Raw genomic sequence first — 56,382 nt, forward strand, 5'->3', positions numbered from 1 at the left:
AGAGCTAGCACTCTCGATGTCAATCAACCAAAGGAATCCCCACACCACACCCAGAGGATGCAGTGCACGGGGTAATACTTGGCACTGACTTTCGGCACGCTGTTGAGTTCTCAAGGAACGGACGCGCGAAGAACCAGACCCCCTGCGGGGCCCTCGTCAACGGCGGCTTGTCCACTCTACGCCCTGCGGGCGGCCCTTCCGGACCCCCTCCTCGCGGCCCTTCCGGACCAGCGCGGCGCAGAGAGAAAGTTACGCGCCTGCCGGACGCCCTGTCAAACCCGCCCGGGGGTGACGGTGGACACCCGGCCGGAACCGGCGCGTCACCTGGCGTTCACACGCCAGGCCGGCCCTCAGGGCGCGGACGGGCCACGCTGCACACCGGCCACGGCCCGCTTGCCACGACGCAGGACCAGCCACCCACCGGGCAGCCAGGAGTCCGCCCCGGGGACCGCGTCGGCGTCCGTCACACGCTCGTTGTTCAGGTACGCGCCGCCCTCCTTCACCGTGCGCCGGGCCTCGGAGAGGCTCGCCGCCAGGCCGGACAGCTGCAGGAGCTGGGCGATCGAGGGCAGCTCGCCGTCCAGCGTCACGCTGCCGGCCTCCCGCAGCGCGGCTCCGAGGGTGTCGGCGCCGAGCGTCGACAGCTCCTCGCGGCCGAACAGCGCCCGACCGGCCGCCTCGGCCTGGCGCAGCTCCTCGGGACCGTGCACCAGGAGGGTCAGCTCCTCGGCGAGGGCTCGCTGCGCGGCGCGGGAGGCGGGCCGCTCCTCGCTCTCGGCCACCACGGCGGCGACCTCCTCGGCCGGACGCTCGGAGAACTGCGGCAGCCAGGTGCGGGCGTCGGCGTCGTCGGCGTTGAGCCAGAACTGGAAGAACGCGTACGGCGAGGTGAGCGCCGGGTCCAGCCAGACGGTGCCGCCCTCGCTCTTGCCGAACTTCTGCCCGTCGGACTTGGTCACCAGCGGGGTGGAGAGCGCGTGCACGCCGGTGCCCTCGGTGCGGCGCACGAGGTCGATGCCGGCGGTGAGGTTGCCCCACTGGTCCGAGCCGCCGCTCTGCAGCGTGCAGCCGTGCCGGCGGAACAGCTCGCGGAAGTCGTTGGCCTGCAGGATCTGGTAGCTGAACTCGGTGTAGCTGATGCCGGCCTCGGAGTTCAGCCGGGCCGACACCGCCTCCTTGGCGAGCATCCGCCCGACCCGGAAGTGCTTGCCCAGGTCGCGCAGCAGGTCGATGGCCGACAGCTGCGACGTCCACTCGAGGTTGTCCACGTACACCGGCGCACGCAGGCCGTCCCGCTCGGCGGGCGTCTCCAGGAACGGGGCGATCTGCCGGCGGATGCTGCCGACCCACTCCGCCACGGTGTCCCGCTCGTTGAGCTGGCGCTCGGCGGTGGGCCGCGGGTCACCGATCAGGCCGGTGGCCCCGCCGACCAGCACGATCGGCTGGTGCCCGGCCCGCTGCAGGGCCCGCAGCAGCATGAGCTGCACGAGGTGCCCGACGTGCAGGCTGGCCGCGGTGGGGTCGAAGCCGCAGTAGTAGGTGACCGGCCCGGCGGCCAGGTGGGCGCGCAGCGCGTCCTCGTCGGTGGTCTGGGCGATCAGCCCACGCCGGTGCAGCTCGTCGATCACGTCGGTCACGGCTACCGATCCTCCCCCGCGGCCCGCCGCGCCCTCCGCCCACCCGGCCGGAAGGCGCTCACCGTGTCCGACGCGGGGTCCCAGAACCGCCAGGGCAGCTCGGTCGCGACGCTGATCCCCACCCGCGGGCCGGTGGCCACCGCCGCGGGGGGACCACCGGCGTGCAGGCGCACCGGCGACGCCGGGTCCAGCAGGTCGGCGCCCCGGTCGTCCGGGCCGATGCCGAGCGCCTGGGTGAGCCGGGCCGGGCCGCGGGCGAGGTCGCGCGCGGCCCTCGCGGCGGGACGGCGAGCCTGCGCGAGGGGCTCCCCCGCCACCACCTCGCCCGCCCGCAGCAGCACCGCCGACCCGCGCCCCTCCGGGCCGACGACGACGTTGGCGCACCAGTGCACGCCGTAGCTGAAGTACACGTACAGCCGCCCCGGCGGGCCGAACATGATCGCCGCCCGCGGCGTCGGGCCGCGGTGGGCGTGCGAGGCGGGGTCCGCCCCCTCCCCCGAGTACGCCTCCACCTCGGTCAGGCGCAGCGCGACCGTGCCCTCGGGCCGGTCGGTGACGACCCAGCAGCCCAGCAGTGCGGGTGCGACGTCGTCGACCGGGCCGAGCAGCTGATCGGCGGTGAGCAGCGGCCCGGGCACGGCAGGGCTCAGAGCGCCGCCGCCACCGGGGACGACGTCGCCCAGTCCGCGTGCCGGCGGGCCAGCTCGGCCAGCTGGGTCAGCTGCCCGGCGACCCGCTCGGGCGCCGTCCCCCCGCGGGCCTTCCGCGCGGCCAGCGCGCCCCGCACCGACAGCACCGCGCGCACCTCGGGGGTGAGGCGCTCGTCGATGCCGGCGAGCTGGTCGTCGTCGAGCTCGTCGAGCTCGAGGCCGGCGGACTCGCAGAAGGCGACCATCTCGCCCGAGATCTCGTGCGCCGACCGGAACGGCACGCCTTCGCGGACGAGCCACTCGGCGACGTCGGTGGCCAGCGCGAACCCCTGGGGCGCGGCGGCCTCGATGACCTCCGGGCGCAGCGTGAGGGTCGCCATCATCCCGGTGACCGCGGGCAGGAGCAGCAGCAGCTGCTCCATGGAGTCGAAGACCGGTTCCTTGTCCTCCTGCAGGTCCCGGTCGTAGGCCAGCGGCAGGCCCTTGAGCATCGTGAGCAGGCCGGTGAGGTTGCCGACGAAGCGCCCGGACTTGCCTCGGGCGAGCTCGGCGATGTCGGGGTTCTTCTTCTGCGGCATGATCGACGACCCGGTGGCCCAGGCGTCGTCCAGGCGCGCCCAGCCGAACTCGGTGGAGGTCCACAGGACGACCTCCTCCCCCAGCCGGGACAGGTGGACGCCGACCAGCGCGGCGGCGAAGCAGAACTCGGCGGCGAAGTCGCGGTCGCTGACGCCGTCGATGGAGTTGTCCGAGGCGCGGTCGAAGCCGAGCTCGGCGGCGACGGCGTCGGGGTCCAGCGGCAGCGAGGACCCGGCGAGCGCGCCGGAGCCGTAGGGGCTGACGGCGGCCCGCCGGTCCCAGTCCTGCAGCCGGTCGACGTCGCGGGCGAAGGAGTGCGCGTGCGCCAGCAGCTGGTGGGCGACCAGGATCGGCTGGGCGTGCTGCAGGTGCGTCATGCCGGGGGCGGCGACGTCGGCGTACCGCTCGGCGAGACCGACCAGCGCGTACTCCAGCGAGGACAGCTCCCGCACCAGCGCCCGGACGTTGTGCCGCAGGTACAGCCGCAGGTCGGTGGCGATCTGGTCGTTGCGGCTGCGCCCGGCGCGCAGCTTGCCGCCCAGCGCGCCCAGCTTCTCGGTGAGGCCCCGCTCGAGCGCCTCGTGCACGTCCTCGTCGGACTCCTGCGGGCCGAAGGTGCCGGCGGCGACCTCCGCCGACAGCTCGGTGAGGGCGCCGACCATGGCGTCCAGCTCGTCGTCGGTCAGCAGGCCGCCGCGGTGCAGCACGCGCGCGTGCGCCCGGGAGCAGGCCAGGTCGTACGGGGCGAGCGTCCAGTCGAAGTGCGTGGACTTGCTCAGCGCGGCCATCGCCGGCGACGGGCCGCCGCCGAAGCGGCCGCCCCAGAGCCGGGTCTGAGAGGGCTGTGCGTCGGCGCTCACGGGGTGGGTCCCTCCGGGGTGTCGGCGGTGGTGTCGGTCGGGTGGGTGCCGTCCTCGGCGACGAGGTCGGCGTTCAGCTCGGGGTAGACCGGCGGGGTCCGGCGGGCCAGGGCGGTGAGCCGCCCGGCCAGCGCCGGACCGCCGTCGGGGGCGCGGGAGACGACGAGCAGCGTGTCGTCCCCCGCGATGGTGCCCAGGACGTCGGGCAGCCCCACCTTGTCCAGGGCGGAGGCGAGGAACTGCGCCGCACCGGGCGGGGTGCGCAGGACGGCGAGGTTCGCGCTGCCCTCCGCGCCGATGAGCAGGTCGGCCAGCAGGCGGGTGAGGCGGGCCGGGGCGCTCTGCGCGGGCCGCAGCGGCGCGTTCTCCGGCGGCAGGACGTAGCTGGCGGGGGCGCCGTCGGACCCGCGCAGCTTGACCGCGCCCAGGTCCTCCAGGTCCCGCGACAGCGTCGCCTGGGTGACCTCGACGCCCGACGCCGCCAGGAGCGCGGCCAGCTGGGTCTGCGAGGTCACCGCCTGGGCCTCGATCAGCTCGCGGATGCGCGCCTGGCGGGCGCTGCGCGACAGCGCACCGGTCATCGGCGTCGGCACCTCACCGGGCACGCTCCAGCAGCCACGTGAGCACCGCCTTCTGGGCGTGCAGCCGGTTCTCCGCCTCGTCCCAGACGACGCTGCGCGGGCCGTCGAGGACCTCCGCGGCGATCTCCTTGCCGCGGTAGGCGGGCAGGCAGTGCAGGACGACGGCGTCGCCGGCCGCCCGGGCCAGCGCCACCTCGTCGACGGCGTAGGGCAGGAACGGGGCGATGCGCTCCTCGTACTCCGACTCCTGCCCCATGGACACCCAGGTGTCGGTGACCAGGACGTCGGCGCCGTCGGCGGCGGCCGCGGGGTCGGCGGTCCAGCACACCGAGCCGCCGGTCCCCGCGGTGATCTCCGCGGCCCGCGCCAGCACCGCCGGGTCGGGCTGGAACCCCTCCGGCGAGCCGATCCGCACGTGCATGCCGGCGGTCGCCCCGCCCAGCAGGTAGGAGTGCGCCATGTTGTTGGCGCCGTCGCCGAGGTAGCTCATCGTGAGCCCCGCCAGGGCGCCCTTGTGCTCGGCGACGGTCTGCAGGTCGGCGAGGATCTGGCAGGGGTGGAACTCGTCGGTGAGCGCGTTGACCACCGGCACCCGGCTGGCCCCCGCCATGGCCTCGATGCGGTCCTGGCCGAAGGTGCGCCAGACGATCGCCGACACCTGCCGGTCCAGCACCCGCGCCGTGTCCTCGACCGGTTCGCCGCGGCCCAGCTGGCTGGCGGCGGCGTCGATGACCAGCGGGTAGCCGCCGAGCTCGGCGACGCCGACGGAGAACGACACCCGCGTGCGGGTGGACGGCTTGTCGAACAGCACGGCCACCGCGCGCGGCACCCCGTTGGCCGCCCGCAGCGGGGTCGGCGCGGCGTCGGTGTGCCGGGTGCGCTTGAGCTCGGCGGCGAGGGCGAGGACCTCGGCCTGCTCGGCGGGCGAGAGGTCGTCGTCGCGCAGGAAGTGGCGGGTCACGACCGGCCCGCCACGTCCAGGGCGCCCGGCAGGGCGGCGACGAAGGCGTCGACCTGGGCGTCGGTGACCACCAGGGACGGGGCCAGCCGGACGACGTCGGGGGCGACGGCGTTGACGAGGAACCCGGCGTCGCGCAGCGCGGTCTCGGTGGCGGCCGCGACCGGCGCGGTGAGGACGACGCCGAGCAGCGCGCCCCTCCCCCGGACGCCGGCGACCGCGTCGTGCCCGAGCCCCTCGATGCCGGTGCTGAACCGGTGCTCGAGCTCCTTGGCCCGCTCCAGCAGCCCCTCGTCGCGGAGGGTGTCGAGCACGGCCAGGGCGGCGGCCGCGGCGATCGGGTTGCCGCCGAAGGTGGACCCGTGCGAGCCGGCGGTCATCAGCTCCGCGGCGTCGCCGAAGGCGAGCATCGCGCCGATCGGCAGCCCCCCACCGAGGGCCTTGGCGAGGGTGATCACGTCGGGGCGCAGCCCGTCGGCCTGGGAGGCGAACCAGTGCCCGGTGCGGCCGATGCCGGTCTGCACCTCGTCGAGGGCGAACAGCGCGCCCGCGCCGGCCGCGGTCGAGGCGGCGGCGGCCAGGTAGCCGGCGGGCGCGGGCTGGACCCCGCCCTCGCCCTGGACGGGCTCGAGCAGCACCATCGCCGTCGTGTCGGAGACGGCCCCGGCGAGGGCGTCGGCGTCGCCGTAGGGCACGTGGGACACCCCGCCGGGCAGCGGGGCGAACGCGGCGGCCTTGGACGGCTGCCCGGTGAGCGCGAGGGCGCCCATGGTCCGGCCGTGGAAGCCGCCCTCGGCGGTGACCACGCCGGGCCGGCCGGTCAGCCGGCTGAGCTTGAACGCGGCCTCGTTGGCCTCCGCGCCGGAGTTGCAGAAGAAGACCCGGCCCGGCCGGCCGGCGAGCTCCAGCAGCCGCTCGGCGAGCAGCACGCCCGGCTCGTGCATCGCCAGGTTCGACACGTGCCCGAGGACCTGCGCCTGCCGGGTGATCGCCTCGACGACCCGCGGGTGGGCGTGGCCCAGGATCGTCGTCGCGATGCCGCCGAGCAGGTCGGTGTACTCGCGGCCGTCGACGTCCCAGACGCGCGCGCCCTCGCCCCGGGCCAGGGCGATCGGCGGCGTCCGGTAGTTGCCCATCATGACCGCCGACCAGCGGCGGCCCAGCTCCTCCGTGTGCGTCGTGCTCGTCATGCTGTCGCCTCCTCCTGGGTCGTCGGGTCGTGGGTCGTCGGGTCGTGGGTCGTCGCGTCGTGGGTCGTCGCGTCGTGGGTCGTCGGGTCGTGGGTCGGCGGGGCGGGGACGACCATCGTCCCGGTGCCCTCGCTCGTGAACATCTCCAGCAGCAGGGCGTGCGGGGTGCGCCCGTCGACGACGGTCGCCCGCTTCACCCCGCCCTCGACCGCCCGCAGGCAGGCGGCCATCTTCGGCACCATCCCGGAGTCCAGGTCCGGCAGGATCTCGGCCAGCTCCGCGGCGTCGATCTGCTGCACCAGCGAGCCCCGGTCGGGCCAGTCGGCGTAGAGCCCCTCGACGTCGGTGAGGACGACGAGCTTGACGGCGTCCAGCGCGACGGCGACCGCGGCCGCGGCGGTGTCGGCGTTGACGTTGTGCACCACGCCGTCGGCGTCGGGCGCGACGGTCGCGATGACCGGGATGTGCCCGCGCTCCAGCAGCGCCTGGACCGGGGTCGGGTCGACCTCGACGACGTCGCCGACCAGGCCGACGTCCACCGGCTCGCCGTCGACCAGCGCCCGGGTGCGCTCGGCGCGGAACAGGCCGCCGTCCTCCCCGGACAGGCCCACGGCCAGCGGGCCGTGCTGGTTGATCAGCCCGACCACCTCGGGGGTGACCTGGCCGGTGAGCACCATCCGGACGACGTCGATGGTCTCCTCGGTGGTCACCCGCAGCCCGCCGCGGAACTCGCTGGTGATGCCCAGGCGACCCAGCATGTCGGTGATCTGCGGGCCGCCGCCGTGCACGACGACGGGCAGGATCCCGCAGGTCCGCAGGAACACCATGTCGTCGGCGAAGGCGCGCCGGCACTCGTCGTCGACCATCGCGTGGCCGCCGTACTTGATCACCACGACGTTGCCGTGGAACTCCTTGAGCCACGGCAGCGCGCCGGTGAGGACGGCGACCTTGGCCGCGTCACCGGCCGGGTCGTAGGTGCGCATCTTGCGGGTCGTGCCGATGCGGCGGCGCACGGCCCCCACGTCGGGGGCGTGCGCGTCGATGCGCACGTCCGGCGGGGTGGGGTCCTGCGCGTCCGGGTCGTGCACCGTCGTGACGTGGGGTTCGGGCTCGCTGACGCTCATGTGGAGTACGCCGAGTTCTCGTGCACGTAGGCGATGGACAGGTCGTTGGTCCAGATCGTCGCCTGCTCGGTGCCGGCCCGGAGGTCGACGTCGATGGTGACGGCCCGGCCGGTGAGGTCCACGCCCTCCCGCGGGTCGCCGATCGACCCGTTCCGGCCGACGGTGACCCCGTTGATCGTGACGTCGACCGAGTCGGCCTCGAAGGCGGCGTCGGTGGTGCCGATCGCGGCGAGCACCCGGCCCCAGTTGGGGTCGTTGCCGAACAGCGCGGTCTTGAGCAGGTTGTTGCGGGCGCAGGCCCGGCCGGCGGTCAGCGCGTCCTCGACCGTGGCGGCGTTGCGGACGGTGATCGCGATGTCCTTGGTGGAGCCCTCGGCGTCGGCGAGCAGCTGCAGGGCCAGGTCGGTGCAGAGCGCGGTCAGTGCCTCGGTGAGCTCCGCGGCGCCGGGGGTCACCCCGCTGGCCCCGTTCGCCATGGCCACGACCGTGTCGTTGGTGGACAGGCAGCCGTCGGAGTCGACCCGCTCGAACGACGCCCTCGTGGCCGCCTCCAGCGCGGTCTGCAGGACCGCGCCCGGCACCACCGCGTCGGTGGTCACCACGACGAGCATCGTGGCGAGGCTGGGCGCGAGCATGCCCGCGCCCTTGGCCATCCCGCCGACGGTCCAGCCGTCGCGCTCGACGACCGCCGTCTTCGGCACCGAGTCGGTGGTCATGATCGCCCGGGCGGCGTCCGGCCCGCCGTCGGCGCTCAGCGCCTTCGCGGCGTCGGTGACCCCCGGGAGCAGCCGGTCCATGGGCAGCCGCACGCCGATGAGCCCGGTGCTGGCGACGGCGACGTCGACCGCGCCGAGGCCGAGCGCAGCCGCGGCGTGCTCGGCCGTGGCGTGGGTGTCGGCGAAGCCCTCGGGTCCGGTGCAGGCGTTGGCCCCGCCGGAGTTGAGGACGACGGCCCGCAGCCGGCCGGTGGAGAGCACCTGGCGGCTCCACTGCACCGGTGCGGCCGGGAAGCGGTTGGTGGTGAAGACGGCGGCCGCGGCGTCGTCGGGACCGTCGTTGACGACCAGCGCGACGTCGGGTGCGCCGGAGGACTTGAGCCCGGCGGCGACGCCGGCGGCCCGGAAGCCCTGGGCGGCGGTGGTGGTCACGGTGCGACTCCTACGAGGGGCAGGCCGGTGGTCTCGGGCAGGCCGAGGGCGAGGTTGGCGCACTGGACCGCCGCTCCCCCGGTGCCCTTGGTCAGGTTGTCGACGGCGGCGACGACGACCAGCCGGCCGGCGTCGGGGTCGACCGCGAGCTGGATGGCGACGGTGTTGGCGCCGAGCACCTGGGCGGTGGTCGGCCACTGGCCCTCGGGCAGGAGGTGCACGAACGGCTCGTCGGCGTAGGCCTCGGCGTAGGCGGCCCGGGCGGCGTCGGCGTCCACACCGGGGGCGAGCCGCGCCGAGCAGGTGGCGAGGATGCCCCGGCTCATCGGCACCAGCGTCGGGGTGAAGCTGACCGACACCGGCGCGCCGGCGGCCTGCGAGAGCGTCTGCGCCATCTCCGGCGTGTGCCGGTGCACCCCGCCCACGCCGTAGGCGCTGACCGAGCCCATGACCTCGCTGCCCAGCAGGTGCGGCTTGACCGACTTGCCCGCGCCCGACGTGCCGGAGGCCGCCACGACGACGACCTCGGGCTCGACCAGGCCGGCGGCCAGGGCCGGGGCCATGGCCAGGGTGACCGAGGTCGGGTAGCAGCCCGGGACGGCGATCCGCCGCGCCCCGGCGAGCTTCTCCCGCTGGCCGGGCAGCTCGGGCAGGCCGTAGGGCCAGGAGCCCGCGTGCTCGTTCCCGTACCACCGGGTCCACGCGGCCGGGTCGGTCAGCCGGTGGTCGGCGCCGCAGTCGATGACCAGGGTGTCGGCGGGCAGCTGCGCGGCGATCGCGGCGGACTCGCCGTGCGGCAGCGCCAGGACGACGACGTCGTAGCCGGCGAGGTCCTCGACGCCGCTGGGCCGGACCTCGAGGTCGGCGTAGGGCAGCAGGTGCGGCTGGAGCTCACCGAGGCGTCGGCCGGCGCTCGATGCCGCGTGCACCCCGGTCAGCCGGAGCTGCGGGTGGCCGGCCAGCAGCCGGCACACCTCACCCCCCGCGTACCCGGTGGCGCCGGTGACCCCGACCGTCCACGTCTGCGATGCGCTCACGATGCATGACCATACACGGCCGTGCATGACCGTGCATGGCGGTTTCCCGGGAGGGCCCCGCGGTCCGGGTCAGGCGAGCGGGTCGTCGTCGCCGTACGGGCGCAGCCGCAGCCGGCGGGCGTCGCCCTCGGGGGTGCGGCCGCGGAGGGCGTCGAGGTCGTCGCCGCCGACGCGCAGGAACCGCCCGCTCCAGGCGTCGAGCTCGCCCGCGGCGATCGCGGTCACGAACCGGACGACGTCGGCCGGGTCGGTCCACTCGGTCCGCCCGGCGTGCAGGGGCATGGCCTCGGTCATCGTCGTCCGGACGACGCCGGGGGCCAGGTCGAACGCGCGCACGTCCGACCCCTCCAGCGCTCCCGCCAGGGCCTCGGTGAGCCGCATCAGCCCGGTCTTGGCCACCGAGTAGGCCGAGTACTCCGGCCGGGCGCGCACGCTCATCCCGCTGGCGACGTTGACGATGCGGCCGCGGTTGCGCAGCACCATCCACGGGACGACGGCGCGGCAGAGCAGGAACCCGCCGCGCACGTGGCTGGCGACGACGTCCCACCACTGGTCGGGGTCGGCCTCCCACAGCGGCTCCTCGGCCGCGTCGATCAGCCCCGCGTTGTTGACCAGCAGGTCGACCCGGCCGAGCTCGTCGGTCACCTGCGCCACCGCCGCGTCGACGGCCGCCCGGTCGGTGACGTCGGCGGTCACGGCCAGGGTGGGGGCGCCGGTGGCGGCGGCGATCTCGTCCATCGCCGCCCGCAGCCGGCCGGCCGACCGGGCCAGCCCGGCGACGGCCATGCCGCGGGCGGCCAGGCCCTCGGCGAGGGCCCGGCCGATGCCCGACCCCGAGCCGGTGACCAGCGCGACCCCGGCCAGCTCAGCCACGCAGCTCGGCCCCGTGCGCCTGCTCCACGAACCGGATGACGCGCTCGCGGACCTCGGCGGCCTCCTCGCCGCTGAGGGTCCGGTCCGGCGCCCGCAACGTCAGCGCGAAGGCCAGCGACCGGCGGCCGGCACCGACCTGCGGCCCGGCGTAGACGTCGAACAGCCGGACGTCCTCGAGCAGGTCCCCGGCGCTCTCGCGGACCGCGGCCGCGACGTCGGCCGCCGGCACCGGGTCGGCGACGACGAAGGCCAGGTCCAGGTAGACCGGCGGGAAGGCCGAGACCGCCGGACCGACCGGGACCGCAGCGGCCGGCAGGGCGTCGACGTCGAGCTCCATCACCGAGGTGCGCGCCGGCAGCTCCAGCGCCGCGCACACCCGCGGGTGCAGCTCACCGGCGTGCCCCACCACGACGCCGTCCACGAGCAGCTCCGCGCAGCGGCCGGGGTGCCAGGGCGCGCGGTCGCCGGCGCGCACGGTCAGCTGCACGCCGGCGGCGGCGGCGACCCGGCGGGCGGCCTCGACGGCGTCGGCCCACTCGGCGGGCCGGCCGGGCCCCCACCAGCCGCGCGCCTCGCGCTGCCCGGTGAGCGCCACGGCGACGTGCCAGGGCTGGTCGGGGACGGCGCCGAGCAGCGCGGCCAGCGTCGCGTCGTCGGGCCGGCCGGCCACGCCCGGCAGCGGCGCCGGGGTGCGGTGCCCCCCGGGGAACACCGAGCCGTGCTCGAACAGCGCCAGGTCGCGCCGGCCGCGGGCGAGGTTGCGGGCCAGGGTCGCGAGCAGGCCGGGCAGCAGCGTGGTGCGCAGCGCCGGCTCCTCCTCCGACAGCGGGTTGCGGACGACGACCACCGCGCGGCGCTCGTCGTCGGCGGGCAGGCCGAGCGCGTCCAGCGCCCGCTCCCCGACGAACGGGTACGCCGGCGCCTCGACGTAGCCGGCCTCGGCCAGCGCCCGGCCGATCGCGCGGCGGCGGCGCTGGCCGTCGGTCAGCCCGCGGCCGGGCGGGGCGGTGGGCAGGACCGACGGGATGTCGTCGATGCCGGCCAGCCGGACGACCTCCTCGACCAGGTCGGCCGGGTCGGTCAGGTCCGGGCGCCACGACGGCGGGGTGACGGTGAGCGTGCCCGCCGTCCCCTCGACCGCGCAGCCGACCTGGGTCAGCCGCTCGACCACCTCCGCGGCGGGATAGGGCACGCCGGCGACGCGGGCGGGCCGCCCGGCGTCGAGGGTGATCGCCGTCCGCGGGCGGCGGGTGTCGACGTCGACCGGCGCCCCGACGACCCGCGCGCCGCCGTACTCGGCGAGCAGCTGGGCGGCCCGCGCGAGGGCGACGACGGTCATCTCCGGGTCGACCCCGCGCTCGAAGCGCTTGGCGGCCTCGCTGGGCAGCCGGTGCCGGCGGGCGGTGCGCGCCACCCCGGTGGGCTCCCAGTGCGCGGCCTCCAGCAGCACGTCGGTCGTGCCGTCCCCGATCTCGGTGGACGCGCCGCCCATGACGGCGGCCAGCCCGATCGGGCCGGTGTCATCGGTGATGAGCAGGTCGTCGGCGTCCAGCACGCGGTCGGCGCCGTCGAGGGTGGTCACCCGCTCCCCCGCCCGCGCCCGGCGGACGACGATCGGGCCGGTCACCGCGGCGCGGTCGAAGGCGTGCATCGGCTGCCCGAGCTCGAGCATCACGTAGTTGGTGACGTCGACGGCCAGCGAGATGCTGCGGACGCCGGACTGCGCGAGCCGGCGGCGCATCCACCACGGGCTGGGCGCGGTCGGGTCCAGCCCCTCGAGCGCGATCATCGAGAAGCGGTCGCAGCGCTCGGCGTCCTCGACGCGCACCTGCCAGGCGGGCTCGCCCGACCACGCGGGCAGCTCCAGCGCCCCCGGGTCGCGCCAGTCGACGCCCAGGCCGGTGCCCATCTCGCGGGCGATGCCGCGCATCGACAGGCAGTAGCCGCGGTCGGGGGTGACGGCCAGCTCGATGACGACGTCGTCGAGCCCGACCAGCGGCGCCGCCGGCGTCCCGGGGGCGGGGGCGTCGTCCCCGAGCACGAGGATCCCGGCGTGGTCCTCGCCCACGCCGAGCTCGCGGACCGAGCAGATCATCCCGTCCGACACCCGGTCGTAGGTCTTCCGCGAGGCGATCGCGAAGCCACCGGGCAGCACGGCGCCGGGCAGCGCGACCACCACGGCGTCGCCGACGGCGAAGTTCCGCGCGCCGCACACGATGCCCCGCGACTGCGCCTCCCCGACGTCGACCTGGCAGAACCGGATCGGCTTCTTGAAGCCGGTCAGCTCCTCGATCTCCAGCACCCGGCCGACCACGAGCGGGCCGGTGACCGGCTCGGGGCGGTGGATCTCCTCGACCTCCAGGCCGAGCCGGACGAAGGCGGTGTCGAGCTCCTCGACGCTCGTCCCGGCGGGGACGTCGACGTGCTCGGCCAGCCAGCCGATGGGGACCCGCATCAGAGCTCCACTCCGAACGCAGTCGTGAACCGGACGTCGCCCTCGACGATGTCGCGCATGTCGCCGACACCCGAGCGGAACTGCAGGGCCCGCTCGATGCCCATGCCGAAGGCGAACCCGCTGTACTCCTCCGGGTCCACGCCGCAGGCGACGAGCACCCGCGGGTTGACCATCCCGCACCCGCCCCACTCGACCCAGCGCGGGCCGTCGCGGTGCTCGGGGAACCAGACGTCGAACTCCGCCGACGGCTCGGTGAACGGGAAGTAGGACGGCCGCCAGCGGGTGATCGCGTCGGCGCCGAACAGCGAGCGGGCCAGGTGGTCCAGGGTGCCGCGCAGGTGGGCCATGGTCAGCCCGCGGTCGACCGCCAGGCCCTCCACCTGGTGGAAGACCGGGGTGTGCGTCGCGTCGAGCTCGTCGGTGCGGTAGACCCGCCCGGGCGCGACGACGTAGACCGGCGGCCGGCGCGACAGCAGGGTGCGCGCCTGGACCGGGCTGGTGTGCGTGCGCAGCACCAGACCCGCGTCCTCCGGCGCGACGAAGAAGGTGTCCATCATCGTGCGCGCCGGGTGGTCGCGGCCGATGTTGAGCGCGTCGAAGTTCAGCCACTCCGCCTCGAGCTCCGGGCCCTCGGCGACCTCGTAGCCCATGCCGACGAAGACGTCGGCGATGCGCTCGGTGAGCGTGGTCAGCGGGTGCCGCGCGCCGCGGGGCGAGCGGTCCCAGGGCAGGGTGACGTCCACCCGCTCCTCGGCCAGCACGCGCGCGTCGCGCTCGGCCTCCAGCTCGGCCAGCCGGCGCTCGTAGGCCTCGGTGACGGCGACGCGGGCGGCGTTGACCCGCTTCCCGGCGTCCGAGCGCGCGGCCGGCGGCAGCGCACCGAGCTCGCGGCGCGCCAGCAGCACCGGCGCCCGGTCGCCGAGGTGGGCCGGCCGCACCGCGGCCAGGCCGGCGAGGTCGGCGGCCGCGCCGAAGGCCTCGACCGCGGCGGCGACCGCGGCGTCGAGGGACTCGGCGGACAGCGCGGCGACCTGCTTGGGGTCGTAGGGGTCGTTGGCGCCAGACACGGGAGGCCATTCTGCCCGGCACCGCCCCCCGGGCGCGCGTGGGTTCTCGGGGGACCCGCCGACCCGACCGCCGCCCGCCGCGGGCGGTCGGCACACTCGTGCCCGGCGGGCGCCGGCGCAGGCCCCCGCGCCGGGTCGCGCCGGGTCGGCCCCGGCGCGGGAGAGGAGCAGCGTGGCCGTCCTGCTGGCGCTCGCGTCGGCCGTCGTCTACGGGACGTCGGACTTCCTCGGCGGGCTCGCCAGCCGCCGGGCCCCGGTGCTCGCGGTCGTCGCGGTGTCCCAGGCGGCCGGCCTGGCCGCCCTGCTGCTGCTCCTGCCCTGGGTCGGCGGCCCCGCCACCGCCGCGGACCTGGCGTGGGGCGCGGCCGCGGGACTGGCCGGTGCGACCGGGCTGACCATCTTCTTCCGCACCCTCGCCGGAGGGGTGATGAGCGTGGTCGCGCCGACGACCGCCGTCACCGCCGCCGCCGTCCCCGTCGTCGTCGGGCTGGCGTCCGGGGAGCGCGTGGGCCCCTGGGCGACGGCGGGCATCCTGCTCGCCCTGGTCGCGATCGCGCTCGTGTCCGCCGAGGAGGGGCTGGGCGCGCTGCGGGCGGCCCGCCCGGCGGCGCTGCTGCCGGCCCTGGCCGCCGGCGCGGCGTTCGGCCTGTTCTTCGCCCTGCTGGACCAGACCTCCGCCGACGCCCGGCTCACGCCGCTGGTGGCGGCCCGGGCGGCGTCGGTCCTGCTGGTGCTCGCGGTCGCGGGGGCGACGCGGGGGTCGGTGCGCCCACCGCGGGCGGCGCTGCCGCTGGTCGTGGCCTCCGGCGTCGGGGACATGACGGCCAACGCGCTGTTCCTGCTCGCCACCCAGGCCCCGGGCCAGCTGGCCGTCATCGGCGTGCTGTCGGCGCTGTACCCGGTGAGCACCGTCGTGCTGGCCCAGACCCTGCTGCGCGAGCGGCTGGTCGGCGCCCAGGCGGCGGGGCTGGCCGCGGCCGGGGTCGCCATCGCGCTGATCGCCGGCGGCTGACCGGCCTCCCCCGCTGGGGGTGGCCGGTCGCCGTCCCCGTGTGCCCGGGGCGCCCGGGTGCCGATCCCCTGCCCGTGGACCTCTCCCTGCTCGCGCCCGACGCTCCCGCCGACCTCGGTGGCGAGCTCGACGCCGTCCTCTCCTCCGGCGGCGTCCGCAGCGTGTTCCAGCCCATCGTCGAGATGGACACCGGCCGGCTGGTCGCCTACGAGGCCCTGGCCCGCGGACCGCAGGGCCCGCTCGAGCGCCCCGACCAGCTGTTCGGCGCCGCCCGCGCCGCGGCCCGGCTGGCCGAGCTGGACGAGGCGTGCCGGGCCGCGGCGCTGCGCGGCGCGCTGGAGCAGGGGCTGACCGCGCCGCTGACGCTGTTCGTCAACGTGGAGCCCGAGGTGCTCGACCACGCGCCGCTGGAGACGCTGCTGGGGCTGGCCGCCGCGGCGCCGGGCCGGCTGCGCGTCGTCCTGGAGATCACCGAGCGGGCGCTGGCCACCCGGCCCGCCGAGCTGCTGCGCACGGTCGAGCGGGTGCGCTCGGTCGGCTGGGGCGTGGCGGTGGACGACGTCGGCGCCGAGCCGATGTCGCTGGCGTTCATGCCGCTGCTGCGCCCGGACGTGGTGAAGCTGGACCTGCGGCTGGTGCAGGACCGCCCCGGTCCCGACGTCGCCGAGATCATGAACGCGGTCAACGCCTACGCCGAGCGGACCGGCGCGGTCGTGCTGGCCGAGGGCATCGAGCACGAGCGGCACCTGGCGATGGCGCGCGCCCTGGGCGCCACGCTCGGCCAGGGCTGGTACTTCGGCCGCCCGTCGGCGGTGCCCGTGACCGACCGCGAGGTCGGCGAGCTCGTGCTGCCCGGGTGCGCCGAGGCGGTCGTGGCGGACGAGAGCGTGTCCCCGTTCGCCTGCCTGCCCCCGGGCACCCCGCTGCGGCAGTCGCCCAAGGCGCTGCTCATCGAGCTGTCCAAGCAGCTGGAGCGGGAGGCCCTGCGCATGGGCGCGACGTGCGTCGTCGCCGCCACGTTCCAGGAGGCCCGCCACTTCACGCCCGCCACCACGCAGCGCTACCGCGACCTGGTCGAGCGGACGGCGTTCGTGTGCGCGCTGGGCGAGGGCCTGCCCGAGGAGCCGCTGCCGGGGCTGCGCGGCGCCACGCTGGCCGACGGCGACCCGGTGCGCGGCGAGTGGGACCTCGCGGTCCTCAGCCCGCACTTCTCCGCGGCCCTGCTGGCCCGCGACCTCGGCGACTCCGGCCCCGACGCCGAGCGCCGGTTCCAGTACGCGCTGACCTACGACCGGGAGACGGTGGTGCGCGCGACGTCGTCCCTGCTCGCCCGCGTCGCGCCGCGCGTCGGCCCGCCGCGGCCCGTCCGCCCCGCGGCCCCGTCCGCGCCGGTCGCGGTGCCCGTCCCCCGCGCGCCGGGTGGGGACCCGGCCGCGGAGGTCCTGCTGCTGGAGGGCCTGGCGGCCACGCCCAGCGGCGTCGCCGTCGCCGACCTGCGCCGCCCCGACCAGCCGCTGGTGTACGTCAACCCCGGCTTCGAGCGGCTGGCCGGCCTGCCCCGCGAGGAGCTGCTGGGCCGCAACTGCCGGTTCCTGCAGAGCCCCGACACCGATCCCGCGGCGCTGGCCCGCATCCGCGCGGCCGTCGCCGCCGGGCAGGAGTGCCGGGAGACGCTGCTCAACGTCCGCGGTCCGGAGCGCACGCCGTGGTGGAACGAGCTGCACCTGGCGCCGGTCCGCGACGCCTCGGGCACGGTCGTGCAGTACATCGGCGTGCAGGTCGACGTCACCGCGCGCGTCGAGGCCGAGCGGGCGCTGCTGCAGGAGCGCGACCGCACCCGCGCGGCCCTGGAGCGGATCGAGGAGCTCGCCGGCACCGACCCGCTCACCGGCCTGGCCAACCGCCGCCGGCTGCACGAGCAGGCCGAGACCGCGCTGTGGGACGCCCGCGCCCGCGGGGACGCGCTGGCGCTGCTGTTCCTGGACCTCGACGGCTTCAAGGCGGTCAACGACCGGCTGGGCCACGCGGCCGGCGACGAGCTGCTGCAGCAGGTCGCCGGCCGGCTGCGGCAGCGGCTGCGCCGCCGCGACCTGGTCGCCCGGCTGGGCGGCGACGAGTTCCTCGTCGCCCTGCCGGGCCTGCCCGCCGACGGCGCGCATGCCGAGGCCCGCCGGGTGGCCGACGAGCTGCTCGCCTCGGTGTGCCGCCCGGCGCAGGTGCGCGGCGCCACGGTCAGCGTGGGCGCCAGCGTGGGGATCGCCGTGGCCCCGGAGGACGGCGACGGCGTCGACGCGCTGCTGCACCTGGCCGACCTGCGGATGTACGAGGCGAAGGCGGCCGCCACGCGCTGAGGGCCCGCGCGGGGCTCAGCCCTGGGCGAGCTGGGTGGCGTAGAGGCAGATGGCGGCGGCCGCGGCGAGGTTGAGGCTCTCGGCCCGCCCGCGCATCGGGATGCGCACCCGCGCGTCCGCGAGCGCGGCCAGCCCGGCGGGGACGCCCCGGGCCTCGTTGCCGAACAGCCACAGCACCGGGCCGCGCAGGATGTCGCCCAGCCCGTCGAGGGAGGCCTCTCCCCCGCCGTCGGCGGCCAGCACGGTCACCCCGGCGGCGCGGGCGGCGGGCAGCAGCTCCGCCAGCGGCGCGCCGCGGACGACGTCGACGTGGAACAGGCTGCCGGCGCTGGAGCGCACCGCCTTGCCGCCGTAGGGATCGGCCGACCCGGCGCCGAAGACGACGGCACCGGCCCCGCAGGCGTCGGCGGTCCGCAGCACCGTCCCGGCGTTGCCCGGGTCGTTGAGCTCGGCCAGCGCGACCGACAGCCGCGGCGGGGCGTCCAGCAGGGCCGGCACGGGCACGTCCCGCAGCCCGCACACCGCCACCAGCCCCTGCGGCGTCACGGTCTCCGACAGCCCGGCCGCGGCCTTCTCGGTGACCAGCCGCACCGGGACCCCGGCCCCGGCCAGCAGGTCCGCGGCGGCGGCCGCGGCGGCCTCGGTGGCGAACACCTCGCGGACCGTCTCCGGCGCCGCGGCCAGCGCCGCCGACACCGCCTGCCGGCCCTCGGCGAGGAACAGGCCCGCGGCGTCCCGGCCGGCCCGGCGGGTGAGCTTGCGGGCGGCGACGACGCGCGCCGACCGCTCGGTGAGCTGCTCGGTCATGGCGTCGTCCCTCCGGTGCGGGCTGCCCCCACCCCCGCCGAGATCGGCGATCTCGGCGGCATGAGCGGCTGATGGCGCCGAGATCGGCGATCTCGGCGGGAATGGGTGGGGCGGGCGCGGCGGGAATGGGTGGGGCGGGCGCGGCGGGGGGCGGCCGGCCCCGCGCACGCCGACGCCGCCGGCCCCGGTCGTGGTGGACCGGGAACCGGCGGCGCCGGAGGGGTGGTGCTCAGACGGCTGCTCAGGCGGCCTGGGCGCCGGTCGCCTCGGGGTTCGCGGCGAGCGCGGCCCGGGCGGACTCGACGAGCGCGGCGAAGGCGGCCGGCTCGCTGACGGCCAGCTCGGCCAGCACGCGCCGGTCGAGCTCGATGCCGGCCAGCTTGAGGCCCTGCATGAACCGGTTGTAGGTCATGTCGTTCTGGCGGGCCGCGGCGTTGATGCGGGTGATCCACAGCTTGCGGAAGTCACCCTTGCGCACCTTGCGGTCGCGGTAGTTGTAGGTGGCCGAGTGGAGGATCTGCTCCTTGGCCTTGCGGTACAGACGGGACCGCTGGCCCCGGTAGCCGCTGGCGGCCTCCAGGGTCGTCCGGCGCTTCTTCTGGGCGTTGACCGCCCGCTTCACGCGTGCCACGTGAGAGCTCCTGTCTTGTCGTTACGAGCGGGCGGTCAGATGCCCAGCAGCTTCTTGAGGTTCTTCGCGTCGGACGGCGAGATGACCTGGTCCTGGTCGAGGCGGCGACGACGCTGACCCGACTTGTGCTCGAACTTGTGCTGGTTGTTGGCCTGCTCGCGCATGAGCTTGCCGGTGCCGGTGACGCGCACCCGCTTGGCCGTGCCCTTGTGGGTCTTCTGCTTCGGCATGTCCTCGCCTGTCCTGGTCGTCGTCGTGCGGGTGCGCGCGGCAGCCGGGGCTGCCGCGCGCACCCGAGGTCTCGGTGGTGCGGTCTGCGCGGGAGGCAGAGGTCAGGCGGTGGGCGCCTGCTCCTGGGCCTGCTCGGCCTGCTCCGTCTCCTGCTGCGGGGCCGGCGCCTGGCCTCGCTCGGCCTTGGCCTCGCGCCCCTTGGCGGCCTGGGCCGCCTGCTGGAGGGCCTGGGCGTTCCGGTGCGGCGCGATCACCATGACCATGTTGCGGCCGTCCTGCTTCGGGTTGGACTCGACGACGCCCAGTTCGGACACGTCGGCGGCCAGCCGCTGCAGCAGGCGGTACCCCATCTCCGGGCGCGACTGCTCGCGGCCACGGAACATCACGGTGATCTTGACCTTGTCGCCGCCCTTGAGGAAGCGCTCGACGTGGCCCTTCTTGGTCTCGTAGTCGTGCGGGTCGATCTTGAGGCGCAGCCGCATCTCCTTGATGACGGTGAGCGCCTGGTTCCGCCGGGCCTCGCGGGCCTTCTGCGCGGACTCGTACTTGAACTTCCCGTAGTCCATGAGCTTGGCGACGGGCGGCCGGGCCATGGGCGCGACCTCGACCAGGTCGAGCTCGGAGTCCTGGGCCAGACGCAGCGCTTCGCCGATCGACACGATGCCGACCTGCTCGCCCTCGGGACCGACCAGGCGGACCTCGGGGACGCGGATACGGTCGTTGATGCGGGGCTCGGTGATGGCCTCTCCTCTGCTTCAGCATGGGAGGGCTCGCTCGCCGCACCGGACGCCGGCAGACAGGAGGCCCCGCGAGCGGTCGCTCGGCGGGGCCCACTGGCCGGTGGCGCACACACCGGGGCCGGTGGTGCGCGTCGCGGGCGACGGCCGGGGCCGGCACCTGCGAACCGGGGACCTGGGCGCCGGGGTGGCGTCAGGTGGGAGCGGGCTCCTCTTGGTCAGCGGCCCGGGGCGGGGCCGCTGGGTGGTTCACGCGCCTCGTGTAGCGGGGAGGCACGCCCACACTACAGCGTCGCCCCCGTCTCGCGCATTCCCCTCCCCAGGCGCCACCGGCGGCGGCCCGGCCCAGCGGCTCGTCCCGAGCTCGCGAGGGGGCGGAGGACGGGTCCGCCCTCAGTCGTCGTACAGCAGCGGGAGGGGCGCCGGCTCCGCGGCCTTCGCCGCCGCGTGCAGGGCGCGCAGCCCCTCCACCGCCCGGACGGCGCGGTCGCGGTCCCCCGCCTGGACGGCCAGCACCGACACCTCGTCGCCGTTGCCGAGCAGGAGGCTGGCCCACGACGAGTGCCGGTCGAAGCGCACCGAGCGGACGGCCGACCAGGGGTACTCGTGGGTGACGAAGAGGTTGCGCACGCGCACACCCGAGGCATCGGCGTCCACGCGGGAGCGCCCCAGCGTGAGGATGCCCAGCCCCAGGCACACCCCGATGCCGATGATCGCCATCTGGTCGGCCCAGCCGAAGGAGACGACGCCGGTCGAGGAGTCCGGCAGCAGCAGGCCGACGACCACCATCGCGACGACGACGACGGCCGCGGCGACCGCGCACACCAGGCGCAGGCGGCGGGGCACGGCTGAGACGCGGGCGGGGCTCTCCGGCGCGGGCACGCCCCCATCATCCCAGCGCCGGGCGGCGGCCGGCCGGCGGCCACTGGCACAGTGCGGGCGTGGACAGCGACGTCGAGGTCACCGGCACCGTGCAGCGCGAGGCGTGGCTGGCGCGGGAGGTGCCGCCGGTCGAGCAGCTGCGCGAGGGCCTGTGGTCGCTGCCGGTGCCCATGCCCGGGAACCCGCTGCGCTACGTCACCGCCCACGTGTTCGCCCTGTCCGGCGGCGGGCTGGGGCTGGTCGACACCGGCTGGGACTCCGACGACGCGTGGGCCGCCCTGCAGGCGGGGTTCGCGGCGCTGGGCGGGGACGTCTCCGACGTGCGGGGCGTGCTGGTCACCCACATGCACGCCGACCACCACGGCCTGTCCGGCCGGGTGCGGGAGGCCTCGGGCGCGTGGGTGGCGATGCACCCGGCCGACGCGGCGGTCGTGCGGCAGACGGCGGCCACCGGGCCGGAGGAGTACATCGCCGACCAGGTGGCGTTCATGGTCTCCCTCGGCGCCGACGAGGCGACCGCGATCGCCGACGCCCCCACGCCCGACCGGCTGGACGGGCTGCGCCGGATCGCGGTCCCCGACCGGCTGCTGGAGGACGGCGAGGTGGCCGACTTCCCCGGGTGGAGCCTGCGCGCCGTCCACACCCCGGGGCACACGCCCGGGCACCTGTGCTTCGACGAGGAGCGCACCGGCCTGTTCCTGGCCGGGGACCACGTGCTCCCCCGGATCAGCCCGAACGTCTCCACCGGGCCCCGGCTCGCCGCCGACCCGCTGGGCGAGTACCTGTCGTCGCTGGCCGCGGTCGGCGAGCGCCCGGAGCCCGCGGAGGTGTTGCCCGCCCACGAGTGGCGGTTCCGGGGGCTGGCGCAGCGCGCCCACGAGCTCACCGCCCACCACGAGCAGCGGCTGGCCGAGCTGCTGGACGCGATCCGCACCCACCCGCACAGCACGCCGTGGGACCTGGCCGCCCACCTGACCTGGTCGCGCCCGTGGGAGCAGTACGCCGACGCCATGCGGGTGTTCGCCGTCACCGAGACCGACGCCCACCTGCGACTGCTGGCCCGCCGCGGTCTCGTGGTCGGCACCGGGGGCGCCGTGCCGACCTGGACGGTCGCCGTCCGCTGAGGCGGGCCGCCCGCCGGGCGCGGCGGGCGGTGGCCGACGATGGGACGCCGGGACACGAGCGGGGAGGTGCGGGTGACCGACACGGGAGCGGAGGACGACGGCGTCCTCCCGCTGGCCGGCTACACGGTCGCGGTGACCGCCGCCCGCCGCGCGGAGGAGCTCGGCGCGCTGCTGGAGCGCCGCGGCGCGCAGGTGGTCCACGCCCCCGCCATCCGGATCGTCCCGCTGCCCGACGACGCCGAGCTGGGCGCCGCCACCCGCGCCGTGCTGGCCGCCCCGGTCGACCTGGTGGTCGCCACGACGGCCGTGGGCTTCCGCGGGTGGCTGGAGGCGGCCGGGGCGTGGGGGCTGCCGCTGGTCGAGCACCTGCGGCCCGCCCGGGTGCTCGCCCGGGGTCCGAAGGCGCGCGGGGCGATCCGCGGCGCGGGACTGGTCGACGCGTGGTCGCCGGCCTCGGAGTCCTCCGCGGAGGTGCTCGAGCACCTGCTGTCGGGCGCCGAGGGGCCCCTGGCAGGCCGCCGCATCGCCGTCCAGCTGCACGGCGACCCGCTCGCCGAGCTGGTGGCCGCGCTGCGCGGCGAGGGCGCCGAGGTGCTGACGGTGCCGGTCTACCGCTGGGAGCTCCCCGAGGACGTCACCCCGGTGCGCCGGCTGGTGGCGCAGGTCGCGGACGGGGAGGTCGACGCCGTCACCTTCACCAGCGCCCCGGCCGCCGCGAGCCTGCTGCAGGTGGCCGACGACCTCGGCCGGCGGGAGGAGCTGGTGGCGGCGCTGCGCGACCGGGTCCTGGCCGTCGCGGTGGGCCCGGTCACCGCGGCGCCGCTGGAGGCCGCCGGGATCGGCACCCGGCAGCCGGAGCGGGCCCGGCTGGCGGCGTTGGCCCGCGAGGTGGTGGCGCGCCTGCCGGAGCGCGACCCGGTGCTGCGGCTGGGGTCGGGCACGCTGCAGGTGCGGGGCACCGCGGCGGTCGTCGACGGCCGGCCGGTGCCGCTCTCCCGCGCCGCGGTGGCGGTGCTGCGGGTGCTGGCCCGCCGTCCCGGGGACGTCGTCGGCGTCGCGGAGCTGGCGGCCTCCCGGGCCGGGGACGCGGACGCCGTGGCGGCGGCCGCGGAGGCGTTGCGCGCCGCGCTCGGCGGCGTGGTCGAGCCCGCCGCGGGCGGCTACCGGCTCGCCCCCTGACCGGGCCGGGTGCCGCGGCCTGACCCGCGGTGGTGAGACCGGCGGCCGGCGCGGTGCGCCCGCCCGCCACGACCGGGATGATCACCGCGTGACGGATCTCCTGGACGGCGCGGCACCCGAGGGCCGGACCCTCGTCGAGACCGGCGAGCCCGTCGCGGGGTCGATGAGCCGGTCGGCCGCCGCGCTGCTGTTCGAGCCCGGCGCCTCGCGGGTGACCGTCGACCCGCGGCTGGCCGCGTGCCTGCGCCGGGTCGCCGCCGACGCCGCGCTGCTGCCCGCGCCGCGAGAGCGGGTGCGGGCCGGGGCCGCCCTGGCGTTCGCCGTCGAGCTGACCGTCACGCGGGGCTCGCAGGGGCGCCCGGTGCGCACCGACGGCTGGCTCACCCCCGACGTGGGCGGCCGCGCACCCGCCGACGAGCTCGCCGAGGCCGCCGTCCTCGCCGCCCGGCACACGCCGGAGGAGTGGCGGGTGCGCCACCTGGGCTACCTGCTGGCCGAGGCCGCGGTGTCGCCCGACCTCGACGCCGCGCTGGTGCACCGCGGGCTGTGGCTGGCCGGCGAGCTCACCGGCCGGCAGCTGGTCGTCCTGGCCGGCGTCGGGCGGCGGGAGCGGACACCGCTGCCGATGGCCCCGCTGCCGGCCGACCCGCGCGGCTGGACCGCCTGGGGCGCGCTCGAGGACGTCACCGACCTGCAGCGCCGGGGGCTGCTCGACCCGCCGCCGGCCGCCCCGCGCCCCGGCGGGACCGCGCTCCCCCGCCTGCGGATGGCCGACCTGCGGCTGACCCGCCGCGGCGTGCTCGTGCACCGGCTGCTGGCGCTGGACTTCGTCCGCGACGAGGCGGTCGCCGCCGTCCTCGCCGCCCTGGACCTGCCCCGCTCCTGACCTGCCCGTCGTCGCGCGGCGTGGCGATCGTCTCGGGAGGACCGGGGACGGGGACGGCGGGGACCGCCGACCGGCCGTGACCTGATCGTGACCAGGAGCCTGTGGGGTCCCGGGACGTCCCGCCGCGTGTAGGGGGCAGGACCGGCGGGAGGGGACGGCGTGGCGGACGACGGGAACGGGGACGACGACCGGTCCTTCGCCGACTTCGTGGCGCGCGAGCAGGCGGGGCTGCTCCGGCTCGCCGTGCTGCTGACCGGCGACCGGGGGCACGCCGAGGACCTCGTGCAGACCGCGCTGGTGCGGACCTACCGGCACTGGTCACGCGTGTCGGCCGCGGGCGCACCCCTGCCCTACGTCCGGCGGGTGCTCGTCACCAGCCACGTCAGCTGGCGTCGCCGGCGGTGGCACGGCGAGCAGGTGATGGAGAGCCTCCCCGACCGCGCCGAGGACGCGACCGCTCCGACCGAACCGGACGAGGACCTCCGCACGGCGCTGCGGACACTGCCCCCGCGCATGCGCACGGCCGTGGTCCTCCGCTACTACGCCGACCTCTCGATGCAGCAGACCGCCGAGGCGATGGGCTGCTCGACCAGCACCGTCGACACCCAGACGACCCGCGGCCTGGCCCGGTTGCGCGCGGCACTGGCCCCGTCGGTCCCGGCCCGAGTCCCCGAGGAGCGACCGTGAGCACCGAGAGCGAGCTGCAGGAACGGCTCAGGCGCCTGGCCGAGCGCGCGGCGCCGGCCGAGGACCCCCACCTGGACACGCGCGTCGTCGCCCGCGCGCGGGCCCAGCGCCGTCAGCGCGCCGGCCTCGCCGCACTGACGGCCGCGGTGGCGGCGGTCGTCGTCGCCGTCCCGGCTGTCCTGGCCGGGCCCTCGGATGCGCCGTCCCCCGCAGTGGGTGATCCCGCTCCCGCGAGCACGCCGGCCGCGGTCGACGTGCTGGCCGGTCCGCCCCGGGGCCCGCTGGCCGGCGACGCCGCGTTCCTGGAGGGGGTGCGACAGCTGCCGTGGACCCAGGCCCGGTGGCCCGTCGCGGGAGACGACCCGTCGTTCCCCGGACTCCCCGACCCTCCGGTCCAGTCCCGGCGAGTGGTCTGGGCCGGCGACGTGGCCGGTGCCCGCTGGGCGCTGGTGACCGGCCCGAACACCGCCGCCCCGGAACCGCCGTACGACGACCCCGCGCGGCAGACCGACCTCGGCGCCCTGAGCGACGTCGCCGTCGCGTGGTTCGTCGGCCCGCCTGGCGCCGCGCCGGCGCAGATGGTGGTGCAGGACGTGCCGCACGGGGTCGACCCGACTCGCCCCCTCGGCTACTCGGACGCGGACACCGGGGCCGTCGTGCTCGTCACCGCGCCCGGGGACGCCGTCGCGGTGTCGCGGCGCCCGGAGGTCGCCGCCGACGCCCGGGTGACGCGGACCTACGACCCGGTCCCGGCTCCTGACGGCGTCGCCGTCCTCGCGCTGACGCCGTCCGGTGGCGGTCACGGCCTGGCGGTGCGCTTCCGGGTGACCCGCGACGGCGCGGAGGTGGCGACGACGAGTCCCGACGGGCGCGCCGACCCCGACGACGTCGCTCCGGACCTGGCCGTGTCCTGGCGTCGCGAGCGGCCCACTCCCTCGCCGGCCGACGGCATCACCGACTCGGTGATGCGGACGCTGCTGGCGACCACCGGACTCGGCCCGGCCGACGTGCCGTTCAGCGTGTTGTGGAGCGGGGACGTCCCCGCCCCCGCTCCCCGGCCGGCCCGCGTCGCCGTCGTCACGGGGACGCTGCCCTCCGGCGCGGTGTGGGTCGGCACGTCGCTGGGTCTCGCCGCCGACGACGGATCGGCCGGCGGGACGACGTGCGGCTCGGCGCTGCGGCCGGCCTCGGACGCCGCGAAGGCGGTCGCCGCCGTCTGCCACGTCTCCGACATGACGGCCGCGGAGTCCCCGGTCCTCGTGCAACTGGTCGTGGTCGGGCCGCCCGGGGCTGGGACTGCACGGCTGCTCGACGACGACGGGGCCGGCATCGGTGAGCTCCCGCTGACAGACGGCGTCGGCGTCGGTCCGGCTCCCCGGGGCCTGGCGACCGTCGAGCTGCTGGACGGGCAGGGCCGGGTCCTGGACCGCACGTCCCCGCTGGACGACGTGGGGATCGACTGGTGACTGCGGAGCCCGCGTCGGTCGTGGCCGCCCGACAGTTGGCGGAGGAGGCAGCCGCCGGGCGGCGGGGCCGGCGCCCGCGGCGGTCATCGTCCCGGGCCGTGGCGGTACCGGCGGTCACGACGCTGGCGCCGACCGTGAGTGACCGGCGACCGGTGACACCACGCGCGGTCCTCCCCGCCGCGGCGGTCGTCCTGCTGACGGGGGCCGGGTGCGCCGGGGAGGCCGACGGCACCGTGTGCCCGCCCGTCGGCTGGCTGGATGCCGTCACCGTCCACCTGGCGGCCGGCTGGTCGCTGGACGCGGAGCGCACGGTGACGGTCACCTGCGACCGGTCCTGCGCCCCCAGCGGCCCGGACGGGGGCTCCGGGAACCGGGAGTCCTCCGCACCGCTGGCGGGGTCGACGGCGACGGTCCCCGTGACCGGACAGCCGTCGTCGGTCGTCGTCACGGTGCTGGTCGCCGGGCACCCGCGTGCCGTCGTCCCCACCGATCTCGACTGGCGCCGGGTCGGCGGCAGCGAGGAGTGCGGCGGTCCGCGCGCAGCGGCCGTGACCGTCCCGGCACCCTGACCACCGACGGCGGCGGGCGCCGCCCCCGGGAGGGGACGGCGCCCGCCGTGGTGGGTGGACCAGGACCTCAGGCGTCGGCGCCCTGCACGACCTGCGACAGCTTCGGGACGAGGCTGTCGAGCAGGTACGGCAGGCTCAGCACGCTCGAGAACTGCAGCGCCGCGTAGTCCGCGTCCTCGACGAACAGCGACCGGCCCTGGGCGACGGCGGGGATCGCGTTGAGCACCGGGTCGCCCTCGATCTGCGCCCGCTCCTCCGCCGAGCCCGACTGCCAGAGGAGCACGTCGGCGTCGAGCAGGTCGGCCTGCTCCTGGCTCACGGTGCCGTAGAACTGGTCGCCGGCGATCTCGTCCAGCCGCGGGGACACGGTCATGCCGAAGTCCAGGAAGAACTGGGTGCGGGTGTCGGTGGAGGCGTGGAACGGGTACTGCCCCTGGTACGCGACGCCCGAGAGCGTCACCGTCCTGCCCTGCAGGTCGGGGTGGGCGGCGCGGGCCGCGTCGAACTGCTCCTCGACCCCGCTGATGAGCTCCTCGGCCCGCTCCTCCTGACCGAGCGCCCGCCCGGCGATGCGGGTCTGCTCCTGCCACGGCGTGCCGAAGGCCGGGAAGTCCGGCGGCTGGACGACGACCGGGGCGATGCCGCTGAGGGTCTCGTACTCGGCCTCGGTGAGCCCCGCGGTGACGGCCATGATCAGGTCCGGGCGCGCCGCGGCGATCTGCTCGGGGTCCACCTCCGCGCGCGGGAGGATCGTCACGTCGGCGTCACCGGCCGCGTCGTCGGCCCACGGGAAGAAGACGTCGTCCTCGGGTCCGAAGGCGTAGCGGACGGCGACCGGGACGACGCCGAAGGCCAGGATCGCGTCCTGCTCGGTGTAGCCGAGGGAGACCACCCGCTGGGGCTCCTCGGGGATCTCGGTCTCGCCGTAGGCGTGTTCGATGGTCACGGGGAAGGCGGAGGAGCTCCCGGACGACGACGCGCCGGAGGAGCCCCCGCTGTCGTCGTCCGAGCCGCAGCCGGTGAGGACCAGCGAGAGTGACAGGCCCGCGACGACGGCGCCCCGCGTGCGGTTCATGATCGACATGAGGAACAGTTCTAGCCAGCGGCGCCGACTTAGGCAAGCCTCACCTCAGTACGTGGCCGGATCGTGACGAAGACCCGATCCGCCGGACCGGTCACCCACCACCCTTGAACGCGGCCTCCACGGGGCACTGGCGGGGGGACGGGACGGGACGGGCCGCCGGGGAGGTACCCCCGACCACCCGCCGAGGGCGAGGAGGAACCGTGGGACCGACCGACGACGCCGCGGCGCCCCGCGACCCGGACTCCCCCGCCGCGCGCGGCGGCGCGGCGTCGGTGCTGCCGGCCGGACCGCCGGGCACCGGCCGCGCCCCGCTCGACCGGCGGCGCATCCTGGGCGCCGCGGTCGAGTTCATCGACCGGCACGGGCTGGGCGCGCTCACCATGCGCCGCCTCGGCGCCGCGCTGGGGGTCGAGGCCATGGCCCTCTACCGCTACGTCCCCGGCCGCGAGCAGCTGCTGGACGGCGTCGTGGAGAGCGTGCTCGACGAGCTCTACGGCGACCCCGACGTGCACCTGCAGGCCGCGCACGGCTGGCAGGACTACCTGCAGCGGCTCGCGCACGGGGTCCGCCGGATCGCCCTGGCCCATCCCGAGGTGTTCCCGCTCGTGGCGACCCGGCCGCCGGCCGCTCCGTGGGTGCGCCCGCCGCTGCGCAGCCTGCGCTGGGTGGAGTCCTTCCTGGTCGCGATGACCGGCAGCGGCTTCTCCGACGGCTCGGCGGTCACCGCCTACCGGGCCTACAGCAGCTTCCTGCTCGGCCACCTGCTGCTGGAGGTCTCGCAGAAGGGCGTGCCGGTCAACGCCGAGGACGCCGGGGTCGGCACCCCCGGCACCCCGGCCGACCTCGACGGCTACCCCACCCTCGTGCGGCTGGAGCCGCTGCTGTCGGTCGACGAGTCCGCGGCCGAGTTCGAGGAGGCGCTGGAGGACCTGCTCGGGCGGCTGGAGGCGGTGCTCCGCGAGGGCCGCGACCCGCGGCACCCGCAGCGCCCCGCCTGACCACGGACGGGGGAACGCGGCCGCACCGGTGGTTGACCGGCCGGTCCCGCGGGCACCCGCTCCTCCCCCGGACCCTGGAGGCGCCATGAGCAGCAGCACCGACCCCGCCACCTCCGACACCCCCGGCGGCGCCCGCGCCACCCGGGGCACCGCCCGCGACGCGGTCGCCGCGCAGCACGCCCGGTTCGGCGGCATCAAGTGGGGCGCGGCGTTCTTCGGCTGGCTGTCGGCCAACGGCCTCGCCGTCGTCCTCGTCGCGCTGCTGGCCGCGGCGGGCGTCGCGATCGGGCTGACGCGGGGCATCGACACCGCCGACGAGGCCGCCGACCAGGCGGCGACGATCGGCCTGGGCGGCGGCATCGCCCTCGTCGTCGTCCTGTTCCTCGCCTACCTGGCCGGCGGCTACGTCGCCGGGCGGATGGCGCGGTTCGACGGCATCCGCCAGGGCCTGGCGGTCTGGCTGATCGGCCTGCTCGTCGTGGCCGCGCTGGCGGTCGCCGGGATCGTCTTCGGCCGCGAGTACAACGTGCTGGAGCGGCTGGACCTGCCTCGCATCCCGATCGACGAGGGCACCGGCACCACCGGCGGGATCATCGCGCTGGTCGCCGTCCTGGTCGCCACGCTGGCCGGCGCGCTGCTGGGCGGGACCCTGGGCACCCGCTACCACCGCCGGGTCGACCGCGCCGGGTTCGAGGTCTGAGCCCGACCGCCCCGACCGCCCTGCCCGGGTGGTCGGGGCGTCGTGGTCTGATGCCGGGATGAGCGACGTCCCCACGGTCGTGCAGGTGGGTGCGCCCTCGGTCCGCCCGGCCGAGCAGCGCGACGTCCCCCGGATCGCCGCCACCCTCACCGTGGCGCAGGCCGACTCGCGGTGGACCCGCTGGGCGCTGCCCGAGGACGGCCGGGTCCAGCGGCTGACCCGCTGGCACGAGCTCGCGGCCGGCCACCGCGGCGTCGCCACGGGCAGCGCCTGGGTGACCGAGGACGTCACCGCCGTCGCCACCTGGGCCGCCCCGCCCGGCGCCCCGGGCACCTCCCCGGTCCCGGACGACGTCCGCGCCGCCCTGGCCCGCGAGCTGCCGGTGCTGTCGGGTCCGCACGCCGCCCGCGTCGCCGCCACCCGGGAGCTCGTCGACGCCGCCCGGCCGGCCGGGCCGCACTGGTGGCTGGAACACCTGGGCACCCGCCCCTCGGCCCGCCGCCAGGGGCTCGGGCGCGCCGTCCTCGGCCCGGCGCTGGCCCGCTGCGACACCGACGGGGTGCCGGCCGCCGCCGCGGTGTACACCTGGGCCGCCGTCCGGTTCCTGCGCGGCTCGGGCTTCGAGGTGTCGGCGTCGCTGCACACGGCGGACGAGGAGCTCCCGGTGTGGGTGCTCGTGCGCCCGCCCGCGACGGGTGTCGAATCCGGCTGACCTCGTTCGTCCAGGAGGCGAGCGGGCGCCGCAGCCGCCCGCCGGACCGGAGGAGACGCCATGCCGCACTACCTGCTGACCGTGGTCCAGCCCGGCGACGGGACGCCGCCCCCGCCGGAGGTCCTCGAGCCGATCATGCGCGACACCGACGCCGTGCACCGGGCGATGGTGGACGCCGGCTGCTGGGTGTTCGGCGGTGGCCTGCACCCGCCGGCGACCGCCACCACGCTGCGCCACCAGGACGGCGGGCTGCTGCTCGTCGACGGGCCGTTCGTCGAGGCCAAGGAGCACGTCGGCGGCTTCTCGGTCATCGACGTGCCCGACCTGGACACCGCCCTGGAGTGGGGCCGGCGGGTGGCGCGGGCGACCACGCTGCCGATCGAGGTCCGGCCGTTCCAGGACGGCTCCGGCCGCCCCTGACGGCATGGGTGCACCCGACGTCGAGGCGGTCTTCCGCGAGGCGTACGGCCGCGCGGTCGCCGTCCTCACCCGCCTCCTCGGCGACATCGACACCGCCGAGGAGGCGGTGCAGGACGCGTTCGTGACCGCGCTCCAGCGCTGGCCGGTCGACGGCGTCCCGCGCAGCCCGGCCGGCTGGATCGTCACCACCGCCCGGCACCGGGCGATCGACCGGGTCCGCCGGGAGTCGACCCGCACCCAGCGGTACGTGCAGGCGGCGCTCCTGGCCGGTCCCGACCCGCAGCCCGAGGAGGGCGCCGTGCGCGACGACCGGCTGCGCATGCTCTTCACCTGCTGCCACCCGGCCCTCGCACCGGCCGCCCGGGTGGCGCTCACCCTCCGCCTGGTCGGCGGGCTGACCACCGCCGAGGTCGCGCACGCCTTCGGCGTGCCGGAGCCGACGATGGCGCAGCGGCTGGTGCGTGCGAAGGCCAAGATCCGCGACGCCCGCATCCCCTACCGGGTGCCGCGGGAGGCCGACCTGCCCGAGCGGCTGGCCGGGGTGCTCGCCGTCGTCTCCCTGGTGTTCACCGAGGGGCACACGGCCAGCGCCGGGGACGAGCTGGTGCGCACCGACCTGTGCGCCGAGGCGGTCCGGCTCGGCCGGGCGCTGGTCGAGCTGATGCCCGACGAGCCGGAGGCGCTGGGGCTGCTGGCGCTGATGCTGCTGACCGAGTCCCGCCGCGCGGCCCGCGTCTCGGCCACCGGCGACCTCGTGCCGCTCGCCGAGCAGGACCGCTCCCGCTGGGACGCCGCGCTGGTCGCCGAGGGGCAGGAGCTGGTGCGCCGCTGCCTGCGCCGGGCCGCGCCCGGGCCGTACCAGCTGCAGGCGGCGATCCAGGCGGTGCACGCCGACGCGCCGACCGGCGCCGGCACCGACTGGGGTCAGGTCCTCGCGCTGTACGACCACCTCCTGGCGCTGACCCCGTCGCCGGTGGTCGCGCTCAACCGGGCGGTCGCGGTCGCCGAGGTCCAGGGCCCCGCCGCCGGGCTCGCCGCGCTGGAGGGCGTCGACCTGCCCCGGTCGCACCTGCTGCCCGCCGTCCGCGCCGACCTGCTCCGGCGGCTGGGCCGCACCGCCGAGGCGCGCGCCGCCTACGAGCGGGCCCTCGCGCTGGCCAGGAACGGGCGCGAAGCCGCGTTCCTGCGACGCCGCCGCGATGAGTCGGCGGAGCCCGGCCGGTCGGAAGGGGCATGAGCACCCCGCTGGACGTCACCTTCACCGCGCCCATCGAGAAGGACGGCGCCTTCCCCACGTACCTGACCGTGCCCGGTTCGGCGGAGCTGCTGGGCACCCGCCGCGCGGTCAAGGTCAGCGGCACCACCGACGGCCACCCCTTCTCGGCCACGCTGATGCCCTCGGGGTCGGGGCCGCACTGGCTGCCGCTGCGGGCGGCGATCTGCACCGCCATCGGCAAGAGCCGCGCCGGGGAGGAGGTCACCGTGCACCTGAGGGAGCGGCTGTCCTGACCGGGACGCGGCGTCAGGCTCCCCCGCGCGGCGCCCGGGCGCCCGCCCGCCACGCGCGCGCCCGGCCCAGGACCTCGAGCACGACGTCGGTCTTGGCGTCGGCGTAGTCGTTCATGTCCTCCCACCGCCGCCGGGCCAGCGCGCGCTTGGTCGCCGCATACAGCGCGCGGTCGGGTGCGTCCACGCGCAGCCAGTCGCGCAGGTCGAGGTAGGCGTCCACCTCCGGCCGGTCCGGCTCGTACACGTGCACGTGCACGTCGTGGGCCGGGGTCCGGACCATCCGGTGCCCCGGCTCGCGGACGCGGAGCTCGAAGCCCGCCGACTCCAGGCCGGGCAGGTAGGCCGCCTCGTCCTCGACGTCGGCGACGGTGAGCAGCACGTCGACGATCGGCTTGGCGGCCAGGCCGGGCACCGAGGTCGACCCGATGTGCTCGACGCCTCCGGCGCGGCCGCTCAGGGCCCGGCGGATGCGGTCGGCGACCTCGCCGAAGCGGGCCGCCCAGCGCTCGTCGTGGTCGACCACCACGATGTCGACGGGCTCGCGGCCGCCGATCAGGACCCGGTCCAGGTGGGCCCGCCGTTCCTCGTCCACCGCCCGGTCAGTCCCAGGAGCCGCGGCGGCGCTTGAGCTCGCCGCGCTGCTTCTTGGCCTGGATGCGCCGCTCCTGCGAGCCGCGGGTCGGCTTCGTGCGCCGCCGGGGAGGCGGTGGCGGCGCGAGCGCGGCGCGCAGCACGGCGGCCAGGCGCTCCCGGGCCGCCTGCCGGTTGCGCAGCTGCTGGCGGTGCTCGGCCGCGACGACGGTCAGGACGCCGTCCACCAGGCGGCCGCCGAGCCGGTCGGCCAGCCGCGCCCGCTGCGCCTCCCCCAGGCCCGGCAGGGCCAGCGGGGCGACCGAGAGCTCGACCCGCGAGTCGGCCGTGTTGACGCCCTGCCCCCCGGGGCCCGACGAACGGGAGAACCGCCAGCGCAGCTCGCCGGCGGGCACGACGACGGAGCCGGTGACGGGGAGGTCACCGGCGGCGTCGTCGGAGGCGGGCACCCGGACAGTCTCGCGGCCGGCGCAACCGGGTTCTCAGGCGGCGGCCGGCACCGGGTCCGCGCCCCCGCGGGCACCGGGGCGGCAGCGGGCCAGGCGGCGCACCGTCAACCACGTCCCGCGGCGGGCACCGTGGGTCTCCAGCGCCTCGACGGCATAGGTGGAGCACGTGGGCTCGAAGCGGCAGCACGGCGGGCGCCGCGGGCTGATCTCGCGCTGGTAGACGCGGACGGCGGCCACCAGCCGGTCGGCCCACCGGGTGCCGCGCGGGCCGGTCCCGGCACCGTGCACGTGGCGGGCGGTGGTCGGGGCGAGCAGCACCATGTCCATGCCGCAGCCGATGGCGTTGGCCAGGCAGCACCCGGTGTTGAGGAACAGCAGGTCGCGCAGGCAGGAGCCGTCGTCGCGGCGACGGCCGTAGCCCGGCGGCGGGCCGTAGCCGGGCGGTGGACCGTAGCCGCGGCCGTACCCGGGGGGCGGGCCGTAGCCGCGGCCCCAGCCGGGACCGGGGCCACCCCGCCGCCGCCGGCCGCCGCTGCTCCAGATGAAGACCATCCCCCGATCCTCCGGTCGGCGGGTCCGGTCCGCAGCGCGGGACGATGGTCGCGTGCCCGCAGAGACCCTCGCCGCCGCGCTCGCCGCCGGGCCGGTGGTCCTCGACGGCGGGCTGGCCACCGAGCTCGAGGCGCAGGGCCACGACGTCTCGGGTGCGCTGTGGTCGGCGCGGCTGCTGCGGGACGACCCGGCCGCCGTCGTCGCGGCCCACGCGGCGTTCGCCGCCGCCGGCGCGGAGGTGGCGACGACGGCCAGCTACCAGGCCGGCGTCGAGGGGCTGGCCGCGCACGCGGGGCTGGACCGGGCGGAGGCGCTCGCACTGATCGCGACGTCGGTGCGGCTGGCCCGCGACGGCGCCCCGCGGGGCTGGGTGGCGGGTTCCGTCGGCCCCTACGGGGCGGTGCTGGCCGACGGGTCGGAGTACACCGGCGCCTACGTGGACGACGTCGGGGTCCGGCGGCTGCGGGAGTTCCACCGGCCGCGCATGGCGGCGCTGGCCGCGGCCGGGGCGGACGTGCTGGCCTGCGAGACGGTGGCCGCCGCCGCCGAGGCCGAGGCGCTGCTGGTCGAGGCCGGCGACCTCGGCGTGCCGGTGTGGCTGTCGCTGACCACCGTCCGCGACGCCGCGGGCCTGGCCCGCACGCGCCGGGGCGAGCTCGCCGCCGACGTGTTCGCGATGGCCGCCGACGTGGACGCCGTCGTCGCGGTGGGCGTGAACTGCACCGCGCCCGCCGACGTCCCGGCCGGGGTCGTCGCGGCGGCGACCAGCGGGCTGCCCGTCGTCGTCTACCCCAACAGCGGCGAGGGCTGGGACGCCGGCGCCCGGCGGTGGACCGGCGCGGGTCGCCTCGACCCCACCGAGGTGCCGGGGTGGGTCATGGCCGGGGCGCGGCTGGTCGGCGGCTGCTGCCGGGTCGGGCCGGCGGCGATCCGCGGGATCGCCGCCGCCCTCGGGCGGCGGACCGCCTGACCGGTCAGAGGATCGGGTTGCCGCCGGTCACCGCGACCCGGGCGCCGGACACGTAGGACGCCTCGTCGCTCGCCAGCAGCACGTACACCGGTGCGAGCTCGGCCGGCTGCGCGGCGCGGCCCAGCGGCACCTGCTGGCCGAAGCTCTCGACCTTCTCGGGCGGCATCGTCGAGGGGATCAGCGGCGTCCACACCGGCCCGGGCGCGACGCTGTTGGCCCGGATCCCCTTCTCGGCGTACATCTGCGCGAGGCTGGCGGTGAAGTTGGCGATCGCGGCCTTGGTCATCGCGTAGGGCGCGAGCTGGGGGCTCGGCATGTCGGAGTTCACCGACGACGAGTTGATGATCGACCCGCCCGCGGGCATGTGCCCGACCGCGTCCCGGCAGAGGGTGAACATCGCGGTGAGGTTGGTGGCGAGGGTGTGGTCCCACTCCTCGTCGGAGACCTCCTCCAGGGTCTCGTGGGTCATCTGGAAGGCGGCGTTGTTCACCAGGACGTCGACCCTGCCGAACGCCTCGACGGCCTTCGGGACGATCGTCTTCACGTGCGCGCGGTCCGAGATGTCCCCCGGGACGAGGACACACCGGCGGCCGGCCTGCTCGACGTACCGGGCCGTGTCCTGCGCGTCCTCGTGCTCGGACAGGTAGGAGACGAGCACGTCGGCTCCCTCGCGGGCGAAGGCGATGGCCACGGCCCGGCCGATGCCGCTGTCGCCGCCGGTGACGACCGCGGTCTTGCCGGTCAGCCGCCCGGAGCCGGTGTAGCTGTCCTCGCCGTGATCGGGCCTCGGGTCCATCTCGCCGAGCGTCCCGGGCGGGGTCTGCTGCTGCTCGGGCTGTGACTCGGGGCGGGGTGACGACACGGGTTCCTCCTGCGGGCGGCTCGCGGCGCGGGGCGCTGCTCCCCCGCTCCCGAGGCGCCTACCCGCCCCGGAACGCACGGAACCGGCCGGGCTGGTGCCCGGCCGGTTTCCCGTGAGTGCTGCGCTGCGGATCAGGCCGCGCGCGCCACCTGCTGCGGCCCCGTCGTCGGCAGCTCCCAGCGCATCTCCATGTAGCGGCGCCCCGTCCTGTCGACGGCGGGCACCCACCTGACCAGCGGTCGTTCCTCAACGCGCATCGTCGTGCCACCTCTCGTTCACCTGTTGTTCACTTTCTGACCTTAGTCGGTTCACCTCACACATCGGGGGAGCTTCCGTTACCGAGTCGTGACGGAAGCCGTCGCCGACGCCACCTGCGCGGGAAGGGACGGGCCGTCGGGCACGCTGTCCCCCACGATGACCGCGACGACCGCCACCCCCCTGCTGGACGACCCCGCCGACCTCACGTCGCTGCGGGCCCGGGGCGCCGACCCCGACGAGCTGTTCACCGCCTTCGCCACCTGGGCCGACGCCGGCGGGACGACGCTCTACCCGGCGCAGGAGGAGGCGCTGATCGAGCTGCTCGGCGGCGCCAACGTCGTCCTGGCCACCCCGACCGGGTCGGGCAAGTCGCTGGTGGCGACCGGCGCCCAGTACGCCGCCCTGGCCGCCGGCCGGCGCAGCTACTACACGGCGCCGATCAAGGCGCTGGTGAGCGAGAAGTTCTTCGCGCTGTGCGGCGTGTTCGGCGCGGCCAACGTCGGCATGCTCACCGGGGACGCCGCGGTGAACCGGGACGCGCCCGTGATCGTGTGCACCGCGGAGATCCTGGCCAACATCGCGCTGCGCGAGGGCGGCGACGCCCCCGGCCTGGACGGCGCGCTCGTCGTGATGGACGAGTTCCACTTCTACGGCGACCCCGACCGCGGCTGGGCGTGGCAGGTGCCGCTGCTGGAGCTGCCGGGGGCGCAGTTCCTGCTGATGAGCGCCACCCTCGGCGACACCACGGAGCTGCGCGCGGACATCTCCCGCCGCACCGGCCGGCCCACCGCACTGGTCGCCAGCGCCGAGCGCCCCGTGCCGCTGCACCACTACTACGCGACGACGCCGATGCACGAGACCATCCAGGAGCTGCTGGACACCCGGCAGGCCCCGGTCTACGTCGTCCACTTCACCCAGGCCTCGGCGCTGGAACGGGCGCAGGCGCTGATGAGCGTCAACGTCTCCAGCAAGGAGGAGAAGGCCGCGATCGCCGACATGATCGGCGGTTTCCGGTTCACCTCCGCGTTCGGCACGACGCTGTCGCGGCTGGTCCGCCACGGCATCGGCGTGCACCACGCCGGGATGCTGCCCAAGTACCGGCGGCTGGTCGAGCAGCTCGCCCAGGCCGGGCTGCTCAAGGTCATCTGCGGCACCGACACCCTCGGCGTCGGCATCAACGTGCCGATCCGCACCGTGGTCTTCTCCGCGCTGAGCAAGTACGACGGCACCCGCATGCGGCTGCTCAACGCCCGCGAGTTCCACCAGATCGCCGGCCGCGCCGGCCGGGCCGGCTACGACACCGCGGGCACCGTCGTCGTCCAGGCCCCCGACCACGAGGTGGAGAACCTCAAGCAGTTCGCCAAGGTCAGCGACGACCCGAAGAAGCGCCGCAAGCTGGTCCGCAAGAAGGTGCCCGAGGGCATGGTGCCGTGGTCGGAGACGACGATGCAGCGCCTGGTCGCCGCCGACCCCGAGCCGCTGGCCAGCAACATGCGCGTGACGACGGCGATGGTGCTCGACGTCGTCGACCGTCCCGGCGACCCGTTCGCCGCGATGCGCCGGCTGCTCACCGACAACCACGAGCCGCGCAAGAAGCAGCTGCGGCACGTCCGCGAGGCGATCGGCATCGCCCGCTCGCTGCTGCAGGCCGGGGTGCTCGAGCGGCTGCCCGAGCCCGAGCCGGACGGCCGCCGCTACGACCTCACCGTCGACCTGCCGCCGGACTTCGCGCTCAACTCCCCGCTGTCGACCTTCGCCCTGGCCGCCATCGAGCTGCTGGACGCCGACGGCGAGACCTACGCCCTCGACGTCGTCAGCGTGATCGAGGCGACCCTGGACGACCCCCGGCAGATCCTGGCCGCGCAGCTGAACAAGGCCAAGGGCGAGGCCGTCGCGCAGATGAAGGCCGAGGGGATCGAGTACGAGGAGCGGATGGAGCTCCTCGAGGAGATCACGTACCCCCGGCCGCTCGCGGAGCTGCTGGAGCACGCGTTCGAGGTCTACACCCGCAGCAACCCGTGGGCCCGCGACGCGCACCCCTCCCCGAAGTCCGTCGTCCGCGACATGTGGGAGCGGGCGATGACCTTCCGGGAGCTGGTGAACACCTACGGGCTGACCCGCTCCGAGGGCGCGGTGCTGCGCTACCTGTCCGACGCGTTCAAGGCACTGCGGTCGGGGGTGCCCGCGGCCGCGCGCACCGAGGAGGTCGCCGACCTCGTCGAGTGGCTCGGCGAGCTCGTGCGCCAGGTGGACTCCTCGCTGCTGGACGAGTGGGAGGCCCTCACCGACCCCGACCAGCCGCTGGACGCGCCGGTCGCCGTCCCCGCGCGGCCCCGGCCGCTCACCGGCAACGAGCGGGCGTTCACCGCGATGGTGCGCAACGCGCTGTTCCACCGGGTGCAGCTGTGGGCCCGGCGCCGCTGGTACGACCTCGGCGAGCTCGACGGCGGCTCCGGCTGGGACGCCGACCGCTGGGGCGAGGTCGTGCGGGCCTACTTCGCCGACCACGACGAGGTGGGCACCGGCGCCGACGCCCGCGGCCCGGCGCTGCTGGTGTGGGACAAGGGGACGCCGGGTGTGTGGCGGGTCCGGCAGGTCCTCGACGACCCGGCCGGCGACCACGACTGGGGCATCGACGCCGAGGTCGACCTCGCCGCCTCCGACGAGGAGGGCGCCCTGGTGCTGCGCGTCGTGGACGCCGGCCGCCGCGACTGATGACGGACCCCGCTGCCCCCCACCACTCGCGAGCTCGCGGCGGGCCCCTTCAGCAGGGCCGAGAGGACATCGGAAGAACGGCATGACTCTCTGGGAGATGGTCGCGGTCGCCGCGGCGGGGCTCGCCGCCGGTGGCATCAACGCCGTCGTCGGCTCCGGGACGCTGGTGACCTTCCCGGTGCTGCTGGCCACCGGGCTGCCGCCGGTGACCGCCAGCGTGTCCAACAGCCTGGGCCTGGTGCCGGGGAACGTGGCCGGGGCGATCGGCTACCGGCGTGAGCTGACCGGCCAGCGCCGGCTGCTGCTGATGCTCCTGCCGGCCTCGGTGCTGGGCGCGCTCACCGGCGCCTTCCTGCTGCTGCACCTGCCGGCCAGCGCGTTCGAGGCCGTCGTGCCGGTCCTGGTCGGGCTCGCCGTCGTCCTGGTCGCCGTGCAGCCGGCGCTGCAGCGGTCGATCGCCCGGCGGCGGGCGGCGGCGGGGACGACCGGCCCGGCGTCCCTCGGTCCCGGCCGGAAGGCCGCCCTGGTCGCCGGGGCGTACGCCACCGGCAGCTACGGCGGCTACTTCTCCGCCAGCCAGGGGATCCTGCAGATCGGCGTGTTCGGGCTGCTGCTGCCCGAGCCGCTGCAGCGCCTGAACGCCGTCAAGAACGTGCTCACCTCCGCGGTGAACGCCGTCGCCGCGCTCGCCTACGTCGTCGTCGCCACCGACCGCGTCGACTGGGCCGCGGCCGGGCTGGTGGCGGCCGGGTCGGTGGTCGGCGGGTACCTCGGCGGCCGGTTCGGCCGGCTGCTGCCGCCCGCGGTGCTGCGGACCGCGATCGTCGTCCTCGGCTGCGTGGCCATCGTCGTGCTGCTCACCCGGTGAGCGCGCTGGAGTGGGGCCTGCTGGTCCTCGCCGGGGTGGGCGCCGGCCTCGTCGGCAGCGTCGCCGGGCTGGCGTCGCTGATCAGCTACCCGGCGCTGCTGGCCACCGGGGTCCCGCCGGTGACGGCGAACGTCACCAACACCGTGGCGCTGGTGATGACCGGCGTCGGGTCGGTCAGCGCCTCGCGTCCGGAGCTGCGCGGGCAGGGCCGCCGGTTCCTCCCGCTGGCCGCCGCCTCCGTGCTGGGCGGCGCGGCCGGCGCGGCGCTGCTGCTCTCCACCCCGCCCGGCGCGTTCGAGCGGATCGTGCCGTTCCTCATCGCCGCGGCGTCCGTGGCGATCCTCGTGCAGCGGCCCCCGCGCGAGCTCGCCGCCGAGGGGGCCGCGGCCCACGCCGGCGGCGCCGGTGATCCTCGGTGGCTGCCCGGCGTGGTCTTCGCGATCGGCGTCTACGGCGGGTACTTCGGCGCGGCCGCCGGGGTGCTCATGCTGGCCACGCTGCTGCTGGCCACGGGCGACGGCCTGCCGCGCAGCAACGCCCTGAAGAACGCCGTCCTCGCCGTGGCCAACGGGGTGGCCGCCGTGGGGTACGTGCTGCTCACCGACGTCGCCTGGTCGGCGTGCCTGCCCCTCGCGGTCGGCCTGTTCGCCGGCGGGCTGCTCGGCCCGCGGGTGGTACGGCGCAGCCCGCCGGCGGTGCTGCGCCGCGTCATCGCCGTCGCCGGGCTCGGGCTGGCCCTCCACCTGGGCGTCCAGGCGTTCGGCTGAGTGGTGCCGCCGCCGGGCGGGCGGCAGGCTGATCACCGGATCGGAGGCCCACGGTCCCGCGGACCCTCGGCCCGGCGACGACGGAGGACTCGATGACGACGGCGGAAGACCCCGGGGCGCGGTTCCTCGAGGCCCTGCAGGACCCGGTGCCCGGCGAGCTCGCCGGCCCGGACATGCTGCCCACCCGGCTGGCCCGGGCCGCGGCGCGGACGCTGGAGCTGGACGGGGCCGGGCTGAGCATCCACGAGGGGGCCGGCCTGCGGACGCCGGTCGGGTCGAGCGACGACGCGGCCGCGCTGGCCGAGCGGCTGCAGTTCACCCACGGCGACGGGCCCTGCCTGCGGGCGCACGACACCGGGGAGGGCATCGCCTTCGACCTGGCCGACATCGAGCGCAACTGGCCGGACCTGCACGCCTCGCTGATCGGCGAGACCCCGTTCTCCGCGGTGCTGTCCCTGCCGCTGGCCCCGCCGCTGGGGCCCACCGTCATCCTCGACCTGTACGCGACCGACCCGCTGCGGCTGACCCGGGTGGCGCGCGACGACGTCGAGACGGTCCTGCTGTGCCTCACCGAGGAGCTCGTCCGCAGCAGCGAGGCGACCCCCGGGGGGACGAGCTGGTGGGACGCCCCGGACGCGCGCCGCCGGGTCGCGGTCTGGCAGGCGACCGGGATGCTCAGCGTCGCGCAGGGCATCGACGTGGTCGCCGCGCTCGCGGTGCTCCGGGCGCACGCGTTCGCGACCGGCCGGGTGGTCGACGACGTCGCGGCCGACGTCGTCGAGGGCCGCCTGGACCCGGCGACCCTGCTCGACTGAGCCGGGCGGGGCCGGTCCGCCGGCCCCGCCCGGCCCGGTCAGCGCCCGACGTAGGCGGCGAGGAAGAGCACGAACGCGCTCGACGCCAGCAGCAGCCGGGCGGGGGTCAGGCCGTTGACCAGGTTGGCGGTCGCCTCCACCCACGCCGGGCGGACCCCGGCCTCGCGGGCGCCGCGGCGCACGATCCGCACCTCGTCGGCCAGCAGCGCGGCCGAGGCACCGAGCATGGTCAGCCCGACGACGAGGAAGACCAGCGCCAGCCCCTCGCCGAAGGCGTCGGCGCGCCCGGCGAGGAGCACCGCGACGACCAGGCCCGCGACCAGTCCGAACAGCGCGCCGGCGGCCGGGGCCCACGGGCCCATCCGGGTCAGCGGGTCGCGGCGGCGGGCCCGGACGACGGGCGGCCGGGTGCTCACCGGCGTCGTCGGGAAGCCCGGCGGCACGGCGTCGGCGCCGGGGCCGTCGCCGGTGAGCGCCCAGGCGTCCGGCACGCCGGCGGGCTCGGCCGCCGGGTCGGACCCGCGGTCGGCCGCCGGGCCGGACACGGTCGGGGCCTCGGCCGTGGGCGCCTCCGGCACCGGTGCCTGCGCGCCGGCCGCGGTGGCGCCGGCGGGCACGGCGGGCGCCTCGGCGGTGTCGGCCGGGGCCGGCCCGGCCCCGGCGGCGCGCGGCTGGGGCGCCGTCTGCGGTGCCGACGGGCCGGTGCGACCCGACAGGCCGAAGTACGGCGGGATGGGGCCGGTCTCCATCGGCAGGCCGGCCGGGACGGGGGGTGCGCTGGGCTCGGACATCGCGGGCGACGCTAGGCGCGGCCACCGACGACGCCGGGACCCGCGCGGCGCGTGTCGACATCTCGTCGTGTCGCCACCTGTCCGTGTCGGCCAGGTGACTCACCGACAGAGCGACACGTCGACACCGGGGACCTCCGTCAGAGCAGGCGGCGGCTCTCCCGCGCGACGACCCGCAGCCAGCGGTACCCGTAGCCGTCGAGGGTGAGCTCGACCGAGCCGTCGTCGCCGATCGCCGTCGTCCGGGTGACCAGCAGGTCCTCCAGCCGGTGGGTCGAGTCGCAGCCGGGCAGGACCAGCGGCACGGTGCGCGGCTCGGGGCCGAGGTTGTGCACCGCGACCAGCGCGCCGTCGTCCCAGCTGGAGAGGCTGGCGAGCACCTCCGGGTGCGGCTGGCCGAGCACCTCGTAGCTGCCCCAGCCCAGCTCCGGGGACTCGCGGTAGCGGCGGATCAGCAGCCGCACGAACGACAGCAGCGAGTCCGGGTCGCGCCGCTGGTCGGCGACGTTGACGAACTCCGGGGAGAAGCCGCCCTCGACGACCGGGCCGGGCAGCCGCGACGGCGCGGCCGTGGAGAAGCCGCCGTTGCGGCCCGACGTCCACTGCATCGGGGTGCGGACGGCGAGCCGGCCCTCCGCGGCCAGGTTCTCGCCCATGCCGATCTCCTCGCCGTAGAACAGCACCGGCGTGCCCGGCAGCGAGAACATCAGGCTGTAGACCATCCGCACCCGCCGCGGGTCGCCGTCGAGCATCGGCGGCAGCCGCCGGGTGAGCCCGCGGCCGTAGACCTGCATCCGCTCCTCGGGGCCGAAGGCGGCGAAGACCTCCTGCCGCTCCTCCTCGCTCAGCTTGTCGAGGGTGAGCTCGTCGTGGTTGCGGACGAACATCCCCCACTGGTTGTCCGGGGAGACCTGCGGCCGGGCGGTGAGCGCGTCGACCAGCGGCGAGGCGTCGCAGCGGGCCAGCGACAGGTACATCGCCTGCATGGCGATGAAGTCGAACTGCATGGTCAGCTCGTCGCCGTCGACCCCGCCGAAGAACTGCTGCTGCTCCTCGTGCGGCAGGTTCACCTCGCCGAGCAGCACGGCCGCCTCCGCGCGCCGGGCGACGAGCGCGCGCAGGGCCCGCAGGTACTGGTGCGGGTCCTGGAACTCCGCGGCCTGCTGCTCGTCGATGCCCGAGGTCTCCAGCAGGAACGGGACGGCGTCCACCCGGAAGCCGTCGAGCCCCAGCTGCAGCCAGAAGCCCATGACCTTGGCGATCTCGTCACGGACCAGCGGGTTGGCGACGTTGAGGTCGGGCTGCTCCTTGTAGAACCGGTGCAGGTACCACTCCCCCGTCGGCTCGTTGAGCGTCCAGATGCTGTCCTCCTGGTCGGGGAAGACGACCTGGTCGGAGGTGTCCGGCGGCTCGTCCTCGCGCCACACGTAGAAGTCGTGGAACGGCGAGTCCTTGCTCCTGCGCGCCTGCTGGAACCACGGGTGCTTGATCGAGGTGTGGTTGACGACGAGGTCGGCGATCACCCGCATACCGCGGTCCTTGGCGGTGCGCAGCACCTCCACCAGGTCGCCGTGGGTGCCCAGCCGCGGGTCGACGCCGTAGAAGTCGGTGATGTCGTAACCGTCGTCGCGCTCGGCGGTCGGGTAGAAGGGCATCAGCCACAGGCAGGTCACGCCGAGGTCGGCGAGGTGGTCGATCCGCTGGGCCAGCCCCTGCAGGTCACCGCAGCCGTCGCCGTCCCAGTCCATGTAGGTCTCGACGTCGAGGCAGTAGACGACCGCCGTCTTCCACCAGAGGTCGGACGTGTCGGTGATGCGCATGCGCGGGGTTCCCCTCGGCTCGGGAGTGGCCGGCCACCTCGGCCGCGATCATGGGCGTGTGGCCGCTGGTCGTGGCGTTTCGGCGCGTGTCGGCGGCGACGACCCCATGATCGCGGGGGTCGGCGGGACGGCGGGTGGTGTCCGGGTCAGGCCATCGAGGACTGCAGCGGCTCCTGCCGCGGCCGCCACGGGGACGGCGGGCCCGCGGGGTCGATCGCCTGCGCCGGGGCCGGCGCGGTGACGTCGAGCTGCGGCAGCACGCGCTCCCCGAACGCGTCGAGGAACGCCGTCTGCTCCTTGCCGACGTGGTGCAGGTAGACCTCCTCGAAGCCCAGGTCGACGTACTCGGCGATCCAGGCGGCGTGCCGGTCGAGGTCGGCCGACACCCGGACGGCGTCGGTCACCCCCTGCGGCGTCACGTGCGCGCTGGCCTGCTCGAAGGCCTCGGGGCTGTCGAGGTCCCAGCACAGCGGCGGCGGGAACACGTTGCTGCGCCACTGGTCGTGGGCGATCGCCAGCGCCCGGTCGGGGTCGGGGTCCCAGGAGACGTGCACCTGCAGGACGAGCTTCCCGCGGCCCCCGGCGTCCCGGTAGGCGGCGATCATCTCGCGCAGCTTCTCGTGCGGCTGGTTGATGGTGACCAGGCCGTCGGCCCAGTCGGCGCCGCGGCGGGCGGTCTCGACGCTCACCGCGGGACAGATCAGCGCCGGCTGCGGGTCGGCGAGGGTGTACACCTTCGCGCGGTCGACGCGGACCAGGCCGTCGTGGCTGACCTCCTCGCCGGCCAGCAGCGCCCGGATGACGTCGACGCACTCGCGCAGCCGGGCGTCGCGCAGCTCCTTGCGGGGCCACGGGTCGCCGGTGACGTGCTCGTTCATCGCCTCGCCGCTGCCCAGCGCCACCCAGAAGCGGCCGGGGAACATCGCGCCGAGGGTCGCGATCGCCTGCGCCACGACCACCGGGTGGTAGCGCTGACCCGGGGCGTTCACCGCGCCGAAGGGCAGTCCGGTGGTCGCCATGGCCGCGCCCAGCCAGGACCAGGCGAAGCCCGACTCCCCCTGCCGCGGGTTCCAGGGGGTCAGGTGGTCCGAGCACATGGCGGCGGTGAAGCCCACCTCCTCCGCGTGCCGGACGGCGGCCAGCAGATCGCGCGGGTGCACCTGCTCGTGCGAGTTGTGGAACCCGAGGACGGTCATGCGGGCTGCCCTACCCGCGCCCGGGTGAGGCACTCCTGCCTCACCGCCCGGTCCCGGGGCCCCTGCCGCCGTCCGCCGGGGAGCCCGGCCGGCGCACGGGAGACTGGGCGGGTGCTGCCACCGCCCGGGACGCCGGGGACCGACCTCCCGGTCCGCGCCGCGCTGCCCGCACTCGCCGAGGCGCTGTCGGCCCGGGGCACCGCCGTGCTGGTCGCCCCGCCCGGCACCGGGAAGACCACGCTCGTCCCGCTCGCGCTGGCCGACCGAGCCGGCGGGCGGGTCCTCGTGGCCGAGCCGCGCCGCGTGGCCGCCCGCGCCGCCGCCGCGCGGATGGCCGCGCTCCTCGGCGAGGCCGTCGGCGGCCGGGTCGGCTACAGCGTGCGCGGCGACAGCCGGCGCAGCGCCGCCACCCGGGTCGAGGTGGTCACCACCGGCCTCCTCGTGCGGCGCCTGCAGGCCGATCCGGACCTGCCCGGGGTGGCCGCGGTCGTCCTGGACGAGTGCCACGAGCGGCACCTGGACACCGACCTCGCGCTCGCCCTCGCCCTGGACGTCCGCGGGGTGCTGCACCCGGACCTGCGGCTGGTGGCGATGTCGGCCACCGCGCAGGCCGGCCGGCTCGCCGCGCTCATCGGCGGCGGGGACGGTCCCGCGCCGGTCGTCGAGGCCCACGGGGCACTGCACGACGTCGAGGTGGTGCAGGCGCCGCCGCCCACGCCGGTGGACCCACCGCACGGTCTGCGCGTGGACCCGCGGCTGCTCGCGCACGTCGCGGCGACGGTCCGGCGGGCGCTGGCCGAGCGCGCCGGCGACGTGCTGGTGTTCCTGCCGGGCGCCGGCGAGATCGCGACGGTGGCCGGCCGGCTGGGCGGCGTGGACGCCGACGTGCTGCCGCTGCACGGCCGGCTGCCGGCCGCCGCGCAGGACGCCGCGCTGCGGGCCGGCCCCCGGCGCCGGGTCGTGCTGGCCACCGCCCTGGCCGAGAGCAGCCTGACCGTTCCCGGTGTCCGGGTCGTCGTCGACGCCGGGCTGGCCCGCGTGCCCCGGGCCGACCTGGCCCGCGGGCTCGGGTCGCTGGTCACCGTGCGCGCCTCCCGCGCGGCGGTCACCCAGCGCGCCGGCCGCGCCGGCCGCGAGGCCCCCGGCACCGTCTACCGCTGCTGGACCGCCGCCGAGCACGACCGGCTGCCCGCGCACGATGAGCCGGAGGTGGCCGTCGCCGACCTGACCGCCTTCGCGCTCGAACTGGCCTGCTGGGGCGCGCCCGGCGGCGAGGGGCTCGCGCTGCTCGACCGCCCGCCGCCGGCGGCGCTGCTCGTGGCCGGGGAGGCGCTGCAGGGCCTGGGCGCCGTGGACGGCGAGGGCCGCGCTACCGCTCGGGGACGCGCGCTGACCGCCGTCGGGGTGCACCCGCGGCTGGCCCGCGCCCTGCTGGACGGCGCGCCGCTGGTGGGCCGCCGGCGCGCGGCCGAGGTCGTCGCGCTGCTGTCGGCGGAGCCGCCGTCGCGGACCGACGACCTCGTCGCCACCTGGCGGGCGCTGCGCTCGGGCGCCGACCGCGCCGCAACCGCCCGCTGGCGGGACGAGGTCGCCCGCCTCGAACGCGCCGCCGGCGACACCGGCGCGCCCCGGCTGGCCGACGACACCGCGGCCGGGCTGGTCGTCGGCCTGGCCCACCCCGGGCGGCTGGCCCGGCTGCGGCCGGGCAGCACCACGACCTACCTGATGGCCGCCGGCACCGGCGCCGAGCTGGCCCCCGGCACGGCGCTGGCCGGGGCGCCGTGGCTGGCCGTCGCCGTGGCCGACCGCGCCCCCGGCCGGCGCGACGCCCGGGTGCGGGCGGCCGTGGCCATCGACGAGGCCACCGCGCTGGAGGCCGGCGGGCCGCTGCACGCCGAAGGCGACGAGGTGACCTGGCGCGAGGGGACCGTGCACGCCGCCCGCGTCGAGCGGCTGGGCGCCGTCGTGCTGGCCGAGCGGCCGCTGCGCGAGCCCGACCCCGCGGCCGTGACGGCCGCGGTCGCCGAGGGGCTGCGCGCGGAGGGCGTGGGGGTGCTCCCCTGGACACCGGCGGCGCGCCGGCTGCGCGACCGCCTCGCCGCCGCGCACGCCGGCCTCGGGGAGCCGTGGCCCGCGGTCGGCGACCCGGAGCTGCTCGCCGCGGTCGACGTCTCCGCGGTCCGGGGCCGCGCCGACCTGGCCCGGGTCGACGTCACCGCGGCGCTGCGGTCGCTGGTGCCCTGGCAGGTGGCCGGCGACCTCGACGCCGTCGTCCCCGACACGGTGACGATGCCGACCGGCTCCCGCATCCGCGTCGACTACACCGACCCGCTCGTGCCCACCCTGTCGGTGCGCGTGCAGGAGGTGTTCGGGTGGGCGCGCACGCCCGTGGTGGCCGGTCGACCGCTGCGCCTGCAGCTGCTCTCCCCCGCGCAGCACGTCGTCGCCACGACGACCGACCTCGCCGGCTTCTGGGTCACCGGGTACCCGGCCGTGCGCAGCGAGCTCCGCGGCCGCTACCCCCGCCACCCCTGGCCGGAGGACCCGGCGTCGGCCGCCCCCACGACCAGGGCCACGCCGCGGGCGCGGCCCTCGCGGTGAGGCCGGACCGAGAGCGGCGCCACGGCGCGCTTGCACTGCGCCGAGCGGGGGCGGCGGTGAGGATCGGGGGGTGACAGGCACCCCGACGACGGACGAGTGGGGAATCGATGCCCGCTGGGTCGACGCCCTCGACGAGGAGCACACGGTCGCGCAGGCCACCATCGACCGGCTGCGGGAGGTGATCGGCACCCCGCCCGACGACCTGGAGGACCGGGCGCCCATCGTGGCCCTCCCCGGCGACGTGCTCGAGGTCGACGAGGCCGAGGTGACCCTGGAGGACGGGTCCACCCGGCACGTCGACGGCGAGCTCGACGACGACTTCCCGCTCGGCTACCACTGGCTGCAGGCCCCCGGCGGGCACCGGCGCCGGCTGATCGTCACGCCGGGCCGGTGCTGGCCGCCCGAGCGCACCTGGGGCTGGGCGGTGCAGCTGTACGCCGCCCGCAGCCGCGCCAGCTGGGGCATCGGCGACCTCGCCGACCTGCGCGCCGTCCGGGAGATGGCCGCCGCACAGGGCGCCGGGTTCGTGCTGGTCAACCCGCTGCACGCCGTCGCCCCCACGCCGCAGCAGGAGGCCAGCCCCTACCTGCCGGCCACCCGCCGCTTCCGCAACCCGCTGTACCTGCGCGTGGGCGAGGTGCCCGGCGCCTCGGCGGTCGACCTCGACGAGGACGCCGGGCGGGCGCTGAACGACACCGCGCTGATCGACCGCGACGCGATCTGGGCCCGCAAGCGCGAGGTGCTGCGCCGGGTGTTCGACGCCACCGGCCGCGACGACCCGGCCTTCCCCGACTGGTGGTGGCACCAGGGGCAGAAGCTGCAGGACTGGGCGACGTGGTGCGCCCTCGCCGACGAGCACGGGCCGGACTGGCACACCTGGCCGCCGGCCCTGCGCGACCCGCGCAGCGAGGAGGTCGGCCGCTTCGTCGCCGAGCACGAGCGCGACGTCGCCTTCCACGCCTGGTTGCAGTGGTGCCTGCAGCTGCAGCTGGAGCGGGCGACCGAGGGCATGACCGTGATCCAGGACCTGCCGATCGGCGTCGCGGGCGGCGGCGCCGACGCCTGGGCGTGGCAGGACGTGCTGGCCCGGGGCGTGAGCGTCGGCGCCCCGCCGGACGCCTTCAACTCCCAGGGCCAGGACTGGGGCTCCCCGCCGCTGGTGCCGTGGCGGCTGCGGCTGGCCCACTACGAGCCGTTCGTCGAGTCGATCCGCGCCACGATGGCCGGGGCAGGCGGCCTGCGCATCGACCACGTCATGGGCCTGTTCCGGCTGTGGTGGGTGCCGGCCGGGGGCCCGGGGCTCGGCGGGGGACCCACCGACGGCGCGTACGTGCGCTACCCGGCCGAGGACCTGCTCGGCATCGTCGCGCTGGAGAGCCACCGGGCGCGGGCGCTGGTGGTCGGCGAGGACCTGGGCACCGTGGAGGACGGCGTCCGCGAGGCGATGGCCGAGCACGGCATCCTCAGCTACCGCCTGCTGTGGTTCGAGGACGACGAGCCGGCGCGGTGGCCGGTCGGGGCGATGGCCGCCATCACCACCCACGACCTGCCGACCGTGGCCGGCCTGTGGAGCGGCGCGGACCTCGCCGAGCAGCGCGAGCAGGGAACGGGCACCGACGAGGAGCTCGAGCGCGGCCGTGCCGGGCTGCTCGGCCGGCTGCCCGGGGTGGCGGAGGAGGCCACGCCGGCGACGGCGGTGCGCCGGGCGCACGAGGCGCTGGCGACGGCGCCCTCGCTGCTGCTTTCGGCCACGCTGGAGGACGCCGTCGCCGACGAGCGCCGGCCCAACATGCCGGGGACCACCGACCGGCCCAACTGGTGCCTGCCGCTGCCGGTGCCGGTCGACGACCTGCCGGAGCACGAGCTGCTGCAGACGGTGGCCCGCACCCTGGCCGACGGCGCCGCGCGCACCGCCGCCGAGGACGCCGCGGGCGACTGACCCGGAGCTCTCACCACGCTCTGGCAGTGCCCACCCCGGGTGGGCACTGCCAGAGCGTGCGTCGGGCTCCCCGCAGCCTCTCCGCATCGCCGCTGCGACGCCGACGTGTCGACCGAACACACGTTCGACCGGCGTGCCAGACTCCTCCCGTGGCGGGAGGGATGCATCGAGGGCGGTCGGGGCGCTCCCTGGGTGAGCGGGCGGCCCGCTCCGGCGCGCCCGCGGCCGAGGAGGACTGGGACGCACCCTTCCCGGCCGCCGCGACGCCGCCGCGGGACGCCCGACCCCACGAGCCCCGGCCGGCCGTGCAGTCGGCCGCGGCGCCGTCACCAGCACCGCCCGACGTCCGGGACCTGCCCGCCCCGCCGCCGGTGGTGCGGCGGGCCGACGGCCGCGGCCGGCACTGCTGGGTGCACGACCCGCCCGGCGCCCCCGGCGTGTGGCCCGGGCTGCTGGTGGAGTGGCGGCAGACCGACGAGGGCTGGTACGGCCGGGTGGCGTTCACCGTCGCGGGCCGGGCCGGGTCGGTGCTGATGGAGGCCTGGTTGCCGGCGTCCGCGCTCGAGCAGCGCTGACGGCGGTTACCGGAGGCGGCCCCGGGCTATGGCGGAGGGCGGCACACCCGATGAGAGCGGAGGACCGCGATGAGCACCCCGGACGAGCCGACGCTCGACGACGTCATGACCCCCCACGAGTCCGCGCCGCGCGACCGCAGCCAGCACGCCGGCGGCTACGACCGCCCCAACGACGACGCGCTGCAGCACCGCACCGAGCAGGAGCGGCAGGCGGTGGGGTCCGACGACGCCGACCCGGCCGGCGACCAGATCCACTCGGCCGAGGCCTGAGCGGAGCGGCGGCGCCCACCTCCTGGGGCGGGCGCCGCCGGTCAAGGGCCGTTCCTAGTCCGTGATCCGGTCCTCGTCGACGGGGCCGCCGACGTAGGACGGGTCGATCGGGTAGCTGGCCAGGCAGATGTAGCGGGCAAGGTCGAAGTCGCCCACCTCCGCGTTCGGGACCTCGTGAGACCCCTCGGTCAGCGGGTAGCCGTGCTCGGCCAGACACGACTCCACGAGGGCCTCGCTCTGCTCGGGCGTGACCAGTCGGAGGACCGGCACGTCCGGTGGATCGGTGATGCCGAGGTCGGCGGCGAGGGTGGCGAGCTGCTCCTCCACGCTCGGCGTGGTCAGGGCCCCGGGCGTGGGAGCCGGTGCGCCAGCGGGAGCCGCGGCGTCGCCGGTGGCGGGTTGATCGAGCAACGCACCGCCGACGGGAACGGCCGCGACCACGAGGGCCGCTCCGAGGGCGGAGGCGAGGGCGACGCCGGCCCGGCGACGGGCGGTCGTCCGGCGGAGGTCCTCGACGCGCTCCAGCAGGTCGCCGGACGGCTCGCCGACCAGCTCGGCGTCGCGGCGCAGCGCGTCGCGCAGGTCGCTGCTGTTCATCGCACTTCCTCTCGCTGCAAGGTGTCTCCGGTGGACGGGCTGAGTGCGACGCGCAGGCGGGCGAGGCCGCGCGATGCCTGGCTCTTCACCGAGCCGATCGAGCAACCCAACGCGGCCGCCGTCTCCGCCTCGGACAGGTCCTCGTGGTAGCGAAGGACGATCACGGCCCGCATCCGCGGCGGCAGGGCGTCCAGCGCCGCCAGCGCCCGGCCCGGCACGGCCAGCGATTCGCCGTGGGGCGCGTGGTGGTCGGGCAACTGGTCGACCAGCACCTCGCTCACCCGCCGACGGCGAAGCCAGCTGGCCTGGGTGGTGACCAGCACCCGTCGCACGTAGGGATAGGCGGCCTGGTGGTCAGCGATCTTCGACCAGCGCCGCGACGTCTTCACCAGCGCCGTCTGCAGCAGGTCCTCCGCCGACCAGCGGTCACCGGTCAGCAGATAGGCCACCCGGAGCAGCGCGGGCGACCACTGCCTGACGAAGTCGGCGAAGTCGGCCTCGTCCTCCCTGACCACAGCACCCCCAGTCCGGCACCCCGACCGGGCGCGCTCCCACCTCTACACACGCCCGATCCGGCCGGGAGGTTGAGAGGGCAGCTGACTTCATCACCCCCGCCCCCTGACCGCGTGAGTCGGCAGCCCCACGAGCGCCTGCGGGTCGCCGGCCGGCGTGGCGGACGCGCACGGCCTGGTGCTGACCGGCGCCTCGCCGGCGGACCCGGCGGCTTGGCAGGACGCCCTCGGCGAGTGCGCACGACTGCGCTGCCCCTACGCCGCCGACCGGGTGGCCGCCGCCACCGTGCCGGGCGCGGTCAAGGTCTGCGACAGCGACTTCTCCGAGGCCCACCTCGCCCCGACCACGCCCGAAGGCGCCCCGGACATCGGCGCCTGGCGCCGCAGCACGGAGGAAGTCGGCATTCGCATGGGCTGCCTCCATACCCACCACGTCACCTTGCTGCCGAACTCAGCGCGGGGTGAGCGCGCGCGTGCGGCCCAGGACCACGGTGAGCGCCAGCGCCGCGAGGGTCGCGCCGCCGGCCAGCCACGCGACCGCCGGCCAGCCCCCCGCGGCCCACGCCCGCCCGGCCACCGTGCCGCCCACCGAGGAGCCGACGTAGTACCAGAACGAGTACAGCGACGCGGCCTGCCCGACCGGGCGCCCGCCGGACGCGGCCCGGGCGGCCACCCAGGAGCTGGCCACCCCGTGCGCGGCGAAGAAGCCCGTCGTCAGCACGCACAGCCCGGCGACGAACAGCCACAGCGGCGCCGCCAGGGTCAGCAGCACGCCCAGGAGCATGACGCCGGCGGCCGGCGGCACGACCCGCCGCGGCGTCCAGCGGCCGGCCAGCGCGCCGGCGGCCGGCGAGCTCGCCGAGCCGAGCAGGTAGGCCAGGAACACCAGCCCGGCCACCGACGGCGCGAGCGCGTAGGGCGGCTCCTCCAGCCGGAACGTCGCCGCGTTGTAGACGGCGACGAAGCCGCCCATGAGCAGCGCCGCCACCGCGTACAGCCCGACCAGCACGGGATCGGTGAACGCGGCCAGCAGCCGCCGCACCGGGCGGCCCGACCGCGGCAGCGGCCGGAACCGCCGCGACGGGGGCAGCAGCACCCACACCGCCGCCGCGCAGGCCGCCGCGAGCGCCGCGATCCCGCCCATCGTCGTCCGCCAGCCGCCGAGGTCGGCCAGCAGCCCGCCGAGCACCCGCCCCGACAGCCCGCCGATCGCGGTACCGCCGACGTACAGGCCGATGGCGCGCGCGGAGACCGACGGGTGCAGCTCCTCCCGCAGGTAGGCGACGCCGACGGCGGGCAGCCCGGCCAGCGCGAACCCCTGCAGCCCGCGGACGACGAGCAGCAGCTCCCACGTCGGGACGACGGCCAGCAGCAGCGCGAGCGCCACCGACGCGGCGAGACCGGCGCGCAGGACGACGGTGCGACCGCGGCGGTCCGACAGCGGTCCCAGCACCAGCAGGCCCACGGCCAGCCCGCCGGTGGCCACCGAGACCGCGAGCGTCGCCCCCGCCGGGCTCACCCCGAACGCCCGGGTGAGCTCCGGCAGCAGCACCTGCGGCTCGTACAGCAGCGCGAACACCGCGAGCCCGGCCAGGAACACCGCCAGCGAGGCGCGGCGCAGCTCCGTGGACCCGGCGCGGTGCCCCTCCGGGAGCTCCCCGGCGCCCGGCGGTGACGCCGCCCGCGGGCCGGGAGCGGGCAGGGCGGCGGGCACCCGCCCATCGTGCGCCGCCGTCCGGGCGCGGGTGCCACCGCCCGGACCGCCCCTGCTCCCGGGACCCGCGCGTGCTCCCGGGACCCGCGCGTGCTCCCAGGACCGGCTGGGACCATGGGCACCGTGACCCCCACCCGGCTGCGCCTCGGCGCCCTGCTCTGGTTCTGCACCCTGCAGTTCTTCGTCGTCGAGGCGATCGCCGTGGCGCGGTACCCGCTGCCCTACTCCCGGGTGGACGACGTCCTCGGCCTGCTCGGCACGTCGGCGTCGGACGGCCACGTGCTGATGAACGCCTCCTTCGTGGCGCAGGGGCTGCTGGTCCTGGGCGGGCTCGTGCTGCTGCGACCGGCGCTGGTCGGGCGCGGCGCGCAGGTGGCCACCGCGATGCTGGCCACGGCCGCGGCCGGTCTGGTCGTCGTCGGGCTGGTCCCGCTGAGCGGCGACGACACCTGGCACCGGTTCGGCATGTTCCTGGCCCTGTTCGGCGGCGGCCTCGGGCTGATCGGCCTGGCGTACGGGGTGCGGCCGCGGTCGGAGGCGCTGGGCACCGTCCTGGCGCTGCTCGGCCTCCTCACCACCGCGATGAGCGTCTTCTCCCTCGCCGGCGTCACCGGCTACCTCGGCGAGGGCGGCACCGAGCGCGCCGCGGCGTACCCGCTGCCCATCGGCCTGGCGCTGACCGGGATCGCCCTGCTGTGGCTCGCCCGGCGCCCCACCGTGGCCGTCGACGGGCCCACCACCGGCCGCCGCGCCCGGCGTGAGCAGGAGCGGGTCGAGCGGGCCCGGCGGGCGCGCGAGCGCGACGCGGCGCTGGAGGCCGCCGCGGCCCGCGCCGCCGCGGAGCGGACCGCCCCCGACGCGCCGGCGCAGCCGGCCCGCCCACCCCGGGACGGCGCCGCGGGCGCCCCCGCCACCGGCCCGGGCACCGCCGCCGCCCAGACCCCCTCGGCGCAGGACCCCGCAGCCCAGGACCCGGCAGCCCAGGACCCGGCAGCCGAGGACGACGACTTCGACCCCGACGACCCGTGGGCGACCCCCCGGCGGCGCGAGCCCTGAGCGGCCCGGTCCGCGCGGGTCGCGGCGGGCCCCGCGGGGACCCGAGGATGGGCCCATGAGCGCCGAGGACCCCGCGACGATGCACGTCATCCCCGTCGACGAGTGCTACCGCCTGCTCGGCACGCACGAGCTCGGCCGGCTCGGGATCAACGCCGAGCACTTCCCGATCGTGGTGCCGGTCAACTACGCCCTGGACGGCACGACGATCGTCATCCGCACCCAGCCGGGCAGCAAGCTCACCGCCGCCCGGCACGCCAACGTGGTGTTCGAGGTCGACGAGGTGGACCGCCGCACCCGCAGCGGCTGGAGCGTGCTGGTCCGCGCGCTGGCCGAGGAGGTCGGCGACGAGCACCGCGCCGAGCTGGTCGCCCGCACCCGCGCCGCGGACGTCCGGCCGTGGGCGCCGGGCGAGCACGGCCACTGGTTGCGCCTCATCCCGCAGGAGGTCTCCGGACGGCGGATCGTACCCGGCGAGCTGCCGCCGGCGGTCGACCCCCGCGCCTACCTCTGAGGGAGGGGCGGCCACGCCCGCACGCGCGGGACCGGCCAGGATGGGCCGCATGACGTCTGCGCAGAAGCTCCGGGTGCTGGTCGGCTACGACGGGTCGCCGAGCGCGGTGAACGCCATCGAGGCCGCCGCACGCCTGACCCCCACCGCCGCGGCGACGGTCCTCCACCTGTGGGAGCCGCCCTTCACCTCCCCGCAGCTGCGGCAGCGGCTGGCCGGCCGGGCGGCGGACCTGGAGCAGCTGGGCGCGCTGCTGGAGCAGGAGGGCCGCGCGGAGGCCGAGCGGCTGGCCGGCAACGGCGTCGCCCTGGCCCGCGCCGCCGGCTGGGACGCCGAGCCGCTGGTGCTGCGCTCCTACGGCGGGGACGGCTACCAGTTCGCCCGGGCGGCACAGGAGCGGTCCGCCGACCTGGTCGTCGTGGGCTCCCGGGGGCTGACCGGGCTCAAGGCGATCATGGGCAGCGTCTCCGAGCTCGTGGTGCACGTCAGCCCGGTGCCGGTCCTCGTCGTCCCGTACCCGCTGACCACCGTCGAGTGGACGGCGGCGGCGTCCGGACCGGTCGTCGTCGGCACGGACGGCTCGACGACCGCCGCCCGCACCGCCGAGGCCGTCGCCCGGCTGTTCCCCGACCGGGAGCGGCTGCTGGTGGGCGTCGAGGAACCCGGCGAGGGCCCCGGCCCGTCCGCGCCCGACGGCGCCGAGCTCATCACCGTCCCCCGGCACGGCCGCCCCGGCAGCGAACGGGCGACCGCCGCGGCCCTGGCCGGGTTCGCCGCGCAGCGCTCCGCCGGCCTGCTCGCCGTGGGCAGCCGCGGCCACTCCACCGGGCACGAGCTGCTGCTGGGCAGCGTGGCGCGCGAGGTGCTGCACTGCGCCCACCGGCCGGTGCTCGTCGTGCCGGCGGCGCGCGAGGGCTGACGCCCCGGGCCCCGGGCCCCGGTCCCCCGCGGCACCGCCGTCCCCGGGGGACCGGGCCCGGCCGTCCGCGGGCGCGACGGTCCCCCGGACGCCGCGCCGCGTCAGCCGCGCAGGTGCGCGGTGTAGGTGCGGGTGCCGCGCTCGCCGCCGGCCGCCAGCGCCGCGCCGTCCCGGAACGCCGCGCTCAGCCGCCCGGGCACCGGCGTGGACACCACGTGCGTGCCCGGCTCGCGGGCCGCGGCCCACGCCCGCGCGACGTCGGCGACGGCCAGCTCCTCGGGGCCGCCGAACTCCACGACGTCGCCGGTCGGCTCCTGCCGGGTGACCCGCGCGAGGAAGCCGGCGACGTCGGCGACGTCGACCGGCTGCACCCGCCAGTTCATCGGCACCGGCAGGACCGGGCCCTTGCGGGCCGAGGCGAGCAGCTCGTCGACGAAGCCGTGGAACTGGGTGGCCCGCACGACCGTCACCGGCAGCCCCGACGCCAGCAGCACCTGCTCGGCGGCGAACTTGGCCCGGTAGTAGCTCCACGGGATCCGGTCGACGCCGACGATCGACACGTACACCAGGTGCCGCAGCCGCGCCCGGTCCACCGCCTGCACCAGCCGGCGCGTGCCCGCGACGTCGACCTGCCAGGCGTCGCGCGGGTCGCTGGCCGCGTGCACCACGACCTCCGCCCCGGCCAGGGCGGTGGGCAGGTCGAAGCCGGTGGCGAGGTCGCCGCGCACCCCGCCGGGGCCGGTCCCCCGCCGCGACATGAGCCGCAGCCGGTCGCCGTCGCGCTGCAGGGCCTGCACCAGGGAGGGGCCCAGCCGGTTCGAGGCCCCTGTCACCAGAACGTCCACGGCGCACAGTGTGGCGGGACCGGTCCGTCCGGGGACACCGGCGTGCCGCTG

The 56,382-nt window shown here is 76.8% G+C and carries 56 protein-coding genes; 26 read left to right on the plus strand and 30 right to left on the minus strand.

Annotated elements, in window-relative coordinates; genetic code table 11:
• Positions 1–350: 350 nt before the first annotated feature.
• From tyrS to pheS, 12 genes are all read right to left on the minus strand, one after another.
• Entirely contained in the window at positions 351–1,637 is a 1,287-nt protein-coding gene (gene tyrS / locus ACI781_RS10465) for a tyrosine--tRNA ligase (protein WP_456566033.1), read from the minus strand.
• A 2-nt stretch (positions 1,638–1,639) separates the two neighbouring features.
• A complete protein-coding gene (locus ACI781_RS10470; RefSeq protein WP_456566034.1) occupies positions 1,640–2,275 on the minus strand; it encodes a DNA-3-methyladenine glycosylase in 636 nt (211 codons plus the stop codon).
• Positions 2,276–2,283: 8 nt separating this feature from the next.
• Complete coding sequence (gene argH, locus ACI781_RS10475) at positions 2,284–3,726, minus strand: argininosuccinate lyase (protein WP_456566035.1); 1,443 nt, start codon at positions 3,724–3,726, stop codon at positions 2,284–2,286.
• Positions 3,723–4,307 carry an arginine repressor gene (locus ACI781_RS10480; protein WP_456566036.1) on the minus strand — a complete coding sequence of 195 codons (585 nt, stop codon included), beginning with the start codon at positions 4,305–4,307 and terminating at the stop codon, positions 3,723–3,725. Before ACI781_RS10480 ends, argH begins: the two co-directional genes overlap by 4 nt.
• A 13-nt stretch (positions 4,308–4,320) precedes the next feature.
• A complete protein-coding gene (gene argF / locus ACI781_RS10485; protein WP_456566037.1) occupies positions 4,321–5,268 on the minus strand; it encodes an ornithine carbamoyltransferase in 948 nt (315 codons plus the stop codon).
• Positions 5,265–6,455, minus strand: coding sequence for an acetylornithine transaminase (locus ACI781_RS10490; RefSeq protein ID WP_456566038.1), 1,191 nt, complete (start codon positions 6,453–6,455; stop codon positions 5,265–5,267). Before ACI781_RS10490 ends, argF begins: the two co-directional genes overlap by 4 nt.
• Complete coding sequence (gene argB, locus ACI781_RS10495) at positions 6,452–7,579, minus strand: acetylglutamate kinase (RefSeq protein WP_456566039.1); 1,128 nt, start codon at positions 7,577–7,579, stop codon at positions 6,452–6,454. The genes ACI781_RS10490 and argB overlap by 4 nt, the downstream gene beginning before the upstream one ends.
• A complete protein-coding gene (gene argJ / locus ACI781_RS10500; protein WP_456566040.1) occupies positions 7,576–8,727 on the minus strand; it encodes a bifunctional glutamate N-acetyltransferase/amino-acid acetyltransferase ArgJ in 1,152 nt (383 codons plus the stop codon). The genes argB and argJ overlap by 4 nt, the downstream gene beginning before the upstream one ends.
• Positions 8,724–9,764 (minus strand): N-acetyl-gamma-glutamyl-phosphate reductase, encoded by a 1,041-nt coding sequence (gene argC, locus ACI781_RS10505; protein WP_456566041.1) that lies wholly within the window; start codon positions 9,762–9,764, stop codon positions 8,724–8,726. Before argC ends, argJ begins: the two co-directional genes overlap by 4 nt.
• A gap of 69 nt (positions 9,765–9,833) precedes the next feature.
• A complete protein-coding gene (locus ACI781_RS10510; protein WP_456566042.1) occupies positions 9,834–10,637 on the minus strand; it encodes an SDR family NAD(P)-dependent oxidoreductase in 804 nt (267 codons plus the stop codon).
• A complete protein-coding gene (gene pheT / locus ACI781_RS10515; RefSeq protein ID WP_456566043.1) occupies positions 10,630–13,092 on the minus strand; it encodes a phenylalanine--tRNA ligase subunit beta in 2,463 nt (820 codons plus the stop codon). Before pheT ends, ACI781_RS10510 begins: the two co-directional genes overlap by 8 nt.
• Positions 13,092–14,159 carry a phenylalanine--tRNA ligase subunit alpha gene (gene pheS, locus ACI781_RS10520; RefSeq protein WP_456566044.1) on the minus strand — a complete coding sequence of 356 codons (1,068 nt, stop codon included), beginning with the start codon at positions 14,157–14,159 and terminating at the stop codon, positions 13,092–13,094. The genes pheT and pheS overlap by 1 nt, the downstream gene beginning before the upstream one ends.
• Before the next feature lie 172 nt (positions 14,160–14,331).
• On the opposite strand from pheS, the gene ACI781_RS10525 reads away from it, so the two are divergent.
• Together ACI781_RS10525 and ACI781_RS10530 are read left to right on the plus strand one after the other, a co-directional pair.
• Positions 14,332–15,171 carry an EamA family transporter gene (locus ACI781_RS10525; RefSeq protein ID WP_456566045.1) on the plus strand — a complete coding sequence of 280 codons (840 nt, stop codon included), beginning with the start codon at positions 14,332–14,334 and terminating at the stop codon, positions 15,169–15,171.
• A 74-nt stretch (positions 15,172–15,245) separates the two neighbouring features.
• On the plus strand, positions 15,246–17,522 hold the full coding sequence (locus tag ACI781_RS10530) for a diguanylate cyclase domain-containing protein (protein WP_456566046.1): 2,277 nt from the start codon (positions 15,246–15,248) through the stop codon (positions 17,520–17,522).
• 15 nt (positions 17,523–17,537) lie between these two features.
• Here the strand turns inward: ACI781_RS10530 and ACI781_RS10535 are convergent, their stop codons facing one another.
• The 5 genes from ACI781_RS10535 to ACI781_RS10555 form a co-directional block, all read right to left on the minus strand.
• Entirely contained in the window at positions 17,538–18,329 is a 792-nt protein-coding gene (locus ACI781_RS10535) for a TrmH family RNA methyltransferase (protein ID WP_456566047.1), read from the minus strand.
• Between the two features lie 241 nt (positions 18,330–18,570).
• Positions 18,571–18,960: a 50S ribosomal protein L20 gene (gene rplT / locus ACI781_RS10540; protein ID WP_456566048.1), complete on the minus strand. Its 390-nt coding sequence runs from the start codon at positions 18,958–18,960 to the stop codon at positions 18,571–18,573.
• A 35-nt stretch (positions 18,961–18,995) separates the two neighbouring features.
• Positions 18,996–19,190, minus strand: a complete 195-nt coding sequence (gene rpmI, locus ACI781_RS10545; protein ID WP_113841605.1) for a 50S ribosomal protein L35 — start codon at positions 19,188–19,190, stop codon at positions 18,996–18,998.
• 102 nt (positions 19,191–19,292) lie between these two features.
• Positions 19,293–19,931: a translation initiation factor IF-3 gene (gene infC, locus ACI781_RS10550; protein WP_456566144.1), complete on the minus strand. Its 639-nt coding sequence runs from the start codon at positions 19,929–19,931 to the stop codon at positions 19,293–19,295.
• Between the two features lie 390 nt (positions 19,932–20,321).
• Entirely contained in the window at positions 20,322–20,810 is a 489-nt protein-coding gene (locus ACI781_RS10555; protein ID WP_456566049.1) for a PH domain-containing protein, read from the minus strand.
• A 59-nt stretch (positions 20,811–20,869) separates the two neighbouring features.
• Between ACI781_RS10555 and ACI781_RS10560 the strand changes: the two genes are divergently transcribed.
• The 6 genes from ACI781_RS10560 to ACI781_RS10585 all read left to right on the plus strand — a co-directional run bounded on the left by ACI781_RS10560 (position 20,870) and on the right by ACI781_RS10585 (position 26,721).
• A complete protein-coding gene (locus ACI781_RS10560) occupies positions 20,870–21,934 on the plus strand; it encodes an MBL fold metallo-hydrolase (protein WP_456566050.1) in 1,065 nt (354 codons plus the stop codon).
• Between the two features lie 72 nt (positions 21,935–22,006).
• Positions 22,007–23,113, plus strand: a complete 1,107-nt coding sequence (locus ACI781_RS10565; protein WP_456566051.1) for a uroporphyrinogen-III synthase — start codon at positions 22,007–22,009, stop codon at positions 23,111–23,113.
• A gap of 88 nt (positions 23,114–23,201) precedes the next feature.
• Positions 23,202–23,999 carry a hypothetical protein gene (locus ACI781_RS10570; protein ID WP_456566052.1) on the plus strand — a complete coding sequence of 266 codons (798 nt, stop codon included), beginning with the start codon at positions 23,202–23,204 and terminating at the stop codon, positions 23,997–23,999.
• A 159-nt stretch (positions 24,000–24,158) separates the two neighbouring features.
• Positions 24,159–24,686 (plus strand): SigE family RNA polymerase sigma factor, encoded by a 528-nt coding sequence (locus tag ACI781_RS10575; RefSeq protein WP_456566053.1) that lies wholly within the window; start codon positions 24,159–24,161, stop codon positions 24,684–24,686.
• Complete coding sequence (locus ACI781_RS10580) at positions 24,683–26,152, plus strand: hypothetical protein (protein WP_456566054.1); 1,470 nt, start codon at positions 24,683–24,685, stop codon at positions 26,150–26,152. The genes ACI781_RS10575 and ACI781_RS10580 overlap by 4 nt, the downstream gene beginning before the upstream one ends.
• A 98-nt stretch (positions 26,153–26,250) precedes the next feature.
• The gene (locus tag ACI781_RS10585; protein WP_456566055.1) at positions 26,251–26,721 is read left to right on the plus strand and encodes a hypothetical protein; all 471 of its coding nucleotides are present in this window, start codon (positions 26,251–26,253) and stop codon (positions 26,719–26,721) included.
• A gap of 67 nt (positions 26,722–26,788) precedes the next feature.
• Here the strand turns inward: ACI781_RS10585 and ACI781_RS10590 are convergent, their stop codons facing one another.
• Positions 26,789–27,805, minus strand: a complete 1,017-nt coding sequence (locus ACI781_RS10590) for an iron-siderophore ABC transporter substrate-binding protein (RefSeq protein ID WP_456566056.1) — start codon at positions 27,803–27,805, stop codon at positions 26,789–26,791.
• 200 nt (positions 27,806–28,005) lie between these two features.
• Between ACI781_RS10590 and ACI781_RS10595 the strand changes: the two genes are divergently transcribed.
• From ACI781_RS10595 to ACI781_RS10620, 6 genes are all read left to right on the plus strand, one after another.
• The gene (locus ACI781_RS10595) at positions 28,006–28,803 is read left to right on the plus strand and encodes a TetR/AcrR family transcriptional regulator (protein ID WP_456566057.1); all 798 of its coding nucleotides are present in this window, start codon (positions 28,006–28,008) and stop codon (positions 28,801–28,803) included.
• Between the two features lie 85 nt (positions 28,804–28,888).
• Complete coding sequence (locus tag ACI781_RS10600) at positions 28,889–29,503, plus strand: hypothetical protein (protein WP_456566058.1); 615 nt, start codon at positions 28,889–28,891, stop codon at positions 29,501–29,503.
• A gap of 58 nt (positions 29,504–29,561) precedes the next feature.
• A complete protein-coding gene (locus ACI781_RS10605) occupies positions 29,562–30,215 on the plus strand; it encodes a GNAT family N-acetyltransferase (RefSeq protein ID WP_456566059.1) in 654 nt (217 codons plus the stop codon).
• 60 nt (positions 30,216–30,275) lie between these two features.
• Positions 30,276–30,635, plus strand: coding sequence for a YciI family protein (locus ACI781_RS10610; protein ID WP_456566060.1), 360 nt, complete (start codon positions 30,276–30,278; stop codon positions 30,633–30,635).
• A gap of 4 nt (positions 30,636–30,639) precedes the next feature.
• A complete protein-coding gene (locus ACI781_RS10615; RefSeq protein WP_456566061.1) occupies positions 30,640–31,872 on the plus strand; it encodes an RNA polymerase sigma factor in 1,233 nt (410 codons plus the stop codon).
• Positions 31,869–32,144 carry a DUF1905 domain-containing protein gene (locus ACI781_RS10620; protein WP_456566062.1) on the plus strand — a complete coding sequence of 92 codons (276 nt, stop codon included), beginning with the start codon at positions 31,869–31,871 and terminating at the stop codon, positions 32,142–32,144. The genes ACI781_RS10615 and ACI781_RS10620 overlap by 4 nt, the downstream gene beginning before the upstream one ends.
• 13 nt (positions 32,145–32,157) lie before the next feature.
• Here the strand turns inward: ACI781_RS10620 and ACI781_RS10625 are convergent, their stop codons facing one another.
• From ACI781_RS10625 to yidD, 3 genes are read right to left on the minus strand one after another with little or no spacing between them, the layout of a single operon-like run.
• Positions 32,158–32,736, minus strand: coding sequence for a GrpB family protein (locus ACI781_RS10625; RefSeq protein ID WP_456566063.1), 579 nt, complete (start codon positions 32,734–32,736; stop codon positions 32,158–32,160).
• 7 nt (positions 32,737–32,743) lie between these two features.
• The gene (arfB, locus tag ACI781_RS10630; protein ID WP_456566064.1) at positions 32,744–33,184 is read right to left on the minus strand and encodes an alternative ribosome rescue aminoacyl-tRNA hydrolase ArfB; all 441 of its coding nucleotides are present in this window, start codon (positions 33,182–33,184) and stop codon (positions 32,744–32,746) included.
• Between the two features lie 33 nt (positions 33,185–33,217).
• Positions 33,218–33,736: a membrane protein insertion efficiency factor YidD gene (gene yidD, locus ACI781_RS10635; protein WP_456566065.1), complete on the minus strand. Its 519-nt coding sequence runs from the start codon at positions 33,734–33,736 to the stop codon at positions 33,218–33,220.
• A gap of 52 nt (positions 33,737–33,788) precedes the next feature.
• Between yidD and mmuM the strand changes: the two genes are divergently transcribed.
• Entirely contained in the window at positions 33,789–34,706 is a 918-nt protein-coding gene (mmuM, locus tag ACI781_RS10640; protein WP_456566066.1) for a homocysteine S-methyltransferase, read from the plus strand.
• A gap of 4 nt (positions 34,707–34,710) precedes the next feature.
• On the opposite strand, the gene ACI781_RS10645 is transcribed toward mmuM, so the two are convergent.
• Positions 34,711–35,568, minus strand: coding sequence for a glucose 1-dehydrogenase (locus ACI781_RS10645; RefSeq protein WP_456566067.1), 858 nt, complete (start codon positions 35,566–35,568; stop codon positions 34,711–34,713).
• Positions 35,569–35,699: 131 nt separating this feature from the next.
• On the minus strand, positions 35,700–35,825 hold the full coding sequence (locus ACI781_RS10650; protein ID WP_456566068.1) for a hypothetical protein: 126 nt from the start codon (positions 35,823–35,825) through the stop codon (positions 35,700–35,702).
• An 88-nt stretch (positions 35,826–35,913) separates the two neighbouring features.
• Between ACI781_RS10650 and ACI781_RS10655 the strand changes: the two genes are divergently transcribed.
• The 4 genes from ACI781_RS10655 (at position 35,914) to ACI781_RS10670 (ending at position 40,991) form a co-directional block, all read left to right on the plus strand.
• Positions 35,914–38,541, plus strand: a complete 2,628-nt coding sequence (locus tag ACI781_RS10655) for a DEAD/DEAH box helicase (RefSeq protein ID WP_456566069.1) — start codon at positions 35,914–35,916, stop codon at positions 38,539–38,541.
• A gap of 82 nt (positions 38,542–38,623) precedes the next feature.
• A complete protein-coding gene (locus tag ACI781_RS10660) occupies positions 38,624–39,409 on the plus strand; it encodes a sulfite exporter TauE/SafE family protein (protein ID WP_456566070.1) in 786 nt (261 codons plus the stop codon).
• Positions 39,406–40,176, plus strand: coding sequence for a sulfite exporter TauE/SafE family protein (locus tag ACI781_RS10665; protein WP_456566071.1), 771 nt, complete (start codon positions 39,406–39,408; stop codon positions 40,174–40,176). Before ACI781_RS10660 ends, ACI781_RS10665 begins: the two co-directional genes overlap by 4 nt.
• A gap of 92 nt (positions 40,177–40,268) precedes the next feature.
• Positions 40,269–40,991, plus strand: coding sequence for a hypothetical protein (locus ACI781_RS10670; RefSeq protein WP_456566072.1), 723 nt, complete (start codon positions 40,269–40,271; stop codon positions 40,989–40,991).
• Between the two features lie 38 nt (positions 40,992–41,029).
• Here the strand turns inward: ACI781_RS10670 and ACI781_RS10675 are convergent, their stop codons facing one another.
• From ACI781_RS10675 to ACI781_RS10685, 3 genes are all read right to left on the minus strand, one after another.
• Positions 41,030–41,782 carry a hypothetical protein gene (locus ACI781_RS10675; RefSeq protein WP_456566073.1) on the minus strand — a complete coding sequence of 251 codons (753 nt, stop codon included), beginning with the start codon at positions 41,780–41,782 and terminating at the stop codon, positions 41,030–41,032.
• Positions 41,783–41,919: 137 nt separating this feature from the next.
• Positions 41,920–43,599, minus strand: coding sequence for an alpha-amylase family protein (locus ACI781_RS10680; protein ID WP_456566074.1), 1,680 nt, complete (start codon positions 43,597–43,599; stop codon positions 41,920–41,922).
• Positions 43,600–43,745: 146 nt separating this feature from the next.
• Positions 43,746–44,795, minus strand: a complete 1,050-nt coding sequence (locus tag ACI781_RS10685) for a TIGR03885 family FMN-dependent LLM class oxidoreductase (RefSeq protein WP_456566075.1) — start codon at positions 44,793–44,795, stop codon at positions 43,746–43,748.
• A 111-nt stretch (positions 44,796–44,906) separates the two neighbouring features.
• Here ACI781_RS10685 and hrpB point away from each other — a divergent pair, with 111 nt between their 5' ends.
• The 4 genes from hrpB (at position 44,907) to ACI781_RS10705 (ending at position 50,180) form a co-directional block, all read left to right on the plus strand.
• On the plus strand, positions 44,907–47,396 hold the full coding sequence (hrpB, locus tag ACI781_RS10690; protein WP_456566076.1) for an ATP-dependent helicase HrpB: 2,490 nt from the start codon (positions 44,907–44,909) through the stop codon (positions 47,394–47,396).
• A gap of 265 nt (positions 47,397–47,661) precedes the next feature.
• Positions 47,662–49,335, plus strand: coding sequence for a 4-alpha-glucanotransferase (gene malQ, locus ACI781_RS10695; RefSeq protein ID WP_456566145.1), 1,674 nt, complete (start codon positions 47,662–47,664; stop codon positions 49,333–49,335).
• 305 nt (positions 49,336–49,640) lie between these two features.
• On the plus strand, positions 49,641–49,910 hold the full coding sequence (locus tag ACI781_RS10700) for a hypothetical protein (protein ID WP_456566077.1): 270 nt from the start codon (positions 49,641–49,643) through the stop codon (positions 49,908–49,910).
• Positions 49,911–49,979: 69 nt separating this feature from the next.
• On the plus strand, positions 49,980–50,180 hold the full coding sequence (locus ACI781_RS10705; RefSeq protein WP_456566078.1) for a hypothetical protein: 201 nt from the start codon (positions 49,980–49,982) through the stop codon (positions 50,178–50,180).
• Positions 50,181–50,234: 54 nt separating this feature from the next.
• On the opposite strand, the gene ACI781_RS10710 is transcribed toward ACI781_RS10705, so the two are convergent.
• The 3 genes from ACI781_RS10710 to ACI781_RS10720 form a co-directional block, all read right to left on the minus strand.
• Positions 50,235–50,777, minus strand: a complete 543-nt coding sequence (locus ACI781_RS10710; RefSeq protein WP_456566079.1) for a hypothetical protein — start codon at positions 50,775–50,777, stop codon at positions 50,235–50,237.
• Positions 50,774–51,292, minus strand: coding sequence for a SigE family RNA polymerase sigma factor (locus ACI781_RS10715; protein WP_456566080.1), 519 nt, complete (start codon positions 51,290–51,292; stop codon positions 50,774–50,776). Before ACI781_RS10715 ends, ACI781_RS10710 begins: the two co-directional genes overlap by 4 nt.
• Before the next feature lie 448 nt (positions 51,293–51,740).
• Complete coding sequence (locus tag ACI781_RS10720; protein WP_456566081.1) at positions 51,741–53,003, minus strand: MFS transporter; 1,263 nt, start codon at positions 53,001–53,003, stop codon at positions 51,741–51,743.
• Positions 53,004–53,117: 114 nt separating this feature from the next.
• Here ACI781_RS10720 and ACI781_RS10725 point away from each other — a divergent pair, with 114 nt between their 5' ends.
• The 3 genes from ACI781_RS10725 to ACI781_RS10735 are packed head-to-tail and all read left to right on the plus strand — an operon-like array spanning position 53,118 to position 55,486.
• Positions 53,118–54,059, plus strand: a complete 942-nt coding sequence (locus ACI781_RS10725; RefSeq protein ID WP_456566082.1) for a DUF998 domain-containing protein — start codon at positions 53,118–53,120, stop codon at positions 54,057–54,059.
• A gap of 55 nt (positions 54,060–54,114) precedes the next feature.
• Complete coding sequence (locus tag ACI781_RS10730) at positions 54,115–54,570, plus strand: pyridoxamine 5'-phosphate oxidase family protein (protein ID WP_456566083.1); 456 nt, start codon at positions 54,115–54,117, stop codon at positions 54,568–54,570.
• Between the two features lie 49 nt (positions 54,571–54,619).
• Positions 54,620–55,486, plus strand: coding sequence for a universal stress protein (locus ACI781_RS10735; RefSeq protein ID WP_456566084.1), 867 nt, complete (start codon positions 54,620–54,622; stop codon positions 55,484–55,486).
• 101 nt (positions 55,487–55,587) lie between these two features.
• Here ACI781_RS10735 and ACI781_RS10740 read toward each other — a convergent pair whose 3' ends face one another.
• A complete protein-coding gene (locus ACI781_RS10740) occupies positions 55,588–56,331 on the minus strand; it encodes an SDR family oxidoreductase (RefSeq protein WP_456566085.1) in 744 nt (247 codons plus the stop codon).
• Positions 56,332–56,382 lie beyond the last annotated feature (51 nt).

The sequence above is a fragment of the Blastococcus sp. SYSU D00695 genome, assembly GCF_054050555.1.

Coding starts and splice junctions, on each gene's coding strand:
- ACI781_RS10735 (WP_456566084.1), top strand. CDS start 54,620: ATGACGTCTGCGCAGAAGCTCCGGGTGCTGGTCGGCTACGACGGGTCG.
- ACI781_RS10670 (WP_456566072.1), top strand. CDS start 40,269: ATGACGACGGCGGAAGACCCCGGGGCGCGGTTCCTCGAGGCCCTGCAG.
- ACI781_RS10680 (WP_456566074.1), bottom strand. CDS start 43,599: ATGCGCATCACCGACACGTCCGACCTCTGGTGGAAGACGGCGGTCGTC.
- ACI781_RS10725 (WP_456566082.1), top strand. CDS start 53,118: ATGGGCACCGTGACCCCCACCCGGCTGCGCCTCGGCGCCCTGCTCTGG.
- ACI781_RS10480 (WP_456566036.1), bottom strand. CDS start 4,307: ATGACCGGTGCGCTGTCGCGCAGCGCCCGCCAGGCGCGCATCCGCGAG.
- ACI781_RS10535 (WP_456566047.1), bottom strand. CDS start 18,329: ATGACCGAGCAGCTCACCGAGCGGTCGGCGCGCGTCGTCGCCGCCCGC.
- ACI781_RS10600 (WP_456566058.1), top strand. CDS start 28,889: ATGAGCAGCAGCACCGACCCCGCCACCTCCGACACCCCCGGCGGCGCC.
- ACI781_RS10675 (WP_456566073.1), bottom strand. CDS start 41,782: ATGTCCGAGCCCAGCGCACCCCCCGTCCCGGCCGGCCTGCCGATGGAG.
- ACI781_RS10615 (WP_456566061.1), top strand. CDS start 30,640: ATGGGTGCACCCGACGTCGAGGCGGTCTTCCGCGAGGCGTACGGCCGC.
- yidD (WP_456566065.1), bottom strand. CDS start 33,736: ATGGTCTTCATCTGGAGCAGCGGCGGCCGGCGGCGGCGGGGTGGCCCC.
- ACI781_RS10490 (WP_456566038.1), bottom strand. CDS start 6,455: ATGACGAGCACGACGCACACGGAGGAGCTGGGCCGCCGCTGGTCGGCG.
- ACI781_RS10660 (WP_456566070.1), top strand. CDS start 38,624: ATGACTCTCTGGGAGATGGTCGCGGTCGCCGCGGCGGGGCTCGCCGCC.
- ACI781_RS10650 (WP_456566068.1), bottom strand. CDS start 35,825: ATGCGCGTTGAGGAACGACCGCTGGTCAGGTGGGTGCCCGCCGTCGAC.
- ACI781_RS10710 (WP_456566079.1), bottom strand. CDS start 50,777: ATGAACAGCAGCGACCTGCGCGACGCGCTGCGCCGCGACGCCGAGCTG.
- rpmI (WP_113841605.1), bottom strand. CDS start 19,190: ATGCCGAAGCAGAAGACCCACAAGGGCACGGCCAAGCGGGTGCGCGTC.
- ACI781_RS10705 (WP_456566078.1), top strand. CDS start 49,980: ATGAGCACCCCGGACGAGCCGACGCTCGACGACGTCATGACCCCCCAC.
- ACI781_RS10685 (WP_456566075.1), bottom strand. CDS start 44,795: ATGACCGTCCTCGGGTTCCACAACTCGCACGAGCAGGTGCACCCGCGC.
- ACI781_RS10590 (WP_456566056.1), bottom strand. CDS start 27,805: ATGTCGATCATGAACCGCACGCGGGGCGCCGTCGTCGCGGGCCTGTCA.
- ACI781_RS10620 (WP_456566062.1), top strand. CDS start 31,869: ATGAGCACCCCGCTGGACGTCACCTTCACCGCGCCCATCGAGAAGGAC.
- ACI781_RS10610 (WP_456566060.1), top strand. CDS start 30,276: ATGCCGCACTACCTGCTGACCGTGGTCCAGCCCGGCGACGGGACGCCG.
- ACI781_RS10730 (WP_456566083.1), top strand. CDS start 54,115: ATGAGCGCCGAGGACCCCGCGACGATGCACGTCATCCCCGTCGACGAG.
- ACI781_RS10605 (WP_456566059.1), top strand. CDS start 29,562: ATGAGCGACGTCCCCACGGTCGTGCAGGTGGGTGCGCCCTCGGTCCGC.
- pheT (WP_456566043.1), bottom strand. CDS start 13,092: ATGCGGGTCCCCATCGGCTGGCTGGCCGAGCACGTCGACGTCCCCGCC.
- argB (WP_456566039.1), bottom strand. CDS start 7,579: ATGAGCGTCAGCGAGCCCGAACCCCACGTCACGACGGTGCACGACCCG.